This is a genomic window from Telluria sp. PB2R4, assembly GCF_059685695.1.
Map to the genome: position 1 here is coordinate 226,297 of NZ_JCASIC010000008.1, position 45,293 is coordinate 271,589.

General features: G+C 65.2%; 46 protein-coding genes (1 of these 46 running past the window's edge). 16 read left to right on the forward strand and 30 right to left on the reverse strand.

Annotated elements, in window-relative coordinates:
• Positions 1–285: the 5' portion of a flagellar biosynthesis anti-sigma factor FlgM gene (gene flgM, locus AC56LU_RS15270; RefSeq protein WP_497176460.1), read on the reverse strand. Its footprint begins 39 nt before the window's first position; 285 of the gene's 324 nt are visible here — the first part of the coding sequence; the start codon lies at positions 283–285; its stop codon lies beyond the left edge, outside the window.
• A 124-nt stretch (positions 286–409) separates the two neighbouring features.
• The gene (gene flgA / locus AC56LU_RS15275) at positions 410–1,102 is read right to left on the reverse strand and encodes a flagellar basal body P-ring formation chaperone FlgA (RefSeq protein WP_497176461.1); all 693 of its coding nucleotides are present in this window, start codon (positions 1,100–1,102) and stop codon (positions 410–412) included.
• 158 nt (positions 1,103–1,260) lie between these two features.
• Between flgA and flgB the strand changes: the two genes are divergently transcribed.
• From flgB to flgL, 11 genes are all read left to right on the forward strand, one after another.
• Positions 1,261–1,680: a flagellar basal body rod protein FlgB gene (gene flgB / locus AC56LU_RS15280; protein ID WP_497176462.1), complete on the forward strand. Its 420-nt coding sequence runs from the start codon at positions 1,261–1,263 to the stop codon at positions 1,678–1,680.
• A gap of 13 nt (positions 1,681–1,693) precedes the next feature.
• On the forward strand, positions 1,694–2,095 hold the full coding sequence (flgC, locus tag AC56LU_RS15285; protein ID WP_497176463.1) for a flagellar basal body rod protein FlgC: 402 nt from the start codon (positions 1,694–1,696) through the stop codon (positions 2,093–2,095).
• 13 nt (positions 2,096–2,108) lie between these two features.
• Positions 2,109–2,822 carry a flagellar hook assembly protein FlgD gene (locus AC56LU_RS15290; RefSeq protein WP_497176464.1) on the forward strand — a complete coding sequence of 238 codons (714 nt, stop codon included), beginning with the start codon at positions 2,109–2,111 and terminating at the stop codon, positions 2,820–2,822.
• A gap of 44 nt (positions 2,823–2,866) precedes the next feature.
• A complete protein-coding gene (locus AC56LU_RS15295; RefSeq protein ID WP_497176465.1) occupies positions 2,867–4,405 on the forward strand; it encodes a flagellar hook protein FlgE in 1,539 nt (512 codons plus the stop codon).
• 159 nt (positions 4,406–4,564) lie between these two features.
• Positions 4,565–5,305, forward strand: coding sequence for a flagellar basal-body rod protein FlgF (gene flgF / locus AC56LU_RS15300; protein ID WP_497176466.1), 741 nt, complete (start codon positions 4,565–4,567; stop codon positions 5,303–5,305).
• A 64-nt stretch (positions 5,306–5,369) separates the two neighbouring features.
• Positions 5,370–6,152 (forward strand): flagellar basal-body rod protein FlgG, encoded by a 783-nt coding sequence (gene flgG, locus AC56LU_RS15305; protein WP_497176467.1) that lies wholly within the window; start codon positions 5,370–5,372, stop codon positions 6,150–6,152.
• 2 nt (positions 6,153–6,154) lie between these two features.
• Entirely contained in the window at positions 6,155–6,805 is a 651-nt protein-coding gene (locus tag AC56LU_RS15310) for a flagellar basal body L-ring protein FlgH (RefSeq protein WP_497176468.1), read from the forward strand.
• A gap of 11 nt (positions 6,806–6,816) precedes the next feature.
• Entirely contained in the window at positions 6,817–7,929 is a 1,113-nt protein-coding gene (locus tag AC56LU_RS15315; RefSeq protein WP_497176469.1) for a flagellar basal body P-ring protein FlgI, read from the forward strand.
• 10 nt (positions 7,930–7,939) lie between these two features.
• Complete coding sequence (gene flgJ / locus AC56LU_RS15320; protein ID WP_497176470.1) at positions 7,940–8,911, forward strand: flagellar assembly peptidoglycan hydrolase FlgJ; 972 nt, start codon at positions 7,940–7,942, stop codon at positions 8,909–8,911.
• 163 nt (positions 8,912–9,074) lie between these two features.
• On the forward strand, positions 9,075–11,039 hold the full coding sequence (gene flgK / locus AC56LU_RS15325; protein ID WP_497176471.1) for a flagellar hook-associated protein FlgK: 1,965 nt from the start codon (positions 9,075–9,077) through the stop codon (positions 11,037–11,039).
• A gap of 26 nt (positions 11,040–11,065) precedes the next feature.
• Positions 11,066–12,295, forward strand: a complete 1,230-nt coding sequence (flgL, locus tag AC56LU_RS15330; RefSeq protein ID WP_497176472.1) for a flagellar hook-associated protein FlgL — start codon at positions 11,066–11,068, stop codon at positions 12,293–12,295.
• Positions 12,296–12,344: 49 nt separating this feature from the next.
• Here the strand turns inward: flgL and AC56LU_RS15335 are convergent, their stop codons facing one another.
• Complete coding sequence (locus AC56LU_RS15335) at positions 12,345–13,319, reverse strand: IS1595 family transposase (RefSeq protein WP_497176473.1); 975 nt, start codon at positions 13,317–13,319, stop codon at positions 12,345–12,347.
• Positions 13,320–13,753: 434 nt separating this feature from the next.
• On the opposite strand from AC56LU_RS15335, the gene AC56LU_RS15340 reads away from it, so the two are divergent.
• A complete protein-coding gene (locus AC56LU_RS15340; RefSeq protein WP_497176474.1) occupies positions 13,754–16,555 on the forward strand; it encodes a TonB-dependent receptor plug domain-containing protein in 2,802 nt (933 codons plus the stop codon).
• A 77-nt stretch (positions 16,556–16,632) separates the two neighbouring features.
• Here the strand turns inward: AC56LU_RS15340 and AC56LU_RS15345 are convergent, their stop codons facing one another.
• From AC56LU_RS15345 to fliF, 17 genes are all read right to left on the reverse strand, one after another.
• Positions 16,633–17,241, reverse strand: a complete 609-nt coding sequence (locus AC56LU_RS15345; protein ID WP_497176475.1) for a PH domain-containing protein — start codon at positions 17,239–17,241, stop codon at positions 16,633–16,635.
• 79 nt (positions 17,242–17,320) lie between these two features.
• The gene (locus AC56LU_RS15350; RefSeq protein ID WP_497176476.1) at positions 17,321–17,608 is read right to left on the reverse strand and encodes a hypothetical protein; all 288 of its coding nucleotides are present in this window, start codon (positions 17,606–17,608) and stop codon (positions 17,321–17,323) included.
• Positions 17,609–17,680: 72 nt separating this feature from the next.
• Positions 17,681–18,079: a DUF5329 family protein gene (locus AC56LU_RS15355; protein WP_497176477.1), complete on the reverse strand. Its 399-nt coding sequence runs from the start codon at positions 18,077–18,079 to the stop codon at positions 17,681–17,683.
• Positions 18,080–18,151: 72 nt separating this feature from the next.
• Positions 18,152–20,239: a putative bifunctional diguanylate cyclase/phosphodiesterase gene (locus AC56LU_RS15360; protein ID WP_497176478.1), complete on the reverse strand. Its 2,088-nt coding sequence runs from the start codon at positions 20,237–20,239 to the stop codon at positions 18,152–18,154.
• A 108-nt stretch (positions 20,240–20,347) separates the two neighbouring features.
• Positions 20,348–21,196: a flagellar biosynthetic protein FliR gene (gene fliR / locus AC56LU_RS15365; RefSeq protein ID WP_497176479.1), complete on the reverse strand. Its 849-nt coding sequence runs from the start codon at positions 21,194–21,196 to the stop codon at positions 20,348–20,350.
• Positions 21,197–21,212: 16 nt separating this feature from the next.
• On the reverse strand, positions 21,213–21,482 hold the full coding sequence (gene fliQ / locus AC56LU_RS15370) for a flagellar biosynthesis protein FliQ (protein WP_497176480.1): 270 nt from the start codon (positions 21,480–21,482) through the stop codon (positions 21,213–21,215).
• Positions 21,483–21,493: 11 nt separating this feature from the next.
• Positions 21,494–22,255: a flagellar type III secretion system pore protein FliP gene (gene fliP / locus AC56LU_RS15375; protein ID WP_497176481.1), complete on the reverse strand. Its 762-nt coding sequence runs from the start codon at positions 22,253–22,255 to the stop codon at positions 21,494–21,496.
• Positions 22,245–22,898, reverse strand: a complete 654-nt coding sequence (gene fliO, locus AC56LU_RS15380; protein WP_497176482.1) for a flagellar biosynthetic protein FliO — start codon at positions 22,896–22,898, stop codon at positions 22,245–22,247. The genes fliP and fliO overlap by 11 nt, the downstream gene beginning before the upstream one ends.
• 239 nt (positions 22,899–23,137) lie before the next feature.
• Positions 23,138–23,572, reverse strand: a complete 435-nt coding sequence (gene fliN / locus AC56LU_RS15385) for a flagellar motor switch protein FliN (RefSeq protein ID WP_497176483.1) — start codon at positions 23,570–23,572, stop codon at positions 23,138–23,140.
• 45 nt (positions 23,573–23,617) lie between these two features.
• Complete coding sequence (gene fliM / locus AC56LU_RS15390) at positions 23,618–24,601, reverse strand: flagellar motor switch protein FliM (RefSeq protein ID WP_497176484.1); 984 nt, start codon at positions 24,599–24,601, stop codon at positions 23,618–23,620.
• 10 nt (positions 24,602–24,611) lie between these two features.
• Positions 24,612–25,127 carry a flagellar basal body-associated protein FliL gene (fliL, locus tag AC56LU_RS15395; RefSeq protein WP_497176506.1) on the reverse strand — a complete coding sequence of 172 codons (516 nt, stop codon included), beginning with the start codon at positions 25,125–25,127 and terminating at the stop codon, positions 24,612–24,614.
• 160 nt (positions 25,128–25,287) lie between these two features.
• Positions 25,288–26,604: a flagellar hook-length control protein FliK gene (locus AC56LU_RS15400; RefSeq protein WP_497176485.1), complete on the reverse strand. Its 1,317-nt coding sequence runs from the start codon at positions 26,602–26,604 to the stop codon at positions 25,288–25,290.
• A gap of 18 nt (positions 26,605–26,622) precedes the next feature.
• The gene (gene fliJ, locus AC56LU_RS15405; protein ID WP_497176486.1) at positions 26,623–27,066 is read right to left on the reverse strand and encodes a flagellar export protein FliJ; all 444 of its coding nucleotides are present in this window, start codon (positions 27,064–27,066) and stop codon (positions 26,623–26,625) included.
• A gap of 34 nt (positions 27,067–27,100) precedes the next feature.
• The gene (gene fliI / locus AC56LU_RS15410) at positions 27,101–28,507 is read right to left on the reverse strand and encodes a flagellar protein export ATPase FliI (protein WP_497176487.1); all 1,407 of its coding nucleotides are present in this window, start codon (positions 28,505–28,507) and stop codon (positions 27,101–27,103) included.
• Positions 28,504–29,214, reverse strand: a complete 711-nt coding sequence (locus tag AC56LU_RS15415) for a flagellar assembly protein FliH (RefSeq protein WP_497176488.1) — start codon at positions 29,212–29,214, stop codon at positions 28,504–28,506. Before AC56LU_RS15415 ends, fliI begins: the two co-directional genes overlap by 4 nt.
• On the reverse strand, positions 29,214–30,218 hold the full coding sequence (gene fliG / locus AC56LU_RS15420) for a flagellar motor switch protein FliG (RefSeq protein WP_497176489.1): 1,005 nt from the start codon (positions 30,216–30,218) through the stop codon (positions 29,214–29,216). The genes AC56LU_RS15415 and fliG overlap by 1 nt, the downstream gene beginning before the upstream one ends.
• Positions 30,211–31,908 carry a flagellar basal-body MS-ring/collar protein FliF gene (gene fliF, locus AC56LU_RS15425; protein WP_497176490.1) on the reverse strand — a complete coding sequence of 566 codons (1,698 nt, stop codon included), beginning with the start codon at positions 31,906–31,908 and terminating at the stop codon, positions 30,211–30,213. Before fliF ends, fliG begins: the two co-directional genes overlap by 8 nt.
• Before the next feature lie 185 nt (positions 31,909–32,093).
• On the opposite strand from fliF, the gene fliE reads away from it, so the two are divergent.
• On the forward strand, positions 32,094–32,462 hold the full coding sequence (gene fliE, locus AC56LU_RS15430; protein WP_497176491.1) for a flagellar hook-basal body complex protein FliE: 369 nt from the start codon (positions 32,094–32,096) through the stop codon (positions 32,460–32,462).
• 102 nt (positions 32,463–32,564) lie between these two features.
• A complete protein-coding gene (locus AC56LU_RS15435; protein ID WP_497176492.1) occupies positions 32,565–33,848 on the forward strand; it encodes a cation:proton antiporter in 1,284 nt (427 codons plus the stop codon).
• Positions 33,849–33,863: 15 nt separating this feature from the next.
• Here the strand turns inward: AC56LU_RS15435 and AC56LU_RS15440 are convergent, their stop codons facing one another.
• The gene (locus AC56LU_RS15440; protein WP_497176507.1) at positions 33,864–34,325 is read right to left on the reverse strand and encodes an RrF2 family transcriptional regulator; all 462 of its coding nucleotides are present in this window, start codon (positions 34,323–34,325) and stop codon (positions 33,864–33,866) included.
• Between the two features lie 183 nt (positions 34,326–34,508).
• On the opposite strand from AC56LU_RS15440, the gene AC56LU_RS15445 reads away from it, so the two are divergent.
• Positions 34,509–35,135 (forward strand): LuxR C-terminal-related transcriptional regulator, encoded by a 627-nt coding sequence (locus AC56LU_RS15445; protein ID WP_497176493.1) that lies wholly within the window; start codon positions 34,509–34,511, stop codon positions 35,133–35,135.
• Positions 35,136–35,141: 6 nt separating this feature from the next.
• On the opposite strand, the gene AC56LU_RS15450 is transcribed toward AC56LU_RS15445, so the two are convergent.
• From AC56LU_RS15450 to AC56LU_RS15490, 9 genes are all read right to left on the reverse strand, one after another.
• Positions 35,142–35,903: a flagellar brake protein gene (locus AC56LU_RS15450; protein ID WP_497176494.1), complete on the reverse strand. Its 762-nt coding sequence runs from the start codon at positions 35,901–35,903 to the stop codon at positions 35,142–35,144.
• Entirely contained in the window at positions 35,896–36,288 is a 393-nt protein-coding gene (locus AC56LU_RS15455; protein ID WP_497176495.1) for an EscU/YscU/HrcU family type III secretion system export apparatus switch protein, read from the reverse strand. Before AC56LU_RS15455 ends, AC56LU_RS15450 begins: the two co-directional genes overlap by 8 nt.
• Positions 36,281–37,399, reverse strand: a complete 1,119-nt coding sequence (fliK, locus tag AC56LU_RS15460) for a flagellar hook-length control protein FliK (RefSeq protein WP_497176496.1) — start codon at positions 37,397–37,399, stop codon at positions 36,281–36,283. Before fliK ends, AC56LU_RS15455 begins: the two co-directional genes overlap by 8 nt.
• Positions 37,400–37,404: 5 nt before the next feature.
• Positions 37,405–37,725, reverse strand: a complete 321-nt coding sequence (locus tag AC56LU_RS15465; RefSeq protein ID WP_497176497.1) for a flagellar protein FliT — start codon at positions 37,723–37,725, stop codon at positions 37,405–37,407.
• A 13-nt stretch (positions 37,726–37,738) separates the two neighbouring features.
• Positions 37,739–38,185, reverse strand: coding sequence for a flagellar export chaperone FliS (fliS, locus tag AC56LU_RS15470; protein WP_497176498.1), 447 nt, complete (start codon positions 38,183–38,185; stop codon positions 37,739–37,741).
• A gap of 21 nt (positions 38,186–38,206) precedes the next feature.
• Entirely contained in the window at positions 38,207–40,846 is a 2,640-nt protein-coding gene (gene fliD, locus AC56LU_RS15475; protein WP_497176499.1) for a flagellar filament capping protein FliD, read from the reverse strand.
• Positions 40,847–41,023: 177 nt separating this feature from the next.
• Positions 41,024–41,389 carry a flagellar protein FlaG gene (locus tag AC56LU_RS15480; RefSeq protein WP_497176500.1) on the reverse strand — a complete coding sequence of 122 codons (366 nt, stop codon included), beginning with the start codon at positions 41,387–41,389 and terminating at the stop codon, positions 41,024–41,026.
• 92 nt (positions 41,390–41,481) lie between these two features.
• Positions 41,482–42,969 (reverse strand): flagellin N-terminal helical domain-containing protein, encoded by a 1,488-nt coding sequence (locus AC56LU_RS15485; RefSeq protein ID WP_497176501.1) that lies wholly within the window; start codon positions 42,967–42,969, stop codon positions 41,482–41,484.
• A 354-nt stretch (positions 42,970–43,323) separates the two neighbouring features.
• Positions 43,324–44,889 (reverse strand): GGDEF domain-containing protein, encoded by a 1,566-nt coding sequence (locus AC56LU_RS15490; protein WP_497176502.1) that lies wholly within the window; start codon positions 44,887–44,889, stop codon positions 43,324–43,326.
• Here AC56LU_RS15490 and AC56LU_RS15495 point away from each other — a divergent pair.
• Positions 44,888–45,052, forward strand: a complete 165-nt coding sequence (locus AC56LU_RS15495; RefSeq protein ID WP_497176503.1) for a hypothetical protein — start codon at positions 44,888–44,890, stop codon at positions 45,050–45,052. The two genes, AC56LU_RS15490 and AC56LU_RS15495, sit on opposite strands and share 2 nt — an antisense overlap.
• Positions 45,053–45,293 lie beyond the last annotated feature (241 nt).

The window sequence follows — 45,293 nt, forward strand, 5'->3', positions numbered from 1 at the left end:
GAGCAGGCCGTCGGCGACTTTCTCGGAGTTGACCTGGAACTGGCCATCGGCGATGGCCATCTTGATGCGTTCGACTTTCTTGGTGTCGAACACCTGGTTGTTGCCGCCTACCGCATTGGCCATGGCCTGGCCCTGCGAGGACAGGCGCACGCTGTCGGTCGCGGCCGCAGTGGTGGTGGTCGTTGCGGTCGTGGCGGCCTTGTCGGCGCCGCGCGCGCTGGCGGTACCGTTGGCATTGGTGGGCTGAAGGCCTGGGTTGCCCTTGAGGTTATCGTTGATTTTCACAGCATCATCCTTCTCTGTTCGGAGCGGAAACTCCGGGATCTGCATCGTGTATCGGCAAGGATTTCACAAACTTTAGCGCAGAAAAGGGTGTTCGTTAAAATTATGCAAATTCGTCAAGGGCGATTCAGATCGCCACTTCGATGATCCCGCCCGCGCGCGCGGTGCCGCTCACGACCTGGCCCGACTGGGTGCGCGCCTGCGCCACCTGGCCTTCGCCGGCATTGCTGATCGCCTTCGCTTCGGCCGAGACCGAGAAATTGCTTCCTTTCGATACCAGGCGCACCGCCTGGCCTTGCTGGACCACCGGCCGGGATTTCAGCGTGTCGAGGCGCAGCGGGGTGCCGGCGGGCAGGGAGGCGGTCGGCGTGCGGCCGATGGCCTGGGCCATGTCGGTGATGATGCCGTTCGGCATGGCGGCGATGTCGCCTTTCATCATGACGAGCTGGGCGGCGTCGACCGGCTGGCCCTGGGCCAGCGGCACGGCGGCCGCGACATAGTCGGCCATCACGTTCACGGTGGCCTGAATATACACCGTCCATGGCGATGGGGCGGTGCAGCGCACCCCGACCGTTGTTTTTCCCCACGCCCGCGCGCCCGGCTGCTGGAAGGCTTCCGGCGCCGGGCAGCTGGCCAGGCTGGTACGCGGGTCGACCTGGCCCACCATGACCGTTACCTGGCCCGGCAGGCCGGCGGTCTGGGTCTGCAGGTATTGTTCGACGACGGTGCGCAGGGCCGGCAGGTTCTGGCGCTGTGCGGCTTGCTGCGCATTCACAAACGGGGCGGCAAGAACGAACAGGACGGCAAGAATGCGTTTCATGGGACGGATGGAAAGGGTAGATGCTGCCATTTTAGGCAGAGCGATTCTTCAACGAAACTTTGAATAGCCGGGGTTTGGCCTCCTTTCTCGACCGATTGGGAAGTGTTGCTCCTACGTATCATCGGTGCTGTCCCAACAAGTCTGTGCCAGGAGGCGGCATGATCGGCAAAATCGACCAGTACCTGAGTTTCAATGAAACGGCCCTGTCCCTGCGTGCCCAGCGCCAGGAACTGCTGGCGTCGAACATCGCCAACGCCGACACGCCGAACTACAAGGCGCGCGACATCGATTTCAACAGCGCGCTGCAGGGCGCCCTGGCAGCGAAAGGAGCGGCGGCGAGTCCGCTGGCCACCACCGCCGCGCAGCACATCGGCCGCGGTCTGCCGTCCGGCAATACGCTGGCCAACGGCACCCCGGTGATGTATCGCGGCGAAGTGCAGGGCAGCGTGGATGGCAATACCGTCGACATGGACGTGGAACGCAACCAGTTTGCCGACAACGCGCTGCGCTACGAGGCCGGCATCACGCTGATCAACCACCAGATCAAGGGCCTGCTGGCGGCCATCCAGGGACAATAAAGGTTAACTGACTATGTCGCTCTTCAATATCTTCAACGTTTCCGGTTCGGCCATGAGCGCCCAGGCCCAGCGCCTGAACACCGTGGCCTCCAACCTGGCCAACGCCGACAGCGCCACCAGCCCGACCGGCGAAGCCTACCGGGCCAAGGCGGTGGTGTTCGAGTCCGTGCCCCAGCAGTCCGGCGCCACCGGCGTGCGCGTACGCGAAGTGGTCGAGGACCCGTCGCCGCTCAAGCAGGTCTACGACCCCAAGCATCCGCTGGCCGATGAGAAGGGCTATGTGGCGATGCCCAACGTGAACGTGGTGGACGAGATGGTCAACATGCTGTCGGCCTCGCGCTCCTACCAGACCAACGTCGAGACCATGAATGCGGCCAAGACCATGCTGCTCAAGACACTGACCCTCGGTCAATAACCACTAGGCCAACATGACCACCGTAAACAACACCACCGGCGCCAGCAACAACGTCAGCGACCTGATGTCGACCATGAATGCCAGGAAGGCCGAAGTCGACGGCGTCCAGGCCGATACCGACAAGTTCATGACCCTGCTCGTGACCCAGCTGAAGAACCAGGATCCGCTGAACCCGCTCGACAACGCCCAGGTGACCAGCCAGCTGGCCCAGCTGCAGACGGTTACCGGCGTCAACAAGCTCAACAGCACGCTGGAATCGCTCAAGGCCAGCTACCAGTCTTCGGAAGCGATGCAGGCGACCAACCTGATCGGCCACGGCGTGCTGGTCGAGGGCTACCAGGCGCAGCTGAGCGGCGGCAAGGCCATCCTCGGCGTCGAACTCGACAGCGCGGCCGACAAGGTGCAGGTCGTCATCACCAGCTCGACCACCGGCAAGGAAGTCGCCACCATCGAGCTCGGCGCCCAGGAAGCCGGCGTGCTGCCGATCGCCTGGGACGGCGTGGTCGATCCGACGAAAGTCGATGCCGACGGCAAGCCGGTCACGCTGCCCGACGGAACCTACACCTACAAGGTGGTCGCGAGCCGCGCCGGCGAGGAACTGAAGGATGCGCGCACCCTGTCCTTCGACAGCGTCGCCAGCGTCACCACCAATTCCAAGGACGGCGTCAAGCTGAACCTGCCGGTCAAGGGTGCCGTCGCCATGGCCGATATCAAACAAGTCCTGTAAGCCAAGCCGCTTACCTCGCTTCACCCTACTTTCAGGAGTACACCATGTCTTTCCAACAAGGCCTGAGCGGCTTGAACGGCGCTGCCAAATCCCTCGACGTCATCGGTAACAACATCGCCAACGCGAGCACGGTCGGCTTCAAGGGCTCGACCACCCAGTTCGCCGACGTCTACGCCAGCTCGCTCAACGGCGCCGGCGGCATCTCGGCCGGCATCGGCGTGAAGGTGGCGAACATCGCCCAGCAGTTCACCCAGGGTAACGTCGAAGCCTCGAACAATCCGCTCGACATCGCCATCAACGGCGCCGGCTTCTTCCGTACCGAAGCCTCGGGCATGGTGCAGTACAGCCGCAATGGCCAGTTCTCGCTGGACAAGGGCGGTTTCCTGATCAACGCCCAAGGGGCGAAGCTGACCGGCTACGGCCTGAACGCGTCCGGCGCGCTGGTGGCCGGCGCGCCGACCCCGCTGCAGATCGACACCGCCGACCTGGCGCCGGTGAAGACCGAAGAGGTGCGCATGGAGCTGAACCTGGATTCGCGCAGCCTGCCGCCGACCAATACCCCGTTCAACGCCGACGACCCGACCACCTACAACAAGCAGACCCCGATGAGCGTGTACGACACGCTGGGCAATCCGCACGTGCTGTCGACCTTCTATGTCAAGGGCACCACGCCGGGAACCTGGGACGTGTACGCGGCCAAGGACGGCGTCGAATTGAGCAACCTGGCGGTGGCTGCCGCCGCAACCGGCAACACGCCGGCGCATGCCGCGGTGAATACCGCCCGCAGCAACTGGGAAGCCGCCACCAAGGCCGTGCCCCCGGTCGCTGCCACCATCAGCGCCGCCCTGGGGGCCTACGCCACCGCCGCCTCGGCGATGGTCGCGGCTGCAGCCGGCGCCAAGGGCGCGCTTCCGGCCAACGTCACCGAGATCAATACCGCCGCCACCACTGCCGGCGCGGTCCCGGGCGGCACGCCGGACGAGGTGGACGCCGCCATGGCCAAGGTCATCAAGGTGCCGGCCACACCGGTCGGCACCCTGGCCTTCGACAGCAATGGCGGCCTGAACAAGGTAAGCTCGACCGACGCCGGCAAGCTCGCGGTGACCGTGCCGGTGTACCCGTCGACCGGTTCCGAACTGACCCTGCCGCTCACCATCGACTACGACGGCACCACCCAGTACGGCACCGCCACCAGCGAGAAGCGGCTGGTCCAGGACGGCTACGCGGCCGGCAACCTGCAGCGCTTCACCACCGGCGCCGACGGCACCATCCTGGGACAGTACAGCAACGGCCAGACCAAACCGCTGGGCCAGGTGATCCTGGCTAACTTCACCAACCCGAACGGCCTGGAGCCGCTGGGTAACAACGCCTGGGCCGAATCGTCCAGCTCGGGCGTGCCCCTGCTCGGTACGCCGAACAGCGGCGGCCTGGGTGTGCTGCAGCAGTCGGCGGTGGAGAGTTCGAACGTCGACCTGACCGCGGAGCTGGTCAACATGATCACCGCCCAGCGTGTGTACCAGGCGAATGCGCAGACCATCAAGACGCAGGATTCGGTGTTGCAGACGCTGGTGAACCTGCGTTAATCGGCATAGCGAAAGCTGGTTGAACGCGTGGGCGGGGGACCCGCCCACCCTACGAAAACCACGGACCCGTAGGGTGGGCAGGGCAAGACAGTCCAGTGGACTGTCTTGCGCCCACGCGTTCAGCCGGTCCAAGCGCAGCCGCACAATGGAGATAACCATATGGACCGCCTGATCTACACCGCCGCCAGCGGCGCCAAGCACATCCTGGAACAGCAGGCCACGACCTCGAACAACCTGGCCAACGTGAACACCACGGGCTTCCGCGCCCAGCTGGACGTGTTCCGCGCCGTGCCGGTGCAGAGCGAAGGCCTGCCGACCCGCGCCTTCGTGGTCAACTCGACGGCAGCCGCCGACTTCACGCCGGGCGCGCTGCAGATCACCGGGCGCGATCTCGACGTCGCCATCAAGGGCGCGGGCTGGTTCGCGGTGCAGATGCCGGACGGTACCGAAGCCTATACCCGCAACGGCTCGCTCCAGACCAGCCAGAACGGCCTGCTCACCACCGCCGGCGGCGCCACCATTGCGGGCGAGGGCGGCCCGATCACGATCCCGCCCGACGTCACCGTCACCGTGGGCGGCGACGGCACCATTTCCACTGTTTCCACCACCGACCAGCCGGCGGTCGCCAACATCCTCGGGCGCCTGAAGCTGGTCAATCCGCCGACGGAGAACATGGTGCGCGGCGACGACGGCCTGTTCCGCCTGAAGGATGGCGGCACCGCCCAGCCCGATCCGGCGGTGAACGTGGCCGGTGGCGCCCTGGAGGGCAGCAACGTCAGCGCCATGGATGCGATGGTGAACATGATCACGTTGGCACGTTCTTTCGAGACCCAAATGAGCCTGCTGAAGAACGCCGAGAATAACGCGGCGAAAGCCACCCAGATCCTCGCTTTGAATTGATAGTTGCTCCAGCATAATTCTCCTGTACGTGGCGGACCTCGTCTGCCGCCTTTAGGAGAATTCCATGATCCGTTCGCTGTATATTGCCAAGACCGGCCTCGAAGCGCAGCAGACCAACCTCGACGTCATTTCGAACAACCTCGCCAACGTCAGCACCAGTGGATTCAAACGATCCCGCGCCGTGTTCGAGGACCTGCTGTACCAGAACATCCGCCAGCCCGGCGCCCAGTCCTCGCAGCAGAACAACCTGCCTTCGGGCCTGCAGATCGGTACCGGCGTGCGCACCGTCGCCACCGAGCGCATCCATACCCAGGGCAATCCGCAGCTGACCAGTAACTCGAAGGACGTGATGGTCAACGGCTCCGGCTTCTTCCCGGTGCTGCTGCCGGACGGCACCCAGGCCTATACCCGCGACGGCTCCTTCCAGACCGACCAGAACGGCCAGCTGGTCACCTCCAGCGGCTTCGTGATCCAGCCCGCCATCACCATCCCGGCGAATGCCGAATCGATTACCGTCGGCCGCGACGGCACGGTATCGGTGAAGCTGCCCAACACCGTGGCGCCGACCCAGATCGGTTCGCTGCAGCTGGCCACCTTCATCAACCCGGCCGGCCTGGAGTCGCGCGGCGAGAACCTGTACGTCGAGACCGGCGCCTCGGGCAACCCGAACCTGAACGTGCCGGGCACCAACGGCGCCGGCGTGCTGATGCAGGGGTATGTCGAATCGTCGAACGTGAACGTGGTCGAGGAAATGGTCAACATGATCCAGACCCAGCGCGCCTACGAGATCAACAGCAAGGCGATCACCACGTCCGACCAGATGCTGCAGAAACTGTCCCAGTTATAAACATGAAATTCGCATCTTTTGTCGCCGTTGTGCTGCTGGCCCTGGCCGGCTGCTCGACCACCCCGAGTACCATCGTCCAGGGCCCGACCTCGTCGCGCCCGATGCTGGTGCAGGCTGCGCCGGCCAACGACGGCGCCATCTACAACGCCAACAGCTACCGTCCGATGTTCGAAGACCGCCGCGCGCGCCATATCGGCGACCTGCTGACGGTGAACATCAGCGAGCGCACCTCGGCCGGCAAGTCGGGCGCCAGCACCGGCAGCAAGTCGGGCAGCGCCAGCTTCGCGGTGCCGGGCCCGCTGCAGGCCCGGATCGGTGCCAGCGTGGGGCTGGAGGGCGCGAACAAGTTCGCCGATGCCGATACCCAGAGCGCCTCGAACAACTTCACCGGCACGCTCGGCGTCACGGTCACCGAAGTGCTCGCCAACGGCAACCTGATCGTGGCCGGCGAAAAGCAGGTGGCGATGAACAAGGGCATCGAGTACATCCGCTTCTCGGGCATGGTCGCGCCGGACACCATCCAGCCAGGCAATGTCGTCGCTTCCACCGTGATCGCCGACGCCCGCGTCGAATACCGTACCAACAGCCGCGTCGACAAGGCCGAGGTGAGCAATATGTTCTCGCGCTTCTTCCAGTCGATGCTGCCGTTCTAAGGACCGTTGTCATGAAATTCGCTTACCAAGCCCTGATTTGTGCAGCCGTGCTGGCTCAGTTGACTATGGCCCCGCTGGCCCAGGCCGAGCGCATCAAGGACCTCGCCAGCATCGCCGGCGTGCGCCAGAACCAGCTGTCGGGCTACGGCATCGTCGTGGGCCTGGACGGCACCGGCGACCAGACCAGCCAGACGCCCTTTACCGTGCAGTCGATCCAGGCGATGCTGCAGCAGAAAGGCGTCAACCTGCCGCCGGGCACCCAGCTGCAGCTCAAGAACGTCGCGGCCGTGATGGTCACGACCTCGCTGCCGGCCTTCGCCCAGCCGGGCCAGACCATCGACATCACCGTGTCCTCGATCGGTAACGCGAAGAGCCTGCGCGGCGGCACCCTGTTGATGACGCCGCTGCACGGCGCCGACGGGCAGGTGTATGCCATGGCCCAGGGCAATGTGCTGGTTGGCGGCGTCGGCGCCCAGGCCGGCGGCGCCCAGGTGCAGGTGAATCACCTGTCGGTGGGCAAGGTGTCGAGCGGCGCCACGGTCGAGCGCGCCGTCGCCTCGAATCTCGGCGCCGACAACCAGATCCGCCTGGAGCTGAACCAGACCGATTTCTCGACCGCCGCACGGGTGGTCGAGGCCATTAACGACCAGTTCGGCGCCGGCATCGCCACCGCCCTGGACGGCCGCGTGATCCGCGTGCGCACCCCGTCCTCGAGCGACCAGCGGGTGGCCTTTATTGGTCAGTTAGAAAGTATTGACATCAATCGAGCCCGTGATTCAGCAAAAGTCATCATGAATGCGCGGACCGGTTCGGTCGTGATGAACCAGGCCGTGATGCTGGACAGCTGCGCGATCTCGCATGGCAACCTGACCGTGACGGTGGGCGCCGACACCGACGTGAGCCAGCCGAACCCGGGTTCGCGCGGCGCCACCGTCGTCACCCAGAACAGGTCGGTCGACATCAAGAAGGATCCGGGCCGCGTCCTGATGATCAAGGGCGGCGCCTCGCTGGCCGAGGTGGTCAAGGCCATGAATTCGATCGGCACCACCCCGCAAGACCTGCTGGCGATCCTGCAGGCCCTGAAAGCCGCCGGCTCGCTGCGCGCGGAACTGGAAATCATCTAAGGCTGCAACCATGATCGGCTCTCCTTCCACTGACCTCACCAGCAAGTTCGCCCTCGACACCAAGGGGCTGGGCGAACTCAAGCAAGGCGCCCGGAACGGCTCGCCCGCCGCACTGAAGGAGGCGGCCACGCAGTTCGAAGCCATGTTCATCAACATGATGATGAAGAGCATGCGCGACGCGACGCCGCAGGAGGGCCTGATGGACAACAACCAGTCCAAGATGTTCACCGGCATGCTCGACCAGCAGCTGAGCCAGAACCTGGCCAAGCGCGGCATGGGCCTGGCCGACGTACTGACCCGCCAGTTGACCGCGAACCAGATGGGCGCGCAGGCGCTGGCGATCGGCGCCGATGGCGCAGCGTACGCAAACTCGGCCGGCAATGCCGCCGCCGCGGCATCGACACTGGCGCCGCTGGACGGCAGCATGCGTCCGGGCATGGACGCCGCCACCATGATCAAGACCGGCGCCAGGCAGCCGGGCGCGCCGGTGCTGCCCCTGACCACGGACAGCGGCCGGATCCAGGCGCCGCACGTGCGCGCCTTCCAGGAAAAGCTGCATGCGCACGCGGCCGAGGCCGAGCGCGCCACCGGCGTGCCGGCCAAGTTCATGCTCGGCCAGGCGGCGCTGGAAAGCGGCTGGGGCAAGCGCATGATCAGGAACAGCGACGGCAGCAACAGCAACAACCTGTTCGGCATCAAGGCCGGCCCGGGCTGGAAGGGCAAGGTCGCCACCGCCGTGACCACCGAGTACGTCAACGGCGTGGCGCACCGGAAGGTCGAGAAGTTCCGCGCCTACGACACGCCGGCCGATTCGTTCAAGGATTACGCCAACATGCTGGCCAAGAACCCGCGCTACGAAAAAGTGCTGGACAGCGGCGGCGATGCCGCGGCCTTCGCCCACGGCCTGCAGCGCGCCGGCTATGCCACCGACCCGCTGTATGCGGCCAAGCTGACCAAGATTATCAAGAATTCATTGGCCTGACGGATGCATTGGTAGGGTGGGCAGGTTTCCTGCCCACGCGTCCAGCAAGCATCAGCGTTGCCACAATGCGTCCGTGATTTGAACGCGTGGGCGGCAGACCCGCCCACCCTACAGTTTTCGGAATTGCTGCCGTTGATAAGAACGTAAAGGAAAGAAAAAACACATGTCCGGTAACCTCCTCAGCATCGGCAAGAGCGGCCTGTTCGCGGCACAGGCGGGCCTGGCCACGACCGGCCACAACATCACCAATGCCAGCGTGGCCGGCTACAACCGCCAGGTGGTGGTGCAGGCGACCGGCCCGATGCTCGACACCGGCGTCGGCTTCCAGGGCACCGGCACCCAGATTTCCGACATCAAGCGCTACAGCGACGAATTCCTCAACAAGCAGGTGCGCAATGCCCAGGCCAGCAAGAGCGGGCTGGATTCGTACTACGCCCAGATCAGCCAGATCGACAACATGCTGGCCGACCAGACCGCCGGCCTGTCGCCCTCGCTGCAGGGCTTCTTCAAGGGCGTGCAGGACATGGCCGCGAACCGCGCCTCGGTGCCGTCGCGCCAGTCGATGCTCTCCAGCGCCGACACCCTGGCCACGCGCTTCCAGGCCCTGGATGCGCGCCTTGGCGAGATCCGCGAAGGCGTCAACAGCACCATCCAGACCAGCGTCACGATGATCAACTCGTACGCCCAGCAGATCGCCGACCTGAACGACAAGATCGGCACCTTCGCCGCCGCCCAGCAGCGCGCGCCGAACGACCTGCTCGACAAGCGCGACCAGCTGGTGATGGAGCTGAACACCCAGGTCAAGGCCACCGTCACGCCGGGCGATAACAACAGCCTGACGGTCTCGATCGGCAGCGGCCAGCCGCTGGTGGTGGGGCAGCGCGCCTTCCAGCTGGCGGCCGCCAAGTCGCCGACCGACCAGAGCCGCATGGAAGTGGGCTACGTGACCGGCAACAAAGTGACGGTGCTGGCCGATAACGCGCTGTCCGGCGGCACGCTCGGCGGCGCGCTTGAGTTCCGCAGCAAGACCCTCGACCCGGCCCAGAGCGCGCTGGGCAAGGTCGCGATCGGCCTGGCCATCGAATTCAATGCCCAGCACAAGCTCGGGCTGGACCAGAACGGCCTGGCCGGCAAGGATTTCTTCAGCGTGGCGCCGGCCTTCGTCGGCAAGAACATCAACAACGCGCTGACCAGCACCACGGCGGTGCAGGCGGTGGTCAGCGACCCGGCCAAGCTGGTGGACAGCGACTACAAGGTCGAGTTCGACGGCACCAACTACAACGTGATCCGGCTGTCGGACAACAAGTCGACCGCGATCACGCCCTACAACGCGGCCGGCACCACCCAGACCATCGACGGCGTCGACTTCACGATTTCCGGCGTGGCTGCCAAGGAAGACAACTTCCTGGTGCGCCCGACCATCGGCGGCGCGGCCAACTTCAACGTGCTGGTGAAGAACGTGGCGGACATCGCCGCCGCCGCGCCGATCGTCACCAGCGAGCCGCTCAGCAACACCGGCAGCGCCAAGATCAGCAACAGCAAGGTGGACGCAGGCTTCACTGGCGGCGCGCCGGCGCTGCCGGTGACCCTGAGCTTCGACAGCACCAGCGGCAACCTGAGCGGCTTCCCTTCCGGCGCCGCCGTCAGCGTGAAGAACAGCGCCGGCGTGGTGACCAACTACCCGGCGCCGGCCACCAACGTCGCCTTCGCCGCCGGGTCCACCTACAGTTTCAGCGGCGTCAGCGTGACCATGACCGGCGTGCCGGGCAACGGCGACACCTTCACCATCGCGAGCAATACCGGCGGCGTGGGCGACACCCGCAACATCGGCCTGCTGGCCGACCTGCAGACCAAGAACATCTTCAACAACGGCAGCGCCACCCTGCAGTCCTCGTATGCCCAGCTGGTCAGCACGGTCGGCAACAAGACCCGCGAAGTGCAGGTCAATGGCAGCGCAGCCGACGCGCTGCTGACCCAGGCCCAGGCCACCGCGGCCGACGTCTCGGGCGTGAACCTGGACGAAGAAGCCACCAACCTGATCAAGTACCAGCAGGCCTACCAGGCCGCGGGCAAGGTCATGCAGATCGCCGGCACCATCTTCGACACTCTGCTGTCGATCGGCCGTTAACGTAGCAATAGCAACAAGAGGCAATCATGCGCATCAGTACCCTGTCGATCTACGGCAACGCCACCGCCCAGCTCAACACGCTGCAAAGCGCCCTGGCGCGCACCCAGAACCAGCTGTCGACCAACCGCCGCATCCTGAGCCCGGCCGACGACCCGGTGGCCTCGGCGCGCGCGCTCGAAGTGAGCCAGTCGAAGGAAATGAACGCGCAGTTCGCCACCAACCGCGCCAGCGCGCGTTCGTCACTGGCCTCGGTGGAAGGCGAGCTGCAGAACGCCGGCGACCTGCTGCAGGACATCCAGCAGCTGGCGGTCAATGCCGGCAACGGCAGCATGCTGCCGAAGGACCGCGCCCTCCTTGCCACCGAACTCGAAGGCCGCCTGGCCGACCTGTTGGGCGTGGCCAACAGTACCGATGGGGCGGGAGGCTATCTGTTTTCCGGCTACAAGGCCACCACCGAGCCATTTACCCGCACCCAGGAAGGCGCGGCCTACCAGGGCGACCAGGGCCAGCGCCAGCTGCAGGTGGGCGCCTCGCGCAAGGTTCCGCTGTCGGCCTCCGGCTCCGCCGTGTTCGAGAACAACGCGACTGGCAACGGCACCTTCCAGACCCAGGCCGACCCGAACAACAAGGGCGCCGCCATCATCTCTTCGGGCTCGGTCGTGGACCGGACCGAGGCCAACAAGGGGCGCGACTATCAGCTGAGCTTTAGCGTCAGCGGCAGTCCGGCCGTGACGACCTACAGCGTGGTGGACACGACGACCAGCCCGGCCGTGCCGGTGCCAAGCCAGACCAACATCGCTTACGAGGCCGGCAAGTCGATCACCTTCGGCGGCCTGAGCTTCGACATCAAGGGCGAGCCGGCCGATGGCGACGTCTTCACGGCCAAGCCGAGCGAGAAGCAGTCGGTGTTCACCACCGTGACCGACCTGATCGCGGCCCTGCGCGCCCCGGCCGACGGCTCGAGCGGCAAGGCGGCCTTGGCCAACAACCTGAACACCGCACTGGACAACCTCAAGTCGGCCCACGACAACGTATTGACGGTGCAGGCCTCGGTCGGCGCGCACATGAAGGAACTCGACTACCTCGACAGCGCCGGCGACGACCTCGACATCCAGTACGCGGCCACCCTGGGCGATCTGCAGGACCTGGACATGGTCAAGGCGATCTCCGACTTCTCGATGCAGCAGACCACGTTGCAGGCCGCGCAGATGTCGTTCAAGACGATGTCAGGGCTGTCGCTGTTTAATTACCTTTGAGCAATTTACCGACAAAGAAGCCGGCGCAAGCCGGTTTTTTTTGGCGCTGTCACCGTTTCGTATTGATGACTCCGATTGCGATGCGCAGCAATTGCTCAACCTTAGTAACTCGTTCGCAATCAAGTGCCCGATGCCAGCCCAGGTAATTCGGCAAGTAGCGCGAGGCCACGCCATGTAACCGGGCCAGCCATTGGCGCAAGCGCTGGTGGTAGGCATTGACGCTCTGCACATGGATTGCGCCGGCAGCGCCGTGACGTACCCGCTGCCCTGCCCGCAGGTTGACCGCCTGGTGAGCGATGCCATGTTTGCGTGAAAATGCGCGGTAAGCCGCATTCGAATCGCTGACCAGGAGCACGTGATCATCCAACCTGGGCAACAGATGGCGCTCCAGTTGCGCCATTTTGAGAGCGCCGCGGCCGACCAGCGCACCGATCGTCTGCCTGCTGCGGTCGCGTGCCACCAGAATGCAGTCGAGCTCGTTCGAGATGCCGCGTTTTCTTGCACTGCCGCCCCGTTTGCGCGGCGCCCGGTCCAGCTTGCGTGAACCCTTTTGCGATTCCAGGATGAACATTTCGTCAGCCTCGACAATGCCGTGCAGGCGCTGCGGCAGGTCGTACTTGACCCGGTCGAGGAAGCGGTGGCGCCAGCGAAAGGCGGTGTTGCGGTGTACGCCGGTGTCAACGGCGGCGGTGCGTACCGGCTTCGATTCGCGCAGCGCACTGAGATAATCGAGCCATTTCTCGCGCAGGCGCAGCCGCGCCAGCGGTGTGCCGCTCAGATCGTTGAAGGTGCGCCCGCAGTCACGGCAGCGGTAGCGCTGCAGGTTATTGGCCTGGCCATGGCGGTAATGGCGGGCGCTAGTGCAACGCGGGCAGCGGCGCGCCACTGCGCCGATTTGCCCGATGAGCGCGATTACCTTGTCGAGACCGGCGGCCGGATGCAGGGCGGCCAGCGTTTGCAGGCGCTGCGGCTGGTTCAGCGCAGGCAGTCGTGCGAACCATTTCTTGAAACTGGGTGCTTTCACGGCCGGCTCCCGTCGATGCAGACGGGTGTTCGACCGCTAAGGAGCTCAGCAGTTCAATCCTCATCCATAGCCAAAGGTGACAGCGCCTTTTTTTTCGCCAATCGCTATGATTATTATTCGATTTTTATTTCAATTAACCGAATATTATTTCGATAGGGGACCAGTGTTGCATATAAATACACCACAAATTTCGAATGAATCCCGACACTTGTACTGAGCCTCTGTAACACCTATGTTTGCGTTAAGTAACAAAATGTAGCGTCCGCGCGACGATTACGTCCTTTATCAAAATTTCCTAACGAAAACTCACGCCGCCCCTTTGCGGTAAAGCAATGTTATGTAAGAGTGAATCCACGTATTGCTACATCGTACTGAAATAATTTTCAGGTAGTAATTCGAAAAAACGGAAAAATATTCATCGTCCAGGAGTCGTTGTGAAGCACAAGAACACTTTTAACAAGAGCGCCCTCGCAGTCGCTCTGAGCATGGCCTTCCCGGCCTTCGTCGGCGCGCAGGAAGTGCCGGTAATCGATCCGCAAAAGATCCAGCGCGTCGAAGTGACCGGTTCGAGCATCAAGCGTACCGCCACCGAAGCCGCCGCCGCGGTCCAGATCCTGACCCGCGACGACATCGAGAAGACCGGCGAAACGACGGTTCTGGGCGTCCTGACCTCCACCTCGTCGATCAGCACCGACATCAACGTCGCTACCGCCAGCTCGGGCAGCTTCGCAACCGGTTCCTCGGGCGCGTCGATGCGCGGCCTGGGCAAGGTCAACACCCTGATCCTGGTGAACGGCCGCCGCATCGCCCCGTACGGCCTGTCCGACGGCGCGCAGCAGAACTTCACCAACCTCGACGCCATCGCCAGCGACGCGATCGAGCGCATCGAAGTCCTGAAAGACGGCGCATCGGCGATCTACGGTTCCGACGCCGTCGCAGGCGTGATCAACATCATCCTGCGCAAGGACTTCACCGGCGCCCGCGTGCGCGCCAGCTACCGTGAATCGGAGCACCTGAAGGAAAACCGCAACAGCCACGTGTCGGCCATCGTCGGCTGGGGCGACATCGAGAAGAACGGCTTCAACACCTACCTGACCGCGGAAGCGTACAAGCGCAACGGCTACACCACCGGCGACCTGCGCCATTTCTACCCTGAATGGCACCGCCTGACCCCGGGCCGCTCGACCTGGGATGCGAAGAGCTCCTACTCGCCGACCGGTAACTACTTCCTGAGCAGCACCAACATCGTTGCCGCGCCAGGCTGCCCGGCCGGCGACATCGACGCGACCGACAAGCTGTGCAAGATGGACATCTTGCCGTTCAGTGGCCTGACCACCGATAACAAGCGTTCCGCGCTGGTCAGCAATACCAGCTTCCGCATCGGTTCGAACATCGACGCGAACCTGGAAATCAGCTACGCCGACGCCGAGAGCGACTACATCGTCACGCCGTTCAACATGAGCAACGGCAGCACCACCACCGCGTCGTCGATCTGGTACAACGTGTACGGCGGCAAGATGGTCGGCCCGTTCTCGTATCCGAAGCTGCCGGTCGGCCACCCGAACAATCCGTACAACGTGCCGGTCGAGTACCGCGCGCGCCTGATGGACACCGGCGACGGCTTCAACTTCAACACCACCGACTCCGACCAGTCGCGCGTGATGCTGTCGCTGACCGGCACCTTGATGGGCTACGACTGGCGCTCGGCCGCAGGTTGGGCCAAGTCGAGCGCGAGCAAGGCGACCCGCGCCGTGAGCGCCAAGGGCTACACCGACGCGATCGTCAACAAGACCTACAAGTTCGGCCAGCAGAACGATCCGGCGCTGCTGAACGCGATGTTCCCGATCCGTACCACCGACGGCGAATCCGACGTCAAGTTCTTCGACGCCACCATCTCGGGCACCGTGCTGCAACTGCCGGCAGGTCCGCTGAGCTTCGCGCTGGGTACCGACATCCGCAGCAACGCCTACAAGATGAAGAGCTCGGACAATGTCCTGAACGGCGAACTGGTCGGCATCTTCGGCCTGCAGGTCGACGACAAGGTCAACCAGTACGCCGTGTTCGGCGAACTGCGCGCGCCACTGACCAAGAAGCTCGAGCTGGAAGGCGCGCTGCGCGCCGACAAGACCGACGGTTTCGAGACCCACTTGTCGCCGAAGCTGGGCCTGCGCTACACCGCAACCGACAGCCTGCTGCTGCGCGCTACCGCATCGGGCGGCTTCCGTGCCCCGAACATCGTCGAATCGGGTAACGGCCTGGGCCGCTCCTCGGTCGCGACCGCCGTCCAGGATCCGCGCCGCTGCCCGACCGCCAACCAGCTCAATGCACTGGTGCAGAACGGCGCCGGCGCCACCACCGCCGAAAAGGCGCAAGCCAATGCCTTCCGCAACGCGGAATGCTCGGGCGGCCTGCCGAGCTTCGTGTCCTCGAACCCGGACCTGAAGCCTGAAACCTCGCGCTCGCTGACCGCGGGCATGGTGTTCGAGCCGATCAAGAACTGGAGCCTGGGCCTGGACTACTACTGGATCGAGCGCCGTAACGAAATCGGCACCCGCTCGGTGGTCGACGTCCTGCGCGGCGAAGCCAGCCTGCCGCAAGGTCAGCTGATCCGTATCGACAGCAGCGCCGCCGACAACCAGTTCCTGGCACTGGCGCGCAAGTTCTCGCCTGGCACTACCCTGAACTACGGTGGCGTTGGTCAGCTGGGCCTGGTCTACAACCCGTACGTCAACAGCGGCGCGACCCGCGTCCAGGGCTTCGACTTCGACGCCAAGGGCCGCTTCAACCTGCTGGGCAAGACCGTGCGCCTGAGCATGGACGGTACCTACGTCTGGAAGTACCAGGAGTTCAGCGTTACCGACGATGCCTACGGTCCGAACCAGACCGGCACCTACGACTTCGGTTCGCGCATGACCGTGGTGACCCGCGCCTACGTCAAGACCGGCGACTTCGACCACAGCATCTCGGGTAACTACTCGAGCGGCTACAGCACCAACAGCATCGCGTCGCCGACCTACTGCAAGACCCAGAACGTCGCTGCCCAGTACCTGGACACCTGCGCTCGCGTCGGCAGCACCACCACCTGGAACTACAGCGTGGCCTACACGGGCATCCCGCACGTGAAGATCAACGCCTATGTCGACAACGTGTTCGACCGCGAGTTCGCGATCGACTGGCGCGGTGGCTGGAGCCCGAACTTCCGCCGCTTCGGTGTCGCAGCAAGCTACACCTTCTGATCGCTTGAGCTTCAGTGGATAGCAAAAGACCAGGCTTCGGCCTGGTCTTTTTTTACCCGCAAATCCTGCTGCTACGTTCAGTTGTGGATGTACTTGGTAAACACGTCGCTGAAATCGCGCTTGAGGTGCGTTTCGAACATGGCGGTATTCAGCGCCTCCAGCAGGTTGCCATACACGCCGACCAAACCGTTTTCACCGGGGGCGACATTTAGCTTGTGCACCGAGGCGGTGGCATCCAGTGCGCGCAGGGCATTGTCGCGGCACACCGCGTCGCGCGTCTGCTGCTTGCCGATGGTGATCAAGGCCTTGTAGATGTCCTTGAGCTGCTCGATGAAGGTCTTCTTGATGTCGATCGAGAATACCGTGTTGTCCAGGCTGAACTTGAGTTCGATATCCATGTCCAGCGTGCCGGCAGTCTCGATGCGGACACCGGAGATCTGGTGCGACGCGTAGTCGTAGCGCTTGATCGAACGCTTCGACGACACCGCCGAGTCGCCGTCCACGTGGATCAGCGCGAGGTTGGTGAAGCAGTACTCGTCCTTCTTGCTCTTGATGAGAAAGAAGATCTGTTCGCCGTCTTCGCTGAACAGGTAATCGTCCGCGTCGACCTTGCTGTAGTCCGCCGGTCCGACGATGACGCCGATATCGCTGATGCCCAGTGCTTCCGCTGCCAGTCTCTTGAACATGATCGCCCTCGCGTGATGAAAGCGATCACATTACCACTATTTGACTGCGGCAAATATTTTTAGCGCAAAGGCAGAGATGCTAGCGTCCAAACCCGATACCGATGCCCACGCCGGAACCGTGGCCGCCGCTTCCCCAGCTGCCAAACACGGACGTCGAGACGCCGCCGCCGTCGTTCTTCGCGGCCAACTGCAGCACGCAGTCGCGCCACAGGTCCGAGTTCTGCGGATAGCCCAGCTGCGCGCACGCCGGTCCGAATTCGGCGATCATGCGGTCCATCTTGGCTTGCTGGTTCTGTGCCCGTTGCTGAGGGGTCATGCAGCCCAGCAAGCAAAATGCGCTGGCTGCCATCAAGGTCAAAGCGCGCATAGGTTTCTCCTTAAGCAATAGATTGAGCCGGCGTGGCGCCAGGCAGGCTATGCAAGGATCATACATGGCATTTCAGCCCGCCCGTGTGGCCTGCCGTGCGCGCAGCGCCTTCAGTTCCCGGTTCAGCCAGTCGCGGCTGGGCACCGGTTCGCCGCTGCCGCACTTGACTCGGTAGGGCTTGCCGCTGAAGCTGCTTTTCGAGGCGGCGACGTCGATGAACTGCTCGGCGCTCGCGAGGGTTTCGCGGCGCTTCTCGATGTACGCGAGCTTGCGCAGCAGGTGCTTCTGCGCGTCAAGGGCGCCGTGCCAGCTGCCGTTGCGCTCGAACTGGCAGCGCGAGGCGTTCATCGTCGCCATCAGGGCGTCGATCTCGGCGCGGACGGCAGGCGGGGTGGGGGCGGCATTTGCCGCAAGGCAGGCGGCGCCGAGGAGGCTTGCCGCCAGGATGTGCAGGGGACGGATGGAAGTCATGGATTCGCGGATCGGTTCAGACCCCGACAAGCATACAGCGCTGGCCCGGCGCGGGGCGCGCTGCCCAGGCAATCAATGCCGATGCGAATGACCGCTGCGCATCCAGGCCGCGAAATCACGCGAGGGCAAGGGGGGCGCAACATGGAAACCCTGTGCCTCGTCGCAGCCCTGGGCGATCAGCGCATCCCAGATCTCGCGGGTCGCCGTGCCTTCCGCCACCACGCCCAACCCGAGGTCGTGGGCAAGGTCGATGGTCGCCTTGACGATCGCCGCTGCACGGGTGTCGCTCAGCATCGCCATGGTGAAGCTGCTGTCGATCTTGATGACGTCGACGGGCAAGCGTGTCAGGTGATTCAGCGACGAGTAGCCGGTGCCGAAATCGTCGATGTAGAGCTCGAAGCCAAGCCGGCTCAAGTTCGTGAGCTCGGCGATCGAGGCTTCCGGATTGAGCATCAGGCTGCTTTCGGTGATCTCCAGGCCGATCCAGTCGGGGGTTCCATTCCAGTCCGACAGCAGCTCCTGCAGCGCGTTTGCCAGATTGCCACCGTTCAGGTTGCGAGGCGACACGTTGACGGCGATCGGCACGTCCAGTCCCTCCCGGCGCCACGCGTGCGCCTGGCGCACTGCGCCCTGCAGCATGTGCGCCGTCAACGAATGAATCAGCTCGGTCGGTTCGATCAAGGGAATGAACTCGGACGGCGCTACCAGGCCGCGTGACGGATGGCGCCAGCGCACCAGTGCCTCGGCCCCGATCACAATGCCTGTCGCCATCACGATCTTCGGCTGGAAATACATCTCGATTTCTCCCTTGCGGAGTGCATCGCGGAACTCGCCCAGCAAGGCCAGCCGTCGTGGATCGAACGGATCCCGTGCAGGCGTGTACACCATGGAAACCCGGCCGCTCCGGCGCGCCTGCAACACGGCGACGTCGGCTTGACGGACCAGCAGTGCCGGCTCGTCCACGGCCGACATGGCCTCGGAGATCCCGATATGGGCGTCGAGTTCGTAGGGTACGCCCTCGATCGGGAAGGTCATGTCGAACGCCCCGGCGATGCTATCCGCGACCTGTTGCGCGCGCCTGGCGCCGGGGCCGTGCAGGATGACGGTGAACTGGGAACTGGCGGTACGCGACAGATGGGCGTCCTTGGCGAGCAGGCCGGCAAGCCGCTGTGCGACTGCGCGCAGCAGCGCATCGCCATTCAGGTGACCCAGGCTCAAGTTGATCTGGCGGAAGCAGGCGAGCTCGATCGACAGGACCGCAACCGGCAGCGGATGGCCGGCATCGAACGCGGCTGCCACGTGCTGGCACATGGCAAGCCGGTTCGGCAGGCCGGTGGTCTCGTCGACAAAGGCCAGGCGCTGGATCTCTTGCTGGGCATGCTGGATGTCGGTGATGTCCTGGCTCACGCCGACCACGCGTACCGGGCGGCCTTCTTCATCGAGGATGACGTCGGCCAGGGAGTGTACGTAGCGTATCTCCCGGCCCGCGCCCACCACACGGTAGCAGGAGTCGTACCGCAGGCCCCGTGTGCCCAGGGCGCGTTCGCGCGTTGCGATCACGCCCGCCAGGTCGTCCGGATGGATGCGCTCGAACAGATCATCGATCAGGATCGGCTGCTTGGCCTTGTCCAGGCGAAAAATCCGGTATGTTTCGGGGGTCGTGGTTTCGATGATGCCGGTACGGATGTCCGCCGCCCACACGCCGAGGTGGGCGATTTCCTGCGCATTGCGCAGGTCGGCCTGGGTCTGCAGCAGTGCGTCGCGCAGGCGGCGCTGCGTCTGGCTGGCTTCCACCGTGCCCGGCAGCACGAACAGGACGGCCGGCGCCCGGCCGTCGCAGTCGATCCTGTGACAGGTGCCCGGGCCCTCAAGTGACTGGCCGGCCCAGTGCCTGGGCACGACGCCGTCGAGCCTGGCCTCGCCGTCCTGGAGTGCACGCTCGACGGCCGAACGCAGCTGCGCATGGTGGTCGATGTCAAACAGGGACAGGATGTCGGCCCTGTCGAGCCCGTCCGCATCGCCGCCATAGACCGCAAGCGCGCAGGTATTCGCATCGAGCAGGCGCAGGGTCGCGCCATCGCATAGCAGCATCGGCACCGGCGCACGATGAAACGTCTCCCGGTAATAAACGCTGTCAGCGCGATGGCTCAGGTTTGGCATGGCATTTTCCTCCAGACGGGCCGGCAATGCACGATGCTTTCACGATGGACGAAGCACAGGCCGGCGTCCTGTTCGATCCGCGAGCACGTACGTCAGTTCCGGCAAATTCTAGCCTGGTGCCGGCTGCGGCGCAGGATTGGCGGTCGATGGTGCGGGTGCGGGCGCCGCATTGCGCTGCGCCCCGGCGCGCGGCACCGCGCGCCCGGCCTCGATGCCCTGGTTGAACAGGTTCACGATCGGCATGCCGAGGTAGGGCAGGGCCAGGCTCAGGGTCAGGAAGCCCACGCCCAGCGTCACCGGGAAGCCGATACCGAAGATGTTCAGCTGCGGCGCGGCGCGCGTCAGGATGCCGAGCGCGACGTTGGTAACCAGCAGGGCGGCGACGATCGGCAGCGACAGCTGCAGCCCGGTGGAGAAGATCTTGCCGCCCCAGCGCGCCAGCTCCAGCGGCGCGTTGCCGGAGAAGGGCGTGGCGGAGATCGGCAGCGCGTGGAAGCTCTCGGCCAGGGCCGCCAGCAGCACCAGGTGCGCGTTCACCGCCAGGAAGGCCATGGTCGCGACCAGCGTCAGGAACTGGGCCACCGCCGCCGAGCGGCCGCGCGAGTTCGGGTCGAAGAACACCGCGAAGCCCAGGCCCATGGTCATGCTGGCCACCTCGCCGGCATACTCGATGGCGGCGAATACGATGCGCATCGCAAAGCCCATCGCCACGCCGATCAGGAGTTCCTTCACCAGGATCAGGATGCCGGCCCACGAGGTCGGCTCGACGGCGGGCAGGTCGGGCACGGTGGGGGCAATGACGGCGGCCAGCAGCACGCCGAGGGCGAGCTTGATCTGCATCGGCACGCCGGCGTTGCCGAACAGCGGCGCGCTCGCCACCAGGCCGAGGATGCGCGTGAGCGGCCACAGCAGCCCCACGATCCAGGCGTTCATCTCGCCCGTGGTCAGGCTCAGCACGCGCTTGCTCCCTTCGTCAGCCGATCATGCCCGGGATGCCGGTGAACACCTGGCGCATGTAGTCGAGCATGGTGGAGAGCATCCACGGCCCGGCCAGGACCAGGGCGATGAAGATGCCGACCAGTTTCGGGATGAAGGACAGGGTCGCTTCGTTGATCTGGGTGGCGGCCTGGAAGATGCTGATGACCAGGCCGATGATCAGCGCCACCAGCAGCAGCGGGGCCGAGATCATCAGCGTGATCTCCATCGCCTGGCGGCCCATGGTCATGACGGTTTCGGGAGTCATGCGCGTCTTCTCTAGTAAAAGCTCTGGGACAGCGAGCCCAGCAGCAGCTGCCAGCCATCGACCAGCACGAACAGCATCAGTTTGAACGGCAGCGAAATGACGGCGGGCGACATCATCATCATACCCATCGCCATCAGCACCGAAGCCACCACCATGTCGATGATCAGGAAGGGGATGAAGATCGCGAAGCCGATCTGGAACGCGGTCTTGAGCTCGCTGGTGACGAAGGCCGGGATCAGGACCCGCAGCGGGATGTCTTCCGGACCCTGCAGGGCGGGCGAGCGCGAAATCTTGACGAACAGCGCCAGGTCGGACTGGCGCGTCTGCTTGATCATGAATTCCTTGAGCGGCACCACGCCACGGTCCAGCGCCTCGCTCATCTGCATCTTGTTCTGCTGTAGCGGCAGGTAGGCTTCGGTGTAGATGCGGTCGAAGGTCGGGCCCATTACGAAGAAGGTCAGGAACAGCGCCAGCCCGACCATCACCTGGTTGGGCGGCGCGGTGGCGGTGCCGAGCGCCTGGCGCAGCAGCGACAGCACGATGATGATGCGGGTAAAAGCCGTCATCATCAGCAGCGCGGCCGGCAGGAAGGTCAGCGCGGTGAGCAGGATGAGGGTCTGGACCGGCAACGAATAGGCAGTGCCGCCGCCCGGGGCCGGACTGGTGGTGAAGGCAGGGATGCCCGGCTGCGCCAGGACCGCCAGCGGCAGCAGTGCCAGTCCGGCCAAGCCGGCGCCCAGCAAGAGTTGCTTCAAAGATCGCTTATTTCGCATTACGTTTGTCTATCGTGTTCTTGAGCCAGTCGCCGAAGCTGGCTGCGCCTGGTGTGTGGCCGGCCAGTGTCGCCTGCGCCCCATCGGCCTGCGCGCCTTCCTGGCGCGGCATGGTGGCCAGGGCATTGACCCGTCCCGGCGACGCGCCGACGACGATCCACTGGTTGCCGACCTCGACCACCATGATACGCTCGCGGCCGCCGATATTGAGGGCGCCGACCAGCTTCACGTTGGCGCTCGCGCCCATCGCGCGCGGGCCGTAGCGCTTCATGAACCAGGCCAGGCCGAGGAGCAGGCCCAGCACCAGCACCAGCGCCAGGATGGTCTGCAGCAGGCTGCCGGTGGCGGGCGTATTCGAGGCGGGCATCACGACCTGGGGCGGGCGCTGGGCGGGGGCGGGCGTGGCGACGGCCGGGGCAGGTGGCGTGGCGGTGGCAGCCTGTTCAGCCGGCGCGGTGTCGACCGCGGCGGGGCCGGGCGACTGCACCGGCGCCGAGACCGGGCCCGAGGGCGCGGGAACGGCTGGCGTGGCCGGCCGGCCGGTGGTGGTGGCGCCGCGCGGCAGGGGCTGGGTTTCTTGCGAAGCGGGGGCAGGGACTGGAATGGGGGCAGTGACCGCGGCAGCCGGCTGTGATTGTGGCACTGTTACTGGAGCCGCTTGCTGCTGCGTAGTCGGTATCTGGTCGGCGCCCACCGGTGCAGCACAGGCAGCCAAGGGCGCAAACAGCAGCGCTGCCGCGATATGTAGGGTGGGCGGGTTCCCCGCCCACGCGGCGATAGGTAGACGATGAAACATCGCGCGGGCAGATCTCGCCAGGTTGGAACGCGTGGGCGGGAGACCCGCCCACGCTACGAGATTGCCATTGCCAACGTTGCGCGAGGTCATTTATTCAGTTTTCTGATCCGTTCCGATGGCGTAATGATATCAGTCAAGCGGATACCGAACTTGTCGTTCACGACCACGACCTCGCCCTGCGCGATCAGGCATCCGTTGACCAGCACGTCCATCGGCTCGCCGGCCAGGCCGTCCAGCTCGACCACGGAGCCCTGGGCCAGCTGCAGCAGGTTCTTGATCGCGATCTTGGTGCGGCCGAGTTCCACGGTCAGCTGGACCGGGATGTCGAGGATGAAGTCGATGTCGTTCGGCGTGTCGTTGCGCGTGCCCTTGTTCGAGAAATCCTTGAACACGGCGGCAGTCGCGGTGGACTGCTGTTGCTGCTGGCGTTCGAGCGCCGCCGCCTCGGCCGCGGCCTGCTCGGCGATCGCCGCGCCCCAATCGTCGTCGAGGCTGCCTTGGTCGTCCTGGGTATCAGACATGGTGTTCTCCTGTTCCTTGCTCTTTGCTTGCTCTTTGCTTGCGCATTACTTGTTGAAGCTGTCGCTGTTGGCGAGCAGCTTTTCGACCTTCAGCGCGTACTGGCCGTTGAAGACGCCATAGCTGCATTCCATCACCGGCACGCCGTCGACCGTGGCCTGCAGCATTTCGGGCACCGTGATCGGGATGACGTCGCCGATCTTCATGTTGAGGATCTCGTCGAAGTTGGCGCGGCCTTCGCCCAGCATGGCCACCAGCTCGACCTCGGCGACCTGGATCTGCTGGGTCATCAGGCGCACCCAGCGCTTGTCGACTTCCAGCGCCTCGCCCTGGATGCTCGAGGTCAGCGCGTCGCGGATCGGCTCGATCATCGAGTAGGGCATGCAGAAGTGGATCTGGCCCGACACCGAACCGAGTTCGATGGTGAAGGTGCACGACACCACGACCTCGTTGGGCGTCGCGATGTTGGCGAACTGGGTGTTCATCTCGGAACGGATGTACTCGAACTCGATCGGGTACACCGGTTCCCACGACTTGGCATAGGCCTCGAACACGATGTCGAGGATGCGCATGATGATGCGCTGCTCGGTCTGGGTGAAATCGCGGCCTTCCACGCGGGTGTGGAAGCGCCCGTCGCCGCCGAACAGGTTGTCGACCAGCAGGAACACGAGGCCCGGGTCGAACACCATCAGCGCCGTGCCGCGCAGCGGCTTCATGTGGATCAGGTTGAGGTTGGTCGGCACCACCAGGTTGCGGATGAACTCGCTGTACTTCGAGACCCGCACCGAGCCGACCGACACTTCGGCGCTGCGGCGCAGGAAGTTGAACAGGCCGACCCGCAGGTACCTGGCGAAACGCTCGTTGATGATCTCGAGCGTCGGCATGCGGCCGCGGACGATCCGCTCCTGCGTCGCCAGGTTGTAGGTGCGTACCCCCGAGGTGTCTTCAGGCGCGGCAATGTCGTCCTGATCGCCGTTGACCCCTTTTAAGAGGGCATCGACTTCTTCCTGGGAGAGGAAATTATCGGCCATGGTGCTTCAGTTACTGGATGATGAACGAAGTAAATAATACGTCGGTGACTTCCTGCTCGTCGCCGTCCTTTTCAAAAGGTTCCTGGACGATCGCCTGGATTTCGGCGGCGAGCTGCTGTTTGCCTTCGACGGTGCTGATTTCCGAGGCCTTCTTGCCCGACAGGAGCAGCAGCACACGGTTGCGCACGATCGCCATGTTGTCCTTGACCAGCGTTCCCTGTTCGGTGCCGGCCACCTGCAGCGTGAACTGCACCTGCAGGTATTGCTCACCATTCTCGGGCTGGAGGTTGACCGTGAAGGGCTCGACCGGCACGTATTCGGGCTTGGCGCCGGATTCCTTCTTTTTCTTCTTGCTTGCCTTCGGGCTCTCTTGCCCGGCCGCCGCGTCGCCGCCCTGCATGAAATACCAGGCCGCGCCGCCGCCGCCGCCGAGCAGCAGCACGGCCGCCACGGCGATCACCACCAGCTTCTTCTTGGAGCCGGCCGGAGTTGCTGCCGCTGCGTCTGCCTTCGGGTCGGCCTTCATTTTCGGGTTCGCTTTCAAGATGCCTCTTTACTGCCTAAAAGAATGGGTCCGTCATTATGGCATTATCGCGGGGGAGCCAAGACCGCCAAGCCCTGAAAAGAGGGAATAACGGACGGTAATCCCGGCGATTGTCGTACCCATGTGCTGACGATTTGGCAGGTTACGCGAAGGTATCGACCAGGCCGTTATCGAGCACCACGGTACGGGTTGCGGGTCGCGCGGCGCCATCGTCATTCGCCGCATTGGTCCCACCCACGTTGCCGAAACCGCCACCACCGCCGTGACGACGCTCGCCATCCTGCTGCGCCTGGCGCTGATCCTGCGTGCCTGCATCCACGGTCGCGTTACCGAGCGCGATGCCGCTCTCGCCCATCATTTCGCGCAGGCGCGGGAGGGCGTTTTCCAGGGCTTGCCGCACTTCCAGCTGGTTCGACGAGAAGGCCACGCTGGCGCCCTCGTTGCTCACGTTGAGCACCACCTGCACCGGACCCAGGTCCGGCGGGTTCAGGGTGAGGGTTGCGGCCTGCTCCTTGCCCACCATGTACACGATGCGCTGGCTGACCTGGTTGTCCCAGGCCTGGGTTCCGACGCGCGCCGGGATGCGGTCGGTCGGCACGGCCGCCGGGTTCGGCACCGTTTCCAGCTTGGCGGCCTGGGCCTGCAGCTGGGTGACGGCCGGGGCCGGGGCCTCGACGGCTGCCAGATTGGCGGCGGTCTCGCGCGCCTGTGGCTGGGCCTTGCCGGGATCGCCCTGGACGACGGTTTGCGCGTTCTGCTGCAGGCTGCGCAGGTCGGCGCTTTCCTGTGCGGTCGGCTGCACGCCGGCCGCCAGCGAGAATCCGGTGGCGGCGGCGGTATCGCCATCGGCGGCCGGCGCCAGCGGATCGGTGACTGCGGCGCCGTCCGCGATCTCGAGTTTCGCAAACGCGGACTCGAGCGCGGTAAGCTGCGGCCCGGCGGCGCCGGCCACTGTTGCAGCGGCCACTGTTGCGGCGGCCGCTTCAGCGGCGACCGGGGCTTGCGCGGCCGGCTGGGCCAAACTGGCCATGAAGGCGAGCATGTCGGTCACCGGCGTGGTCGCGGCTTCCGCGGCGGCAGTGGCCGATTCGGCGGCGGCCTCTGCGTCCTTGGCCGGATCGGCGGATTCGGTGCCGGCTGCGGCCTGCTGCGCCGTCGCGGACTCTGACGCCGCCTCGTTCTGCCTTGCGGGCTCGCGCGTTGCGCTCTTCGGACCCTGGGCCGCGGGCTTGTCGGCCTGTTTGGCCGGGGCGGCGGGTTTGTTCGCCTGGTTCGCTGGCGGCGGCGCCGCCGACGCCGATCCAGGAGCAGGCGGGGCCGGCGCCATCGCCCGCGACAGCGAGGCACTGAAGCCCCCGGCCTCGGGCGCCTGGACGCCGGCTGCGGCACTGCGCTGCGGCTGCGCCGGCGCGCCTGCACCGGAAACCTGGAACGGAAGGGAAGTCGTTTGCATCGTCATGGTGGGCTCAGCCTCGGTTCACCGTTGTTTGTAGCGGGCGCCACGGGCGGCGTGGTCGTCCATCAGTTTCTGGTCGCGCTTGTTCTCGATCGCCAGCGCATCAAGGGCCGCGCGTTCGTTCAGGGTCCGGTACGACAGGCGCTTGCGCTCGCTCTCCTGCCATGCCTTCCTTTCCACGTCCGCCTTGTACTGCGCGTGCTTGATCACTTCGCGCTGGCCGAGGAGGGCGTTGTCCAGCTTGCCGATGAAGGCGACAAAATTGTGGTACGCGAAGGGCGTGATGCCCGCCGCCTGGGCCGCGTCGAGCTTGCGCACATACTCGTCGCGGTAACCGTCCAGCATGACCAGTTTCTGCTCGGCCTCTTCGACAGCCTTCAGGGCCGCGCCCAGGCGCTTGGCAATCGCGTCGGAATCGCGTTGCGCCAGGTCGATCAGGGTTTCGAGGGCAGAAAGATTGGCCATATTCGGTCACAGTATAGTTCCCAAAGGCATCAACTTATCCTTGGAATAGAGAGGTCAATTGCCCCAAGCTCTCCAGCATGCCCGCGTTGTCGTGGATTTCCTGGCACAGGAAATGTTCGATCTGCTCGTTCTTGGCGATCGCCTGGTCCAGCACCGGGTCGCTGCCGGCGGCGTAGGCGCCGACGCTGATCAGGTCGCGCGAGCGCTGGTAGCGCGAGTACAGCTGTTTCAGTTTGCGTGCCGCCAGCTGGTGCTCGTGGGTGGTGATGCCGTGCATGGCACGCGAGATCGATTGCTCGATGTCGATCGCCGGATAGTGGCCGGCTTCGGCCAGGTGGCGGTTCAGGACGATGTGGCCGTCCAGAATGCCGCGCGCCGCATCCGCGATCGGGTCTTGCTGGTCGTCGCCCTCGGACAGCACGGTGTAGAAGGCGGTGATCGAACCGCCGCCCTCGACGCCGTTGCCGGCCCGTTCCACCAGCACCGGCAGCTTGGCGAACACCGAGGGCGGATAACCCTTGGTCGCCGGCGGCTCGCCGATGGCCAAGGCGATCTCGCGCTGCGCCATCGCATAGCGGGTCAGCGAATCCATGATGAGCAGGACGTTCTTGCCCTGTTCGCGGAAGTGCTCGGCGATCGCGGTGGCGTAGGCCGCGCCCTGCAGGCGCATCAGGGGAGGCGAGTCGGCCGGCGCGGCCACCACGGCCGAGCGGGCGCGGCCCTCGGGTCCCAGGATCTGCTCGATGAATTCTTTTACTTCTCGTCCGCGTTCGCCGATCAGGCCGACCACGATCACGTCGGCGGTGGTGTAGCGCGCGATCATGCCCAGCAAGACCGATTTGCCGACACCGGTACCGGCGAACAGGCCGAGGCGCTGGCCGCGGCCGACGGTCAGCATGGCGTTGATGGCGCGCACGCCGACGTCCAAGGTTTCGGTAATCGGCGCCCGGTCGAGCGGGTTGATCGGGCGGGCGTTGAGCGGACCGACTTCATCGTTGCTGAGCGGACCCTTGCCGTCCAGCGGGCGGCCGGCGCCATCCACCACGCGGCCCAGCAGCTGCATGCCGACCGGCAGGTGGCGCGCACGGTCGCTCGGGCGGCGGCGCGGGTGTTGCACGGTGCCCGGTTTCGGCAGCGCCGATTCGACCGGGAACACGCGCGAGCCGGGCACCACGCCTTCGACGTCGCTCTGCGGCATCAGGAACAGGCGCTCACCCTCGAAGCCGACCACTTCGGCCTCGATCTTCATGCCGTTGGCCACCGGGATGGTGCAGGCACTGCCGACGGCCAGCTTCAGGCCCACGCACTCCATCACCAGGCCGGCCACGCGCGTGACGCGGCCCGAAACCTGCATCGGCTCGGCCAGGCCGACCAGCGAGTCGCAATCCTTGATGAAGGATTTCCAGCGGGCGGTGTGGCGGTCGGCGGTGTTGGTCGTCATGACAACCAATCGACGTTACTTTGCAATGCGTGGGTCAAGCGCGCCCAGCGCGCCTGCGCCTGCGCATCGATCTGGTTGCTGGCCGTATCCACCTTGCACCCGCCGCGCGCCAGCGACGCGTCTTCGACGATGCGCCAGCCGCCCTTGATCAGCTCCTGCCCCATGGCCTGGCGCACGATCTCGGCGTCGTCGGGATTGAGCGTCAGGGTGGCCGCCTGGGCCAGCACCGGCAGGTAGCCGATCGCTTCCTGCACCACCGGCAGGATCAGTTCCGGGCGGACGTCGAACGCCGTGCGCACCATGCCGCGCGCCAGGCGCAGGGCCAGTTCCAGCACGTCGTGGGCGATGGTCTCGTCGGCCTGCATCACGGCGTCGCTGAAGGTCGCGGCGATCGCGCGCAGGTGTTCCAGTTCGCCCTCGGCTTCGATCTGGCCGCTTCTCGCGCCATCGGCGTAGCCCTCGGCCTGGCCGGCGGCACGGCCTTCCTGCAAGCCTTCGGCATACCCTTCGGCTCTGGCCTGCTCGCGGATCGCTTCCAGTTCTTCGATGGTCGGCAGCGCCACGTTCGGAACGATCTCTACCGGCTCGGGCGCCGCGCTCGGTGGCGGCGCCATGGCGGCGCGGCGCGCCTGGGTGCTCGGGCGTTCGTCGCCGAACGAGGTCAATTCCCAGCGCTGGTAAGCGCTTTGCTGTTCCTTTGGAATCATCAGACGAACGAATCCTCACCCTTACCGCCCAACACGATCTGGCCTTCGTCCGCCAGGCGGCGCACGATCTGCAGGATCTGCTTCTGCTGGGATTCCACCTCCGACAGGCGCACCGGACCCTTGGACTCCAGGTCTTCGCGCATCATCTCGCCGGCACGCTGCGACATGTTCTTGAAAATCTTGTCGCGCAGGTCTTGCGAGGCGCCCTTGAGCGCGATGATCAGCATCTCGGACTGCACCTCGCGCAGCAGCAGCTGGATGCCGCGGTCGTCGATGTCGATGATGTTGTCGAACACGAACATCTCGTCCATGATCTTCTGCGCCATGTCGTTGTCGTAGTTCTTGATGTTGTCCATGACGGCCGATTCCTGCTCGCCGCTCATGAAGTTCAGGATCTCGGCCGCGGTGCGTACGCCGCCCAGCGACGATTTCTTGATGTTCTCGTTGCCCGACAGGAGCTTGGTCAGCACGTCGTTCAGCTCGCGCAGTGCGGCAGGCTGCACGCCGTCCAGCGTGGCGATACGCAGCACCACGTCGTTGCGCAGGCGTTCGGTGAAGTTGGCCAGGATCTCGCAGGCCTGGTCGCGCTCGAGGTGGACCAGGATGGTGGCGATGATCTGCGGGTGCTCGTTGCGGATCAGCTCCGCCACCGAAGGCGAATCCATCCACTTCAGGCTCTCGATGCCCGAGGCGTCCTTGCCGCCCAGGATACGGTTGAGCAGGACGGCGGCCTTGTCGTCACCCAGCGCCTTGGTCAGCACCTGGCGGATGTACTCGTCGGAATCCAGTCCCACGGTCGAATGCAGGTTGGTCTCCTCGACAAAGGATTCCAGCACCTTCACCACTTCACCATGCTGCACCGCCTTCATCTGCGCCATCGCGCCGCCGAGCTTGAGCACTTCGCGCGGGCCGAGGAACTTCATCACTTCGGCCGCTTCCGCTTCACCCAGCGCCAGCATCAGGATCGCTGCCTGGGTTACGCCTTCCTTGTCCTTGTCACTCATTTGATCCCAACCATGCTTTCACGACGTTAGCGACGATACGCGGGTCCTTGCGGGCCAGTTCCTGTGCCATTTCCAGGTTCTTCCGGTAGCCCTGGTTCCTGCGTTCGACTTCCTGTTCTTCCAGTTCTTCCTCGGCGATCTCGGCCGCCAGTTCCTCGGCGAGTTCTTCCTGTTCATCCGGTTCCGGCTCCGGCGGCAGGGCGGTGGCCTCGTCGAACTTCTTGATCGCCGGGCGCATCAGCGGCAGCAGGATCCTGAAGTACAGGAAGGCCAGCACCGCGAACAGCAGCAGGTACTTGCCGATCTCCTTGGCCAGCGGCAGGTTGGCCGGGTCGCGCCACCAGTCCAGGCTAGGCGGCGTGTCGTCCGGGCGGTCGACGCCGTCGAACGGGGCATTGGTGACGTTCAGGGTGTCGCCGCGCTGTTGTGAGTAGCCCATCGCCTGCTTCACCAGCTCGTTGATCTGGGCCACTTCGGCGGCGGCCAGCGGCCTGACCGTGATCTTGCCGGTCTTCGGATCGACGCTACGGCGGTGATTCACCACCACGCCCACCGTCAGGCGCTTGATGCCGCCCATCGGACGCTGCTCGTAGCGGATGGTCTTGTCGACTTCGTAGTTGGTGGTGGCGTCCTTGCGCTGCGGGCCGCCGGCTGCCGTGCCGCCCGCAGCGGGCGCCTGGCCGTCGATCGGCGCGGTGGCCACGCCCGGCGGCTGGTTCGACAGCGCACCCGGCACACCCGAGGCGCCCGGGCCCGGCTGGGTCGATTCCGAGGTCTGCTGGCTGCGGATCGCCTGCGGCTCCGGCGGCGAGTTCGGTTTGTACATCTCGGCGGCCGTGTCGACCTGGGCGAAGTCGATTTCGGCGGTCGCTTCGGCGCGCACGTTTTCCTTGCCGACCAGCGGGGCGATGATCGATTCGACCTGCTTGATGATGTTCTGCTGGACCTGGTCGACGTACTTCAGCTGGGTCGCGTCGAGTCCCTTGTTGCCTTGCGCCTTGTTGGACGTATCCGACAGCAGGTTGCCGTTCTGGTCGACGACGGTGACGTTGCCGACCGTGAGTTCCGGCACGCTCGAGGCGACCAGGTGGACGATGGCGCTGACCTGGCCCGGGTCGAGGGCGCGGCCGGCCTGCAGGTTCAGCACCACGGAGGCGGTGGGCTTTTGCTGGTCGCGCACGAACACCGAGGGTTTCGGCAGCGCCAGGTGCACGCGTGCCGCGCTGACCGGGCCGAGCGACTGGATCGAGCGCGCCAGCTCGCCTTCGAGCGAGCGCTGGTAATTGACCTGTTCCAGGAACTGCGACACGCCCAGCTTCTGGTTCTCGAGCAGTTCGAAGCCGACGTTGCCGCCCTTCGGCAGGCCCTGCGCGGCCAGTTTCAGGCGCAGGTCGTGGATCTTCTCGCTCGGGACCAGGATCGCGCTGCCGCCTTCGGAAAACTTGTACTCCACGCCCATCTGGTCGAGCGCGGCGGTGATCGCGCCGCCGTCGCGGTCGCTGTAATTCGAGAACAGCACGCGGTAGTCCGGCGCCTGGGTCCACATCCACAGTGCGATCATGATGGCGACGACCAGCGCGATGCCGCCGCCGAGCGCGACGCGCTTGCCCATGGTGGTCTGCAAAAATCCCTGTTTCGCCTCTTGGTCGGGCGCCGGGGTGTCGATCAGTTCATCAGCAACTGCTGCCATGGTGTGGGTGTGTGTCCAGGAAAGAGGAGGGTATTACATTCAAGCGAGATTATGAAGCCACAGAGCAACATTCAAACCCTGAAACAGGGGTGGAATTCCATGCTTCTTCGGACGAGGGATTTGCCCCGGCACTGGTAATCTGACAGCCTGAACAAATGGATTACACGTCATAAGGGGAGCGAACGATGAGTATTGGCGGAATCGGCGGCATCGACAGCAGCCGCATCCAGGCGATGATGGAACAGCTCAAGTCGGCGGCCACCAGGCCGGCGGCCAGCCCCGTCGCGCCCGCTGGCCTGGCCGGCGTGGCCCCCCAGGGCGGCCCTGCCAAGCTCGACTTCGCCGATGCGCTGAAGAGTTCGCTGCAGCAGGTCAGCAATACCCAGAACCAGGCCGCGGAGCTCGGCAAGCGCTTTGCGATGGGGGATGATACCGTGAGCCTGTCCGACACGATGATCGCCATGCAGAAATCCAGCATCGCTTTCCAGGGAACGGTGCAAGTACGCAACAAACTGGTGTCAGCCTATCATGACATCATGAACATGCAGGTCTGACCCGGGATCTTTCCCGTTTGTGCAGGCATCGGTGCGCGGCTGCACCAAACTTCCAGGCATCGCTGCTTACAATCCAGGCTCATGTGACCTGGGAGCGATCGGTTGGAAAATTATCAGTGGTTCATGCTGCTCGGCGCGCTCATGCTCGCCCGGGGTCTCTGGGGCCAGACGATCGCCCGCCTGCCGTTTACCTCCGCCACTATCTACCTCGCCATCGGCTTGCTGCTCGGCCCGCTGGTGTTGAACCTGTTCAGCTTCGACCTGTTCGAGGAAGCGAAAGTCCTGGAAAGCGTGACCGAAATCGCGGTCCTGATTTCGCTGTTTTCGGCCGGCATCAAGATGCCGGTCCCGTTTTCCCTGGCCCGCTGGATGCCGGCGCTGCGCCTCGCGTGGCTGGCGATGGCCTTGTCGGTCCTGCTCATCGCCGCCTTCGGCTGGCTGGTGCTGGGCATGCCCATCGGCGCCGCGATCCTGATCGGCGCCATCCTCGCCCCGACCGACCCGGTACTGGCCACCGACGTGCAAGTCCGCCATGCGGGCGACAAGGACCCGCTGCGCTTCACCCTGACCTGCGAGGCGGGACTGAACGACGGCAGCGCTTTCCCCTTCGTGATGCTCGGCCTGGGCCTGCTCGGTCTCCATGAGCTGGGCGAATCGGGGGCGCGCTGGCTGCTGGTGGACGTGCTCTGGGCGACGCTCGGCGGCGTCGCCGTCGGGATCGCCTGCGGCGCGCTGCTGGCCTGCCTGAGCGCGGCCTTGCGCAAGCGGATCGCCGAGCACGAGGTGCTCGACGACCTGCTCGGCCTGGGTCTGATCGCGCTGTCCTACGGAATCGCACTGTCGATCCATACCTACGGTTTCCTGGCGGTGTTCGCGGCCGGCGTGGCCTTGCGCCAGACCGAGCTGAGGCTGATCGGCGCGCCGAAGAGCCCCGAGGGTCTGCTCGAGCCGGAACAAGACGAGGCGCAGGCGCCGGCCATCGTGCCGGCCGAGCCGACCGTCAGTGGCGGGGCGCTGGTCTTCAAGGAACACCTCGAGCGCCTGTCCGAGCTGACCCTGGTGCTGCTGCTGGGCGGCGCCGTCAGCGCGCACCTGCTCGACTGGCGGCCGTGGTCGCTGGCGCTGTTCGTGCTGTTCGTTGCCCGTCCCGTGGGCGTGCTGTCAAGCATGATCAGGTGCGGCATCGGCGGACGCGCCACCGCCATCGCAGCCTGGTTCGGCGTGCGCGGCATCGGTTCGATCTACTACCTGACCTATGCCATCAACCATGGCTTGCCGCCCGCGCTCGCGCTTGAACTGGGCAATGCGACGCTGGCCGTCATCATGTTGTCGATCGTGCTGCACGGGACCAGCGTCACACCTTTGCTCAACCGGTTCTGGCGTTGAGGACGGACTGCAGGCTCAGGCGGCCTGCTTTTCCTTGCGGTGGAAGGTCATGGGAATGCTGCCGTCGCGCGGCGCCGGTTCCGGCAGCAGCGAGGCCAGGGTATGGCGGTCGAGCTCGGCCAGGTAGGCCGAGGTGGCGTTGGTGAGGACACCCTTGAGCGAACAGTCCTTGACCAGGCCGCAGGGATTGCCGCCCGGGTCGAAGCACTCGGCCATGTAGAAATCGCTCTCGCTCTGGCGCACCACCGCGCCGATATTGATATCTTCCGGCTTGTGCGCCAGGCGGAAACCGCCATTGCGGCCGCGGATCGTCTCGATGACGCCGTTGCGGCCCAGCTCGTGCACGACCTTCATCAGGTGGTTTTTCGAGATGCTGTGCAGGTCCGCGATTTCCTGGATCGTCACCAGCCGCCCCGGATTGCTGCCGAGGTGGAGCAGGGTCCGCAAGGTGTAGTCGGTGAAGGAAGTCAGGCGCATGGTCAAGGAAGTATACCGCATGCATGCCCGCTGCGGCGTGATTGCAACGCCCATGCCGCTGGCATACCTGTCTACTAGTCATTACAAAGCATTACTTGATTTCGAGTTCTTGTCGTTTCAATATGTTGGGAGTTTGGCCGCCTGAGGCCGCCACCGTCTGCCGCCGAATGCCGGAGTAAGCACATGCAACCGATCTCTTCCGCCGTCCATATCATGCACGCCGACCCGATCATGACCGTCGGGCTGCATGCCATCCTGGCCGACCAGCCGGGCCTGCGCGTGAGCACCCATTTGCACCAGCCCGAGGCGCAGCGGGTCGCGCGCGTGCTGGTCACCGATTACGACACCGGCGTGGCCCTGGCGCGCCAGTCAGCCATGGGGGGGCTGTCGCCGGGCGTGCTGGTCGTGACCCAGTTCGACAAGGAGTGGGAAGTGCGCCTGGCGATGGATGCCGGCGTGGCCGGCTACTTGCCGCAATCCTGCGCCCCCGACGAGCTGGCACAGGCCGTCGAGCAGCTGGCGCGCGGCCAGCGCTACCTGAGCGAGTCGATGACGCGCAGCGTCGCCGACAGCCTGACCCGCGAATCGCTGACCGGGCGCGAGACCGACGTGCTGCAGCTGCTGGCGCAGGGCTGCTGCAACAAGTCGATCGCGCGCAAGCTCGGCATCGGCGTGGGTACCGTCAAGACCCATGTGAAGGGCGTCATGAGCAAGCTCGACGCCACCGCGCGCACCCATGCCGTGGTGGTCGCGACCCAACGCGGGCTGATCCGGCCTGGCGACAGCGCCGGGATTTCCCTGTCCTGCTGAGCTGCCTCAGGCCAGCCCGGCAAGGCGCGCGTTGCGCTCGCGTTCGAGCTTGGTGATGTAGCGCTGCACGCCGGCCATGCCGCCGCGCGAGATATCGACGAATTGCAGGCCGATGCGGCGGTTGCTCTTGTTGTTCAGCAGGGTCAGGTCGAGCGCATTGCGCACTTCGAGCGTCACCGTCACCGGGCCGATTTCGGGCAGCTCGATACGGCAGTTGGGAAGCTGCGCGCCAATGGTCGTGTCGAGCTGGAGCTTGTTGTCGAGGACGGCGATGCCGCCGCAGCTGATGTCGTGCAGCGGGAATACGCCGGAAGTGGCGCCGGCGCTGGCGGCAAGCTCGAGCGGCAGCGGGATGATCGCGCGCACCGGGTTCGACATCGGCGTCTCCATCCGGTAGAACTCGCGGCGCTGCAGGCGGATCAGGCTAGGTGGAATGTCGGCGCGCAGGGCGGCATCGCCCTGGTACAGGGTCGGGCGCAGGTTCTCGGCGCTGAACAGGATGCGGATCTTGTCGAGCGAGGTTTCGCAGCGCACCTTGCCGGCATCGATGATGCGCTCGTTTTGCATGCGTTCGATCGAGCGGTCGAGCACCATCGAATTGGTGTCCGGATCGACTTCCAGGACGGTGGTGACGCAGACGTCGGCCTCGCCCTTGACCAGCATGCGCACCAGCTGGTGCTTTTCGCCGATCTGGCGCAGCAGCGCCACGATTTCACGGCGCGACTCCACCTCGTAGTCGTGCCAATTCTCGAGTTCCTGATTATTCATTGCTTGTACCAGCGTTCGCCGCATCGTCCTGGTTGGGGTGGAGCGTCGGATCCGGCGGGGGCGGCGGCGCTGCCCCTGGCGTTTGAGCCGACTCAATATGATATAGCCACGCCAACAGTTCCGCAATTGCCCGATACAGCGCCGGCGGAATCTCGCGGTCGAGGTCCACCCCCATGAGCAGCTGCACCAGTTCCTTCGATTCGTGGACGAACACGCCGGCGTCCCTGGCGCGGCGCATGATCTGCTCGGCGACCAGGCCCTGGCCCTTGGCCACGACCTTCGGCGCCGGGTCGCCGCTGCCGTAGGCGAGGGCGACCGCGCTCTGGCGGCGCCCGATGGGCGCACCGTTCTGCGCGCCCTTCGGCCGGTTCTTCGGGTCAGTCATCGCCCTGCGCCGCACGGGCCTCGAAACCCGCCAGTCGGGTGCCGGCCGCTTCCAGCGCCCCGGCCAGGCTGCCCATGTGGCGGCGCAGCAGGGCCGCGGTATGCTCGCTGCCGGCGGCGAACTGTACTTGCAGGCGTCCGCCGCTGAGGGTCAGGCGTGCGTCGAGCTCGCCCAGTTCGGGAAAGTGCAGGCGCAGGCGGCCGAGCCAGGGCGCGTCGGCCTCTTCGCCTTCGTGGCCTTGCGAACCGTCGCGCCGCACTTCCAGCTGCAGCGGCTGGCCTGGCCACAGATTGCCCTGCCAGGCGAGCTGGGCCTGCTCCTGCGTAGCCAGCTGCAGGTTGATGAACTGGGCGGTGGCCGCGTCAAACGGCGACTGGCGCATCCCTTCCTTCGCCAGCTGCTGCTGCGGCTCGGCGTCCAGCTCGACCAGGGCGCGCTCGCCCTGCGCCCATTCGGCCACGTGCGATTCGTAGAACAGTCCGCTCTTGCCGAGCGCCTGCCGCAGTCCGGCGGCGATGGCGGCCGCCTCGGCGCCGGCCGCGGCCACCACTGGCGCCCGTCCGAGGGCCGCGGTCAGCGGCACGTCCGCTTTTTGGGCGGCCGCGAGCACGCCGCCGATGGTCTTGCCGGCCTGGCTGAGGGTGGTATTGTCGGCTTCCGCGCCCAGGGTCTGGGCCGCGCTGCCTGCCGCGGTGGCTTGCAACAGCGCGGCGGTCCGGCCCAGGCCGACGGCGGCGGCGCCCTCGCGCATGGCGAGCGGCGCCTTGCCCGGGTCGGCGCCCTGGGGCAGGGGCGGACCGGCTTCGCTGAATACCGGATTGGCGCCGAGCCCAACCTGGAAGGTGGGGCGCGGCTGGACCGACACCAGCGTCAGCGGCACGTCGGCGCCCACCTTGCTGCCTTCCGGCAGCTGCATGCGGGCGGGGATGTTGGCGACCTTGACGACGAAGCTGCCGTCGCTCAGTTTTGCCAGGACTTCGCCGTGCAGCGCCTTGCCCAGCTGGGGGGCGAGGGCGCGCTGGAAAGCTTGTTGGCGTGGGTCGTTGAGATGCTCGGCCGGCCGGGCCGGTGTGACGGGCCCGACGTTGGAGACGAGCTCGCGCGGCAGCATGCTCCCTAGATGCCGTAGGCGCGCGCGACGCGGCGTTCGGTCGAGGTATTGCTGATCAGGGCCGACAGGCGCGCCATCCACGGCGTGGTCAGGTCGCGGATCTGGCGGTCGGCGGCCAGCATGCGGCGGATCGCGTCGACCTTCTTCACCCGCTGCGGGCCGGCCAGCGGCTGCGGTTCCTGCTCCTTCAGCTGGCTGACGTGCAGGGCGCACTGCTGCTCGAGCAGCGCCAGGCGGTCCCAGTCGCTGTCATTGGCGGCGCGCAGCATCTGGTCGGTGATCACCGCCATGGCTTCGTACACCTCGACGATATCTTCGCTGTTCATCTGTGGCATGTTCTCAAGCACTCATCAGGGTTGCGGGGCGCAGCTGCGCAGGGGCGGGCGCGGAAGACGACTGCGGGTCGATCGCATTCCACGCGTCGCGCAGTTCGGACAGCAGCGCGTGCGCTTCTTCCAGCATCGCCGGATCGTTGTTCAGGTTCGCCTTGAGCAGGCGGGTGCTGATGTATTCGTAGAGGGCGTCGAGGTTTTCGGCGATCTCGCCGCCGGCTTTCCTGTCGAGCGCCGCGCGCAGGCCGTTGTCGATGATGTTGATGGCCTTCGAGATCGCCGCGCCCTTGGCGGCAATGTTCCCGGCTTTCATGTTGGTGATGCCGCTCAGGATCGACACCATCGCGCCGTCGTACAGCATGACGATCAGTTTGTGCGGGGAAGCGGCGGCGACGCCGGTCTCGAGACCGACTTTCGCATAGGCGCCGACGCCGCGTTGCATGGTTCCAAACATCGTATTCTCCAGGATGGTGGCTTAGCCTGCGTTGGCGCTGAGCGCCGCAAGCTGCTGGGCCAGGTAGTTCGAGGTCGACTGCATCGACATCAGGGCAGTGTCGAGCGCAGTGAACTGGGCCCGGTAACGTTTTTCGATGGTTTCCAGGCGCGATTCGAACCGGTCGCGCGCGCTGGTGACGGACTTGAGCGTGACGTTCAGTCCGTCGGTCTTGCTGGTCAGGAGGCTGTCCTTGCCGACGAAGCTGGCGGCCAGGTTGGTCAGGGCGAAGGCGAAGCCCTTGGAGAAACTGACGCTGCCGCGGTCGCCCACCAGGCCGCCCGTGATGGACAGCTGGATCCCTTCGGCGGGAGAGCCGGCCGCGGCGCTGAGCGTCTGGCCGTTGCCGGTGGCGGCGACGCCACCGATGGTGCCTTCGACATTCTTGCCCTTGACCGGGGTGGCGCCGCCGAACAGGGTGGCGGGATCGAAGCCGCTCACGTGGGCGATCGAGATATTCGAGGTCTCGCCGTACTTGCTCGAGGAAATCGACAGGCGGCCATCGTCCTCGACCTTGGTATCGACCGCGTCGCCAGCGCCGGAGAAGGTGCTGTTGCCGTTGATCGCCGCGCGCAGCATGGCGACCAGCTGGGCGTTCGTATAGGTGCCGGCAGCCAGCGCGATCTCCTGGGTCTTGCTGTCGGTGATCGGATCGGTCTGGTTGAGCGTGACGCGCCAAGTGGTGCCGGCGGTGATCGTGGTCGGGCCGGCGACCGCGGCGGCGCTGCTGAACGTGCCCTGGGTGGCCATGCTGGTGATGTTGACGCCGTAGGTGCCCGGCTTGGTATTCGGGCCGGACTTGTCGAACTTGACCAGGCCATCGGTGGCCGAGCCCATTGCCGCGAACAGGCCGCCGATCTCGGCGAAATTCTCGGTGACCGCCTTGTTCAGCTTGCTGGAGTCGACCGCCAGGCTGCCGTCCTTCTGGAACGTGATGCCGACCTGGCTGAGGGTGGTCAGCTTGCCGCCCATTCCTTCGACGGCGGTCCCGAGCTGGCGCCGCAGCTGACTCTGGATCGAACGCACCGAGGTGTCGCCGTTCAGGGCGCCGGCGGCCTTGGTTTCGGGGTTGTAGCTGGTCAGGCCCGAAATGGTCTTGTTGAGCTCGTTGTAAGCCTTGACGAAGTTGTTCACCGCGGTCGAGACCGCCGCGGTGTCGCGGGTCACATCGAGGGTGGTGTTGCCGATGCCCTTGACGTCGAGCGACACGCCCTGCACCGCCTCGGTGACGGTGGTGCTGTTGCTGCGGATGTCGATTCCGTTCATGTTGAGCAGGGTGTCCTGGGCAGCGCTGGTCTGGGTCAGGCCCTGCACGCCGCCCGGGTCGTGCCCGAGCAGGACGGCGATGGCCGGGTCGCCGTCCACGCCGATCTTCATCGAGGATTTCTCACCGGTCTTGTTCGAGGTGAGCACCAGGTGATAAGGATTGGTGCCGCCGTCGGACACGATGGTGGCGGTGACGCCGATGTCGGCCTTGTTGATGGCGTCGCGGATGCCTTGCAGCGACTGGCTGCCGGCGTCGAGGGTCACGGTGCCGCTGGCCTGGGCGCCGTCCTGGCTGAAGGCGGCGCCGCTCAGGTAGCTGCCTGCCGGTCCCGCGGCCAGGCCGGCGGCGCCCGGATTGCTCCCGCCGACCAGGATCTGCTTGCCGTCCTTCGAGCTCAAGGTGATGCCGGCGGTTACGGTGGCGCTGGTGCCGGTGTTGGCAACGCCGGTTCCCTTGAGGCCGCCCGTGGCGCCGCCGGTGCCGCCGATGACCTCGGCCACCGTCAGGTTGGAACCGTCGGCCGCGGTGAATTGCAGGGTGCCGGCGGCGGCCGTGCCCGTAAAGCTGATGTTGGCGGCCGCCAGCGCGGCGCTGACGGTGCCGCCGGCAAGCGCGGCATCGACCTCGGCCTTGCCGAGCGAGGATCCGGCGCCGGCCTGCGACACGATCTGCACGCCGCCGACCGTCAGGGCGTAGCTCGAGGTGGCAACCGTCGTGACGTCGCCGAAGCCGGCGAACATGTTCGCCGCGCTGGCGGCCGTACCGGCCTTGGCGCTCACGCCCGTGGTGTCGCTCTTGGCATTGATCGCTTCGGCCAGCTGGGCCGCGCTGCGGGTGGTGCCGCTGGTGGTGATGGCGGTGCCGTTGAGCGTCAGCGAGCCGTTGCTGATGCCGCTGGTGGCGGTCGAGGCCGGAATCGTGCCGCCGACAAGCCCGAAGTTGGCGCCGGTGATGCTGCCGAACTGGAAAGTCAGGGTGGTCTTGGCGCCGCCGCCGATGGTCGCGCTCGTGCTGGCGCGGCCGGCGGTGGTGAGGCTCTGGGCCGAGGCCAGCTGGCTGACGTTGATCTTGTACCTGCCGGCGACCGCGCTGTCGCCGGCGGTGGCGCTCAGGACGGCCTTGTCGCCCGCGCTGGTATTGAGCGCCCTGAATGTCGAGGGAGAATTCAGCGAGGTGAGGGCGCCCTGGAAGGAGCCGACCGCAGCGCTTACTTTGGCGAGCGCAGCCATGCGCTGCTGCAGCGCAGCCGACTTCTTGTCGAAATTGGCCAGTGGCGCCGCTTCGGCCTGCATCAGCTTACTGATGATGCCGTCGACGTCGAGGCCTGAGCCGATGCCGGTTGAACTGATGCCCAATTTGTTTCTCCCGTGAAAGCGATAATGTAAGTCATTATCGACAGAAGCAAACCGGACTTAAGAGCGGGAAATGTGTCCTAATTCAATTAGTTGAATTCGGTCAGAGAAAGCGACGGGCGTGGGAAGGCGGCGCGCGCCTCCTTGCGGAAGTGCGCGCCGGGCTGCCGGTCGGGTGCTTCAGGCTGTCTGGCTGATCAGCAGGCCGCGCATCTTGTCGATCGACTTGGCGATCTCGAGCGCTTCGACGGAAGGAATCTGGCGCACCACTTCGCGGGTGTCCTGGTCGATGATCTTGACCACGATGTCCTTGCTGTCTTCGTCGATCGCGAATTCCAGGCTTTGCGACGATGCGCGCATGCCTTCGTTGATCTTCTTGACAGCATCGCCTACCTGCTCGCGCGAGGGTGCGGCCGATTCCTGCGCCTCGGCCGCTTTCGCCGATGCCGCCGGCCTGGCGGCCGGTGCGGCTTGCTGCTCGAGCGCCGGAAGCGTGCGGTCTTCCAGGCGCATTGCCACGGGTGAACCAAGAGATTGGATGTTCATGTGACTTCCTAGCAAAAAATCCCCGGCTGAATTTCTTCAGCCGAGGACCGGGTCAGGGCATGAGCGGACTGGCTAGTCCGCCGGGAGCGCTATTAACCACGCAGGAGCGACAGGACGCCGTTCGGCAGCGAGTTCGCCTGGGCCAGCATCGAGGTGCCGGCCTGCTGCAGGATCTGGCCGCGGGTCATCTTCGCGGTTTCCGACGCGAAGTCGGTATCGACGATGCGGCTGCGCGATGCCGACAGGTTCTCGGTTGCCGACGACAGGTTCGAGATTGCCGATTCGAAGCGCGACTGCAGTGCGCCGTACTGGGCGCGCTGGCCGTTCACCTGGCCGAGGGCTGCGTCAGCGGTCTTGATGGCCAGCTGGGCGCCTTCGAAGGTGCTGATGTCCAGGTTGGCAACCGACTTCAGGGTCGACGCCGCTGGGCCGGCGCCGGCATCGAGGTTGTAGCTCGAGGCGTCGGTCAGCGAGAAGCTCTGCTGCGAGTCCAGCACGATGCGGCCGGCTGCAGTGCCGAGACCGCCGCCGCCGGCCATGCTGACCGCGGTGGTCAGGGTGGCGGTGCTGTCGGTACTGTCCTTGCTGTAGGTCTCCATGGTCGCTACCGAAGCGGCGATCGAGGTGTTCTTCAGCTTGATGTCTTCGCCGTCGGCGTTGGTCAGCTTCAGGCCCTGCTTCTTGTCGTCGAACGATGCGGTCACGCCGGTCTTGGCCGATTGCGCATTGAAGGCGCTGATCGCGGCGGCGTAGCCGTTGGCGTCGCCGGCGGCGCCCATCGTGAACGAGACGGTCACTTTGTCGGCGGCGGCGCTGTTGTTCGAGTTCAGTTCGAAGCTGAAGGCTTCGCCGACGTCGGCCTTGATCAGGGCTTCGGTCTTGGCGGTGGCGGTCACGCCGGTCTCGCCGCTGGCCTTGTTGATTTGCGCCGCGGTCGACTTGGCCGATTCGTTGTTGGCAACGGTGATGGTCTTCGAACCAGCCGAGCCGTTGATGGTCATCGCGCCGGTGGTGATGCCGTTGGTGGCGACGTTCGATGCCGATGCGGCCGATGCTTCGAGACGGTTGTTGCCGTAGGTCGAGGTGGTGAAGTTCGAACCGGTCATCGAGATCAGCTGGCCTGCGTTGGCGCCGACCTGGAAGTTCGCGGTGCCCATCGAGCCGTCCAGCAGCTTCTGGCCGTTGAATTCGGTGGTGTTGGCGATACGGTTCAGTTCCGAGGTCAGTTCGGTGACTTCGGTCTGCAGGGCCTTGCGGTCACCGGCCGAGTTCGACGAGTTCGACGACTGCACTGCCAGTTCGCGGATACGCTGCAGGATGTCGCCCGAGCTCGACAGGGCGCCTTCTGCGGTCTGGGCCATCGACACGCCGTCGTTCGCGTTGCGGGTGGCCTGGGTCATGCCCTTGATCTGCGAGTTCATGCGGTCCGAGATGGCCAGACCGGCAGCGTCGTCCTTGGCGCTGTTGATGCGCAGGCCCGACGACAGGCGCTGGATCGAGGTGTTCAGGGTAGCTTGCGACGACGACAGGTTACGCTGCGAGTTCAGGGATGCAACGTTGGTATTGATTACGGATGCCATGGTATTTCTCCAGACTGTATTTCGGGGTGGGCCACTGTGCCCTGTTCACTTTGGTGCGCCACCTGTTCCGTGACGATCACACCGCTGTTGATGCTGGTAACGTGCTCCACGGCAAAAACTTGATGGGCGGCACTGAAATTAATTCGCGTCTTTTTCGCTCAAGTTCCCTTGGGCGGCGCGTTTAAACGACAGTAATAAAAGGAACTTTAGGGAGAAAAATAATTTATTTTTCTTCTCAAGACCGGGGGCGAACAGGAGGGAGGCGGAGAAAAACTGGCAGGAAAGACAAGATTAGCTGCACTTAACGAGTCTGAAAATTGTTAAGCGCAGCTAATCTTACGCAGCGAATGTCATTTACTCGGCAATGACAACCCGGTTCTTGCCGGTCTGCTTGGCCTGGTACATGGCGCGGTCGGCGCGCGCCACCAGGCTGGCCTGGTCTTCGTTCGGGTAGCGCAGGGCCACACCGCACGAGAAGGTGATCAGCATCTTCTCGTTGTCGTGCATGAAGAAGTGGCGGGTCAGTTCGCGCTGCACCCGCACCATCGCCGCCGCCGCGGCGTCGACCGCGGTTTCCGGCATCAGGATCACGAACTCCTCGCCGCCGAAGCGTGCGATCACGTCCATCGAGCGCAGCGTATCGCGCACCACCTTCACCAGGTGCTTGAGCGCGCCGTCGCCGGCCAGGTGGCCGTAGGTGTCGTTGAGCTTCTTGAAATTGTCGAGGTCGAGGATGGCCGCGCACAGCGGCGTGTTGCGGCGGTCGGCGCGCGCGCTCTCGCGCTCGAACACGTCGTCCAGGCCGCGGCGGTTCAGGCTGCCCGTCAGCTGGTCTTCGCGCACCAGCTCGCTCATGTGCTGCAGTTCCGCCTCCAGCATGCGGATGCGGTCCTCGGCTTCCTGCACCTCGCGGTGCACGGCCACCATGCGGTCGCGCGAAGCCAGCGCCTCGTCCTGGGCGGCGCGCATCTCACGCAGCACCTGCTCCATCACGTCGCCCAGCTCGTCGATGCTGGATGCGCTGCCGATGCGCTCCGAGTAGCCGGACAGCCGGGCATGGTGGTCGCCGGTCGACGCCGCCACCGTGCCGAGGCGGTCGATGAAGGCCATCATCATGTTCTTGACGGTGGCGCGCACATCCGAAATGCTGTGCCGCAGCCGGCCCTGCTTGAGGATGACGTCTTTCAGGCCGCGGGTCGCGTCTTCCAGCGAGCGGGTGTCGAGCGGGCCGGCGATCAGCTCCTGCACGACGGCGATCTGGCCGCGCATCCAGCTGTCGTCGTCGAGCAGTTCATTGACGTTGTCGAGCAGCAGGCGGAACAGGCGCAGCAGCAATTCCTGCTGTTCGGCGTTGTCGCCGCTGCGCAGCTCGATCTGGAAGCACAGCTGCTTCAGGCGGCTCGACAGGTCGGCCAGGTCGGCCTCGCCGCGCGCCGTCCGCACGGCGCCGCCCAGCGCTTCGGCTTCCTGCACCAGGGCCGGGCTGCCGGCCAGCAGGGTTGCCAGTGCATATGCCAGCGAGCGGCCCAGCATCTCGCGCAGCAGGCGCGCGTCCGGATCTTCGTCGCCCAGCGCCATCAGCGGCGTGTTGCGGCGCAGGTGGCGGTCGGCCACCCCGGTCAGCGCCTGGGCATAGCCGGTCCAGTCGCCGTTCTTCACCGCACGCAGCATGCGGCGGCCGTAGTCGGACACCTCGCCCGGCGTATCGGCCAGGCGGCGCGCAAAATTCTCCAGCACCTCGGCGGCGGGACTGGCGGCCGGCGGCGCCGGCGGCGTGGGCTGGACCCCGGCGATCTCGTCGTAGATGGCCCGGTAGGCATCCGGCGTGGGCGCGATGCGGCGCGTCGCGAGGCGGCGGAAGGCTTCGCGGGCGATATCGGCGGGATTTTGGCCAGTGGAGGGGGGAGACGAGATGGACATGGCTGTAATGACGCGGAGTGCTGTTTGGCGACATGATAAGCAGCTTTCTTGCCGTTCATCAATTAAAAAACAGCAACAAAATGTTTTATTGGCGGACGATGCAACAAATAGCGGACTGGTGATCGTGGCCAATTATGGTGTTCGTAGGGTGGGCGGCTCGTAATCTGGGCCACTGGCCCAGATTACCCCACGCGTTCAAACCACTCTCATACTGCCCGCTCGGTTGTTCGAAGGCCGTTGAACGCGTGGGCGGCATCGAAGCCATCACCATGCACGCCGACGGGTATAGCCGCCCACCCTTGTATCTTGAACCTCTGTGGAGCTAGCTACTCTACATGGAGCTGGGGCTAGCTTGGGTCCACCCTGATGGCCAGACCATGACAAGTAGATCAGGCGCCTCAGCT

What these genes read in the sequence shown, in the direction of transcription:
- AC56LU_RS15450 (WP_497176494.1), bottom strand. Translation starts at nt 35,903, where the DNA reads ATGAATAATCAGGAACTCGAGAATTGGCACGACTACGAGGTGGAGTCG.
- AC56LU_RS15400 (WP_497176485.1), bottom strand. Translation starts at nt 26,604, where the DNA reads ATGACGATGCAAACGACTTCCCTTCCGTTCCAGGTTTCCGGTGCAGGC.
- AC56LU_RS15485 (WP_497176501.1), bottom strand. Translation starts at nt 42,969, where the DNA reads ATGGCATCCGTAATCAATACCAACGTTGCATCCCTGAACTCGCAGCGT.
- fliF (WP_497176490.1), bottom strand. Translation starts at nt 31,908, where the DNA reads ATGGCAGCAGTTGCTGATGAACTGATCGACACCCCGGCGCCCGACCAA.
- AC56LU_RS15480 (WP_497176500.1), bottom strand. Translation starts at nt 41,389, where the DNA reads ATGAACATCCAATCTCTTGGTTCACCCGTGGCAATGCGCCTGGAAGAC.
- AC56LU_RS15445 (WP_497176493.1), top strand. Translation starts at nt 34,509, where the DNA reads ATGCAACCGATCTCTTCCGCCGTCCATATCATGCACGCCGACCCGATC.
- AC56LU_RS15355 (WP_497176477.1), bottom strand. Translation starts at nt 18,079, where the DNA reads ATGACTTCCATCCGTCCCCTGCACATCCTGGCGGCAAGCCTCCTCGGC.
- flgC (WP_497176463.1), top strand. Translation starts at nt 1,694, where the DNA reads ATGTCGCTCTTCAATATCTTCAACGTTTCCGGTTCGGCCATGAGCGCC.
- AC56LU_RS15490 (WP_497176502.1), bottom strand. Translation starts at nt 44,889, where the DNA reads ATGTCCATCTCGTCTCCCCCCTCCACTGGCCAAAATCCCGCCGATATC.
- flgG (WP_497176467.1), top strand. Translation starts at nt 5,370, where the DNA reads ATGATCCGTTCGCTGTATATTGCCAAGACCGGCCTCGAAGCGCAGCAG.
- fliL (WP_497176506.1), bottom strand. Translation starts at nt 25,127, where the DNA reads ATGAAGGCCGACCCGAAGGCAGACGCAGCGGCAGCAACTCCGGCCGGC.
- flgJ (WP_497176470.1), top strand. Translation starts at nt 7,940, where the DNA reads ATGATCGGCTCTCCTTCCACTGACCTCACCAGCAAGTTCGCCCTCGAC.
- fliQ (WP_497176480.1), bottom strand. Translation starts at nt 21,482, where the DNA reads ATGACTCCCGAAACCGTCATGACCATGGGCCGCCAGGCGATGGAGATC.
- flgA (WP_497176461.1), bottom strand. Translation starts at nt 1,102, where the DNA reads ATGAAACGCATTCTTGCCGTCCTGTTCGTTCTTGCCGCCCCGTTTGTG.
- AC56LU_RS15345 (WP_497176475.1), bottom strand. Translation starts at nt 17,241, where the DNA reads ATGTTCAAGAGACTGGCAGCGGAAGCACTGGGCATCAGCGATATCGGC.
- fliN (WP_497176483.1), bottom strand. Translation starts at nt 23,572, where the DNA reads ATGTCTGATACCCAGGACGACCAAGGCAGCCTCGACGACGATTGGGGC.
- fliJ (WP_497176486.1), bottom strand. Translation starts at nt 27,066, where the DNA reads ATGGCCAATCTTTCTGCCCTCGAAACCCTGATCGACCTGGCGCAACGC.
- fliK (WP_497176496.1), bottom strand. Translation starts at nt 37,399, where the DNA reads ATGCTGCCGCGCGAGCTCGTCTCCAACGTCGGGCCCGTCACACCGGCC.
- AC56LU_RS15495 (WP_497176503.1), top strand. Translation starts at nt 44,888, where the DNA reads ATGGCTGTAATGACGCGGAGTGCTGTTTGGCGACATGATAAGCAGCTT.
- flgB (WP_497176462.1), top strand. Translation starts at nt 1,261, where the DNA reads ATGATCGGCAAAATCGACCAGTACCTGAGTTTCAATGAAACGGCCCTG.
- AC56LU_RS15315 (WP_497176469.1), top strand. Translation starts at nt 6,817, where the DNA reads ATGAAATTCGCTTACCAAGCCCTGATTTGTGCAGCCGTGCTGGCTCAG.
- flgL (WP_497176472.1), top strand. Translation starts at nt 11,066, where the DNA reads ATGCGCATCAGTACCCTGTCGATCTACGGCAACGCCACCGCCCAGCTC.
- AC56LU_RS15415 (WP_497176488.1), bottom strand. Translation starts at nt 29,214, where the DNA reads ATGATTCCAAAGGAACAGCAAAGCGCTTACCAGCGCTGGGAATTGACC.
- AC56LU_RS15295 (WP_497176465.1), top strand. Translation starts at nt 2,867, where the DNA reads ATGTCTTTCCAACAAGGCCTGAGCGGCTTGAACGGCGCTGCCAAATCC.
- flgF (WP_497176466.1), top strand. Translation starts at nt 4,565, where the DNA reads ATGGACCGCCTGATCTACACCGCCGCCAGCGGCGCCAAGCACATCCTG.
- AC56LU_RS15290 (WP_497176464.1), top strand. Translation starts at nt 2,109, where the DNA reads ATGACCACCGTAAACAACACCACCGGCGCCAGCAACAACGTCAGCGAC.
- fliI (WP_497176487.1), bottom strand. Translation starts at nt 28,507, where the DNA reads ATGACGACCAACACCGCCGACCGCCACACCGCCCGCTGGAAATCCTTC.
- flgK (WP_497176471.1), top strand. Translation starts at nt 9,075, where the DNA reads ATGTCCGGTAACCTCCTCAGCATCGGCAAGAGCGGCCTGTTCGCGGCA.
- AC56LU_RS15310 (WP_497176468.1), top strand. Translation starts at nt 6,155, where the DNA reads ATGAAATTCGCATCTTTTGTCGCCGTTGTGCTGCTGGCCCTGGCCGGC.
- fliS (WP_497176498.1), bottom strand. Translation starts at nt 38,185, where the DNA reads ATGTTTGGAACCATGCAACGCGGCGTCGGCGCCTATGCGAAAGTCGGT.
- fliM (WP_497176484.1), bottom strand. Translation starts at nt 24,601, where the DNA reads ATGGCCGATAATTTCCTCTCCCAGGAAGAAGTCGATGCCCTCTTAAAA.
- AC56LU_RS15360 (WP_497176478.1), bottom strand. Translation starts at nt 20,239, where the DNA reads ATGCCAAACCTGAGCCATCGCGCTGACAGCGTTTATTACCGGGAGACG.
- AC56LU_RS15350 (WP_497176476.1), bottom strand. Translation starts at nt 17,608, where the DNA reads ATGCGCGCTTTGACCTTGATGGCAGCCAGCGCATTTTGCTTGCTGGGC.
- fliE (WP_497176491.1), top strand. Translation starts at nt 32,094, where the DNA reads ATGAGTATTGGCGGAATCGGCGGCATCGACAGCAGCCGCATCCAGGCG.
- AC56LU_RS15455 (WP_497176495.1), bottom strand. Translation starts at nt 36,288, where the DNA reads ATGACTGACCCGAAGAACCGGCCGAAGGGCGCGCAGAACGGTGCGCCC.
- fliG (WP_497176489.1), bottom strand. Translation starts at nt 30,218, where the DNA reads ATGAGTGACAAGGACAAGGAAGGCGTAACCCAGGCAGCGATCCTGATG.
- AC56LU_RS15440 (WP_497176507.1), bottom strand. Translation starts at nt 34,325, where the DNA reads ATGCGCCTGACTTCCTTCACCGACTACACCTTGCGGACCCTGCTCCAC.
- fliP (WP_497176481.1), bottom strand. Translation starts at nt 22,255, where the DNA reads ATGCGAAATAAGCGATCTTTGAAGCAACTCTTGCTGGGCGCCGGCTTG.
- AC56LU_RS15465 (WP_497176497.1), bottom strand. Translation starts at nt 37,725, where the DNA reads ATGAACAGCGAAGATATCGTCGAGGTGTACGAAGCCATGGCGGTGATC.